The sequence below is a fragment of the uncultured Sphingomonas sp. genome, assembly GCF_964244235.1.
Lineage (GTDB): Bacteria > Pseudomonadota > Alphaproteobacteria > Sphingomonadales > Sphingomonadaceae > Sphingomonas.
Window position 1 is genome coordinate 1 of the sequence record NZ_CAXTII010000009.1, and the last position, 51363, is coordinate 51363.

General features: G+C 64.7%; 51 protein-coding genes. 23 read left to right on the top strand and 28 right to left on the bottom strand.

Annotated elements, in window-relative coordinates; all coding sequences use genetic code 11:
• Positions 1–149: 149 nt before the first annotated feature.
• The 4 genes from ppc to ACFE7D_RS03010 all read right to left on the bottom strand — a co-directional run bounded on the left by ppc (position 150) and on the right by ACFE7D_RS03010 (position 6296).
• A complete protein-coding gene (gene ppc, locus ACFE7D_RS02995) occupies positions 150–2834 on the bottom strand; it encodes a phosphoenolpyruvate carboxylase (protein WP_375393946.1) in 2685 nt (894 codons plus the stop codon).
• A 151-nt stretch (positions 2835–2985) separates the two neighbouring features.
• Positions 2986–3552: an inorganic diphosphatase gene (ppa, locus tag ACFE7D_RS03000; RefSeq protein WP_375393947.1), complete on the bottom strand. Its 567-nt coding sequence runs from the start codon at positions 3550–3552 to the stop codon at positions 2986–2988.
• A 103-nt stretch (positions 3553–3655) separates the two neighbouring features.
• Positions 3656–5578: a M61 family metallopeptidase gene (locus tag ACFE7D_RS03005; RefSeq protein ID WP_375393948.1), complete on the bottom strand. Its 1923-nt coding sequence runs from the start codon at positions 5576–5578 to the stop codon at positions 3656–3658.
• A 67-nt stretch (positions 5579–5645) separates the two neighbouring features.
• Positions 5646–6296 carry a DUF1345 domain-containing protein gene (locus ACFE7D_RS03010; protein WP_375393949.1) on the bottom strand — a complete coding sequence of 217 codons (651 nt, stop codon included), beginning with the start codon at positions 6294–6296 and terminating at the stop codon, positions 5646–5648.
• A 50-nt stretch (positions 6297–6346) separates the two neighbouring features.
• On the opposite strand from ACFE7D_RS03010, the gene hisS reads away from it, so the two are divergent.
• The 4 genes from hisS to ACFE7D_RS03030 all read left to right on the top strand — a co-directional run bounded on the left by hisS (position 6347) and on the right by ACFE7D_RS03030 (position 11147).
• Positions 6347–7714 carry a histidine--tRNA ligase gene (hisS, locus tag ACFE7D_RS03015; RefSeq protein WP_375393950.1) on the top strand — a complete coding sequence of 456 codons (1368 nt, stop codon included), beginning with the start codon at positions 6347–6349 and terminating at the stop codon, positions 7712–7714.
• Positions 7711–8787, top strand: a complete 1077-nt coding sequence (gene prfA, locus ACFE7D_RS03020; protein ID WP_375393951.1) for a peptide chain release factor 1 — start codon at positions 7711–7713, stop codon at positions 8785–8787. The genes hisS and prfA overlap by 4 nt, the downstream gene beginning before the upstream one ends.
• Before the next feature lie 243 nt (positions 8788–9030).
• Positions 9031–9873 (top strand): peptide chain release factor N(5)-glutamine methyltransferase, encoded by an 843-nt coding sequence (prmC, locus tag ACFE7D_RS03025; RefSeq protein ID WP_375393993.1) that lies wholly within the window; start codon positions 9031–9033, stop codon positions 9871–9873.
• A gap of 119 nt (positions 9874–9992) precedes the next feature.
• Positions 9993–11147: a DUF4167 domain-containing protein gene (locus ACFE7D_RS03030; protein WP_375393952.1), complete on the top strand. Its 1155-nt coding sequence runs from the start codon at positions 9993–9995 to the stop codon at positions 11145–11147.
• A 102-nt stretch (positions 11148–11249) separates the two neighbouring features.
• Here the strand turns inward: ACFE7D_RS03030 and ACFE7D_RS03035 are convergent, their stop codons facing one another.
• The 7 genes from ACFE7D_RS03035 to ACFE7D_RS03065 are packed head-to-tail and all read right to left on the bottom strand — an operon-like array spanning position 11250 to position 20305.
• Entirely contained in the window at positions 11250–12038 is a 789-nt protein-coding gene (locus ACFE7D_RS03035; RefSeq protein ID WP_375393953.1) for an esterase/lipase family protein, read from the bottom strand.
• 47 nt (positions 12039–12085) lie between these two features.
• The gene (locus ACFE7D_RS03040) at positions 12086–12619 is read right to left on the bottom strand and encodes a GNAT family N-acetyltransferase (protein WP_375393954.1); all 534 of its coding nucleotides are present in this window, start codon (positions 12617–12619) and stop codon (positions 12086–12088) included.
• Positions 12616–13683 carry an alpha/beta fold hydrolase gene (locus ACFE7D_RS03045; RefSeq protein WP_375393955.1) on the bottom strand — a complete coding sequence of 356 codons (1068 nt, stop codon included), beginning with the start codon at positions 13681–13683 and terminating at the stop codon, positions 12616–12618. The genes ACFE7D_RS03040 and ACFE7D_RS03045 overlap by 4 nt, the downstream gene beginning before the upstream one ends.
• A gap of 20 nt (positions 13684–13703) precedes the next feature.
• Positions 13704–14078, bottom strand: a complete 375-nt coding sequence (locus tag ACFE7D_RS03050; protein WP_375393994.1) for a poly(R)-hydroxyalkanoic acid synthase subunit PhaE — start codon at positions 14076–14078, stop codon at positions 13704–13706.
• A gap of 18 nt (positions 14079–14096) precedes the next feature.
• Positions 14097–15761 (bottom strand): efflux transporter outer membrane subunit, encoded by a 1665-nt coding sequence (locus tag ACFE7D_RS03055; protein ID WP_375393995.1) that lies wholly within the window; start codon positions 15759–15761, stop codon positions 14097–14099.
• Complete coding sequence (locus ACFE7D_RS03060; protein ID WP_375393956.1) at positions 15761–19069, bottom strand: multidrug efflux RND transporter permease subunit; 3309 nt, start codon at positions 19067–19069, stop codon at positions 15761–15763. Before ACFE7D_RS03060 ends, ACFE7D_RS03055 begins: the two co-directional genes overlap by 1 nt.
• 6 nt (positions 19070–19075) lie before the next feature.
• Complete coding sequence (locus ACFE7D_RS03065; RefSeq protein ID WP_375393957.1) at positions 19076–20305, bottom strand: efflux RND transporter periplasmic adaptor subunit; 1230 nt, start codon at positions 20303–20305, stop codon at positions 19076–19078.
• A gap of 181 nt (positions 20306–20486) precedes the next feature.
• Between ACFE7D_RS03065 and rpiA the strand changes: the two genes are divergently transcribed.
• From rpiA to ACFE7D_RS03100, 7 genes are all read left to right on the top strand, one after another.
• Positions 20487–21173, top strand: coding sequence for a ribose-5-phosphate isomerase RpiA (rpiA, locus tag ACFE7D_RS03070; RefSeq protein WP_375393958.1), 687 nt, complete (start codon positions 20487–20489; stop codon positions 21171–21173).
• Between the two features lie 65 nt (positions 21174–21238).
• Positions 21239–23335 (top strand): transketolase, encoded by a 2097-nt coding sequence (tkt, locus tag ACFE7D_RS03075; RefSeq protein WP_375393959.1) that lies wholly within the window; start codon positions 21239–21241, stop codon positions 23333–23335.
• Positions 23335–24459, top strand: a complete 1125-nt coding sequence (gene tal, locus ACFE7D_RS03080) for a transaldolase (protein WP_375393960.1) — start codon at positions 23335–23337, stop codon at positions 24457–24459. The genes tkt and tal overlap by 1 nt, the downstream gene beginning before the upstream one ends.
• 130 nt (positions 24460–24589) lie before the next feature.
• Positions 24590–25570: a phosphogluconate dehydrogenase (NAD(+)-dependent, decarboxylating) gene (gene gnd, locus ACFE7D_RS03085; RefSeq protein WP_375393961.1), complete on the top strand. Its 981-nt coding sequence runs from the start codon at positions 24590–24592 to the stop codon at positions 25568–25570.
• Positions 25567–26385 (top strand): Cof-type HAD-IIB family hydrolase, encoded by an 819-nt coding sequence (locus tag ACFE7D_RS03090; protein WP_375393962.1) that lies wholly within the window; start codon positions 25567–25569, stop codon positions 26383–26385. Before gnd ends, ACFE7D_RS03090 begins: the two co-directional genes overlap by 4 nt.
• A complete protein-coding gene (locus tag ACFE7D_RS03095) occupies positions 26382–27128 on the top strand; it encodes an HAD-IIB family hydrolase (RefSeq protein WP_375393963.1) in 747 nt (248 codons plus the stop codon). The genes ACFE7D_RS03090 and ACFE7D_RS03095 overlap by 4 nt, the downstream gene beginning before the upstream one ends.
• Positions 27129–27143: 15 nt before the next feature.
• The gene (locus tag ACFE7D_RS03100) at positions 27144–27521 is read left to right on the top strand and encodes a winged helix-turn-helix domain-containing protein (protein ID WP_375393964.1); all 378 of its coding nucleotides are present in this window, start codon (positions 27144–27146) and stop codon (positions 27519–27521) included.
• A gap of 2 nt (positions 27522–27523) precedes the next feature.
• Here the strand turns inward: ACFE7D_RS03100 and ACFE7D_RS03105 are convergent, their stop codons facing one another.
• Both ACFE7D_RS03105 and ACFE7D_RS03110 read right to left on the bottom strand, forming a co-directional pair.
• Entirely contained in the window at positions 27524–28339 is an 816-nt protein-coding gene (locus ACFE7D_RS03105; protein WP_375393996.1) for a transglutaminase family protein, read from the bottom strand.
• Entirely contained in the window at positions 28339–29241 is a 903-nt protein-coding gene (locus tag ACFE7D_RS03110) for a transglutaminase domain-containing protein (RefSeq protein ID WP_375393965.1), read from the bottom strand. Before ACFE7D_RS03110 ends, ACFE7D_RS03105 begins: the two co-directional genes overlap by 1 nt.
• Positions 29242–29281: 40 nt before the next feature.
• Between ACFE7D_RS03110 and ACFE7D_RS03115 the strand changes: the two genes are divergently transcribed.
• Positions 29282–30055 carry an N-formylglutamate amidohydrolase gene (locus tag ACFE7D_RS03115; protein ID WP_375393966.1) on the top strand — a complete coding sequence of 258 codons (774 nt, stop codon included), beginning with the start codon at positions 29282–29284 and terminating at the stop codon, positions 30053–30055.
• 17 nt (positions 30056–30072) lie between these two features.
• Entirely contained in the window at positions 30073–31059 is a 987-nt protein-coding gene (locus tag ACFE7D_RS03120; RefSeq protein ID WP_375393967.1) for a cation diffusion facilitator family transporter, read from the top strand.
• Positions 31060–31086: 27 nt separating this feature from the next.
• Here the strand turns inward: ACFE7D_RS03120 and ACFE7D_RS03125 are convergent, their stop codons facing one another.
• A complete protein-coding gene (locus ACFE7D_RS03125; RefSeq protein WP_375393968.1) occupies positions 31087–32100 on the bottom strand; it encodes a polyprenyl synthetase family protein in 1014 nt (337 codons plus the stop codon).
• Positions 32101–32229: 129 nt separating this feature from the next.
• On the opposite strand from ACFE7D_RS03125, the gene ACFE7D_RS03130 reads away from it, so the two are divergent.
• From ACFE7D_RS03130 to tmk, 3 genes are read left to right on the top strand one after another with little or no spacing between them, the layout of a single operon-like run.
• Positions 32230–32508, top strand: coding sequence for a chorismate mutase (locus ACFE7D_RS03130; protein WP_375393969.1), 279 nt, complete (start codon positions 32230–32232; stop codon positions 32506–32508).
• A gap of 12 nt (positions 32509–32520) precedes the next feature.
• Complete coding sequence (locus ACFE7D_RS03135) at positions 32521–32904, top strand: DUF2147 domain-containing protein (RefSeq protein ID WP_375393970.1); 384 nt, start codon at positions 32521–32523, stop codon at positions 32902–32904.
• Between the two features lie 8 nt (positions 32905–32912).
• Positions 32913–33572 (top strand): dTMP kinase, encoded by a 660-nt coding sequence (gene tmk, locus ACFE7D_RS03140; protein WP_375393971.1) that lies wholly within the window; start codon positions 32913–32915, stop codon positions 33570–33572.
• Here the strand turns inward: tmk and ACFE7D_RS03145 are convergent.
• The gene (locus ACFE7D_RS03145) at positions 33565–33993 is read right to left on the bottom strand and encodes a CoA-binding protein (protein ID WP_375393972.1); all 429 of its coding nucleotides are present in this window, start codon (positions 33991–33993) and stop codon (positions 33565–33567) included. The genes tmk and ACFE7D_RS03145 overlap by 8 nt on opposite strands.
• A 52-nt stretch (positions 33994–34045) precedes the next feature.
• A complete protein-coding gene (locus ACFE7D_RS03150) occupies positions 34046–34999 on the bottom strand; it encodes an Mrp/NBP35 family ATP-binding protein (RefSeq protein WP_375393973.1) in 954 nt (317 codons plus the stop codon).
• A 70-nt stretch (positions 35000–35069) separates the two neighbouring features.
• Between ACFE7D_RS03150 and hflK the strand changes: the two genes are divergently transcribed.
• From hflK to ACFE7D_RS03165, 3 genes are all read left to right on the top strand, one after another.
• Positions 35070–36221 (top strand): FtsH protease activity modulator HflK, encoded by a 1152-nt coding sequence (gene hflK / locus ACFE7D_RS03155; RefSeq protein WP_375393974.1) that lies wholly within the window; start codon positions 35070–35072, stop codon positions 36219–36221.
• Positions 36218–37108: a protease modulator HflC gene (hflC, locus tag ACFE7D_RS03160; RefSeq protein ID WP_375393975.1), complete on the top strand. Its 891-nt coding sequence runs from the start codon at positions 36218–36220 to the stop codon at positions 37106–37108. Before hflK ends, hflC begins: the two co-directional genes overlap by 4 nt.
• Before the next feature lie 110 nt (positions 37109–37218).
• Positions 37219–38748, top strand: coding sequence for a Do family serine endopeptidase (locus tag ACFE7D_RS03165; RefSeq protein WP_375393976.1), 1530 nt, complete (start codon positions 37219–37221; stop codon positions 38746–38748).
• Positions 38749–39114: 366 nt separating this feature from the next.
• On the opposite strand, the gene ACFE7D_RS03170 is transcribed toward ACFE7D_RS03165, so the two are convergent.
• Positions 39115–40077, bottom strand: coding sequence for an isopenicillin N synthase family dioxygenase (locus ACFE7D_RS03170; RefSeq protein ID WP_375393977.1), 963 nt, complete (start codon positions 40075–40077; stop codon positions 39115–39117).
• 78 nt (positions 40078–40155) lie between these two features.
• On the opposite strand from ACFE7D_RS03170, the gene ACFE7D_RS03175 reads away from it, so the two are divergent.
• Together ACFE7D_RS03175 and ACFE7D_RS03180 are read left to right on the top strand one after the other, a co-directional pair.
• Positions 40156–41466: a multidrug effflux MFS transporter gene (locus ACFE7D_RS03175; protein WP_375393978.1), complete on the top strand. Its 1311-nt coding sequence runs from the start codon at positions 40156–40158 to the stop codon at positions 41464–41466.
• An 85-nt stretch (positions 41467–41551) separates the two neighbouring features.
• Entirely contained in the window at positions 41552–41890 is a 339-nt protein-coding gene (locus tag ACFE7D_RS03180; protein WP_375393979.1) for a DNA primase, read from the top strand.
• 62 nt (positions 41891–41952) lie between these two features.
• On the opposite strand, the gene ACFE7D_RS03185 is transcribed toward ACFE7D_RS03180, so the two are convergent.
• Positions 41953–42165: a hypothetical protein gene (locus tag ACFE7D_RS03185; protein ID WP_375393980.1), complete on the bottom strand. Its 213-nt coding sequence runs from the start codon at positions 42163–42165 to the stop codon at positions 41953–41955.
• A gap of 279 nt (positions 42166–42444) precedes the next feature.
• Between ACFE7D_RS03185 and ACFE7D_RS03190 the strand changes: the two genes are divergently transcribed.
• Positions 42445–43116 carry an outer membrane protein gene (locus tag ACFE7D_RS03190; protein WP_375393981.1) on the top strand — a complete coding sequence of 224 codons (672 nt, stop codon included), beginning with the start codon at positions 42445–42447 and terminating at the stop codon, positions 43114–43116.
• Positions 43117–43518: 402 nt separating this feature from the next.
• Here ACFE7D_RS03190 and ACFE7D_RS03195 read toward each other — a convergent pair whose 3' ends face one another.
• The 7 genes from ACFE7D_RS03195 to ACFE7D_RS03225 all read right to left on the bottom strand — a co-directional run bounded on the left by ACFE7D_RS03195 (position 43519) and on the right by ACFE7D_RS03225 (position 47610).
• On the bottom strand, positions 43519–43662 hold the full coding sequence (locus tag ACFE7D_RS03195; RefSeq protein WP_375393982.1) for a hypothetical protein: 144 nt from the start codon (positions 43660–43662) through the stop codon (positions 43519–43521).
• Positions 43663–43745: 83 nt separating this feature from the next.
• Positions 43746–44483, bottom strand: coding sequence for a BglII/BstYI family type II restriction endonuclease (locus ACFE7D_RS03200; RefSeq protein WP_375393983.1), 738 nt, complete (start codon positions 44481–44483; stop codon positions 43746–43748).
• Positions 44483–45133, bottom strand: coding sequence for an MT-A70 family methyltransferase (locus ACFE7D_RS03205; protein ID WP_375393984.1), 651 nt, complete (start codon positions 45131–45133; stop codon positions 44483–44485). Before ACFE7D_RS03205 ends, ACFE7D_RS03200 begins: the two co-directional genes overlap by 1 nt.
• 243 nt (positions 45134–45376) lie before the next feature.
• Entirely contained in the window at positions 45377–46000 is a 624-nt protein-coding gene (locus ACFE7D_RS03210; RefSeq protein WP_375393985.1) for a hypothetical protein, read from the bottom strand.
• A gap of 72 nt (positions 46001–46072) precedes the next feature.
• Complete coding sequence (locus ACFE7D_RS03215; RefSeq protein ID WP_375393986.1) at positions 46073–47137, bottom strand: ribonucleotide-diphosphate reductase subunit beta; 1065 nt, start codon at positions 47135–47137, stop codon at positions 46073–46075.
• 15 nt (positions 47138–47152) lie between these two features.
• A complete protein-coding gene (locus ACFE7D_RS03220; protein WP_375393987.1) occupies positions 47153–47413 on the bottom strand; it encodes a hypothetical protein in 261 nt (86 codons plus the stop codon).
• Entirely contained in the window at positions 47410–47610 is a 201-nt protein-coding gene (locus tag ACFE7D_RS03225) for a hypothetical protein (RefSeq protein ID WP_375393988.1), read from the bottom strand. Before ACFE7D_RS03225 ends, ACFE7D_RS03220 begins: the two co-directional genes overlap by 4 nt.
• A gap of 59 nt (positions 47611–47669) precedes the next feature.
• On the opposite strand from ACFE7D_RS03225, the gene ACFE7D_RS03230 reads away from it, so the two are divergent.
• On the top strand, positions 47670–47918 hold the full coding sequence (locus ACFE7D_RS03230) for a DUF2171 domain-containing protein (protein ID WP_375393989.1): 249 nt from the start codon (positions 47670–47672) through the stop codon (positions 47916–47918).
• 68 nt (positions 47919–47986) lie between these two features.
• Here the strand turns inward: ACFE7D_RS03230 and ACFE7D_RS03235 are convergent, their stop codons facing one another.
• From ACFE7D_RS03235 to ACFE7D_RS03245, 3 genes are all read right to left on the bottom strand, one after another.
• On the bottom strand, positions 47987–48412 hold the full coding sequence (locus ACFE7D_RS03235; protein WP_375393990.1) for an endonuclease domain-containing protein: 426 nt from the start codon (positions 48410–48412) through the stop codon (positions 47987–47989).
• Between the two features lie 139 nt (positions 48413–48551).
• Entirely contained in the window at positions 48552–50432 is a 1881-nt protein-coding gene (locus ACFE7D_RS03240) for a ribonucleoside-diphosphate reductase subunit alpha (RefSeq protein ID WP_375393991.1), read from the bottom strand.
• 604 nt (positions 50433–51036) lie between these two features.
• A partial coding sequence (locus ACFE7D_RS03245; protein ID WP_375393992.1) for a hypothetical protein occupies positions 51037–51363 on the bottom strand: 327 nt, incomplete at its 5' end.

Genomic DNA, 51363 nt, shown 5'->3' on the forward strand with positions numbered 1-51363 from the left:
CAAGCCGATTGGGAATCCCCCAGGCGATTCAAATAAATAGAAAGCGACTCTAGGCGCCACGGTTTTGGTCGGAAAGGGCTGCCCCTATAACCCAGAAGCCCGCAGCTGGGCCCCGGCCTTCGCCGGGGAGGGGTGAAGGGGGTGGGAACTCAGCCCGAATTCCGCAGCGCGGTCGCGATTGCGTTGATCGACAGCAGGATGCCTTCGCCGATCCGCGCATCCACCTCGCCCGCGCGGTGGCGTTTGAGGAGTTCGATCTGCAGCAGGTTGAGCGGTTCGATATAGGGTAGCCGCAACCGGATCGAGGCCTCCAACGCCGGGTGCTTCTCCAGCAGCCGGGACTGGCCCGTCGCAGCGAGCAGTCCGTCCCGGGTCAGGTGCCAGCCGTCGCGAATCCGGCCGAACACGGTGTCGCGCAGGCCCGCATCCTCCACCAAGCCCGCATAATGCACCGCGACCTCCATATCCGATTTCGCCAGCACCATTTCCAGATTCGCCAGCGTCGCGGCGAACAGCGGCCAGTCCGCGGCCATCTCCGCCAGCAACATCTTGTCGGGAAACGCGTCGATCGCAGCTCCCACACCGTACCAGCCGGGCAGCATCACGCGCGCCTGCGCCCAGCTGAACACCCAGGGGATCGCGCGCAGATCCTCGATTGCGTCGGACTTCGTCCGGCTGGCGGGGCGCGATCCGATCTTCAGGCCCGCGATCTCGGTCAGCGGAGTCATCTGGCGGAAGAAGGTGCGGAAGCCCTCCGTCCCGTAGACGAGATCGCGATATGCATGGAACGCGGTGTCGGACAGCGTGTCCATCGCATCGGCGAAAACCTTGTTCTCCGCGTTGGACAGCCGCGACGGCTCCAGGCTCGCCAGAAGCGCGGCAGACGCCATCGCCTCCAGGCTTTTCGCCGCGCTGTCGCGGGTGCCGTATTTCGCCGCGATCACCTCGCCCTGTTCGGTGATCCGGATGCGGCCCTGCACCGTGCCTGAAGGCTGCGCGCGGATCGCCGCGAAGGCGGACCCGCCGCCGCGCCCGACCGCGCCGCCGCGCCCGTGGAACAGCTGCATGCCGACCCCCGCCGCCTCGAACACCGGCTTCAGCGCGGTCGAGGCCTTCGACAGGCTCCAGGTCGACGTCAGATAGCCGCCGTCCTTGTTGCTGTCCGAATAGCCGATCATCACTTCCTGATGGCCGCGCGCGCGGACCTGCGCTGCGACCTCCGGCAGCGCGAACCAGTCGGTCATGATGCCGGGCGCGGCCTCCAGATCGCCGATCGTCTCGAACAGCGGGATCGCCATCACCGCGGCGGTCGCGGGGGCGTCGGCGGTGGCGGGGCGGTAGAGGCCGACCTCCTTCATCATCAGCTGGATCTCGAGCAGGTCGCTGACCGACTGCGCCATCGATACTATATAGTTGGCGATACACCCCGTGCCGTAGGTCGCGTGCGCCTCGGCGGCGGCGTGCATGATCGCGAGTTCGCCCTGGGTTTCCTCCGCATAGGTCGCATAGGGGCTGGCGAGCGGGAGCGGGCTGGCGAGTTCGCGGCGCAGCAGTTGCACGCGTGCCGCTTCGTCCAGCGTGAGATACTCCGCTTCGACCCCTGCGACCTTGAACAGATCGGCGACCACGCGCTCGTGCACTGCGGAATTCTGCCGCATGTCGAGCGTGGCGAGGTGGAAACCGAACGTATCGACAGCGCGGATCAGCCGCCCTAATGCGCCGCCGGAGCGAAGCGGGATCTGGGCGGACAGCGCATGGGCCAGCGCGACCAGATCGGCGCGGAACGCCTGGGGGTCCGGGTAGCGCTCGCCCGGCAGCAGGGAGGGGCGCGGCGCGGGTTTGCCGGTCAGCGCGGCGTGTGTCGCGGTCAAGCGCGCATAGATGCCCGACAAGGCGCGGCGATAGGGTTCGTCCTGCCGGCTTTCCGCGCCGTCGCCGCTTGCCGCGGCGAGTGCTTCGACCGCGTCATCGACCTGAGCGAGCGTGCTCGAGATCGACAGTTCCGCACCAAGCGCATGGACTGCCGTCAGATAATATTCGAGCACCGCCGCGCTCGACCGGGCAAGCGCGGTGCGTAGAGATTCCGCGGTGACGAAGGGATTGCCGTCGCGGTCGCCGCCGATCCAGCTGCCCGGGCGAAGAAAGCTCGGCACCCGCGTGCCCATCGCCCGGTCCCAGCGCTGATAAAGTGCCGGAAGCGTCGGCAGGAACACGTCGCGCAGATAGCTGAGCGCGGTATCGACCTCGTCGGCGACATAGAGCTTTTCCCGGCGCAGCACGCGCGTCTGCCACAGCAAGGCGATCTGGCGGCGAATTGCGTCTTCGACCAGGTCGCCGTCGGGTGTCTCGTCACGCCCCGCATCCTTGAGCGCGAGTAGTTGCGCGATCCGGTTGCGGTGGTCGATCATGCTCTTGCGCCGCACCTCGGTCGGATGTGCGGTGAGGACGGGGGCGACGAGCGCGTGGTCGAGCAGCGTCATGACCTGCGCGCGGTCGATACCCTCCTTCGCCAGCGCCGCGATCGCCGACGACAGATCGGCATGATCGTCGGTCGCGATCCCCTGGCGATCCTCCGCCAGATTGGCGAGCATCGAAAAAAGCATGAAACCGCGAACGAAATCCAGCGTCTCGTCGGGCCCGAGCCTGTCGAGCCCCAGCGCACCCAATGCCGGTTCGTCCGCACGGTCGCTACGGTGGCGGTCGATCGACGCCCGCCGGATCGCTTCGGTCGCGGCAAACAGGTCCGCACCGCCATAATCGCGGATGACGTCTCCGAGCAGCGCTCCGAGGAAGCGGATATCGGGGTTGTTCGCGATCGGGGGTAGGCTGGCCATTTCGGGGACGCTTCGCTGCGGCGGGGGGCGGGGTCAACTGGAGACGGGAATGATCGTGTCGGCAGGATCGGTCGTGATAGACGGCATGCCTACTCGTCTTCCCGGCTCAAGACCGGGGAGACGTAGTCGATCCGAGTGACGTCGGCAGAATTCAGGTTGCGACCGGGTCGGCTTCCTTGCCCCGGCTCTTCTCCGCTTCGTAGCGATCGATCGCCTCGAGCGTGATCTGGCGCGCCTCGTCCGCGTCCCCCCATTTGCCGACGCGGACCCATTTCTTCTTTTCGAGGTCTTTGTAATGGGTAAAGAAATGTTCGATCTGCTCGAACACGATTTCCGGCATGTCGCTGCGGCCACCGACGTTCGAATAATAAGGGAAGGTGGAATCGACCGGCACGCAGACCAGTTTCTCGTCGCCGCCGGCCTCGTCCTCCAAATTCAATACCGCGATTGGGCGCGCGCGCACGACGCAGCCCGGGATGAACGGGGAGCGCGCGATGACCAGCGCATCGAGGGGATCGCCGTCCGGGGAGAGCGTGTGCGGCACGAAACCGTAATTGGCCGGGTAGCGCATCGGCGTATGCAGGATACGATCGACGAACAGCGCGCCGGACGCCTTGTCGAACTCGTATTTTACGGGCTCCCCGCCGGTCGGGACCTCGATGATGACGTTCAGGTCGTTCGGTGGATTCTTGCCAGTGGGGATCAGGTCGATCCGCATAATCGGTCCTTTTACTGCTGAAGGCGAGCGGGCCTAACGCAGGAACGCGGGCCCGTCGAGTTTATGTCCCGCGCCTGCCGTCAGGCACGCCAAGTACCGTCGATCAGGGCCGCGGTGCGAGCAACAGGTCCAGCCCGCCATCGCTGGTGCCGATCTTTTCGAGATGCGGATAGCGAAGACCCTGATGCCAATCGACCGCGACCATGCGATATGCGTCGCCGCTCTTGACTGTCAGTTTCACCGGTTCCTTGCTGGTCTTCGCCGCGGTGATCGCCGCCTTCAACCGATCGTCCGAATAGGCCATGTCGCCGACCGCGACGATCGTCGTGCCGACGTCCAATCCGGCCTTGAACGCCGCGCCGTTCCAGGTGACGCCGGTGATGTCGCCCGTCGCGTTGACGACCAAGCCGCCCGAATAGGTAAGGTCGGCGAGTTTACGCGCCTTTTCCCCTTGCTTGAACGATTTGGTCGACGTGTCGGTGTAGACGAGCCGATAACCGTTGCGCGCGAAGCCCTGGATCGGCGCGCCCGAAGCGTGCTCGGTCAGTCGCTGGTGGAGATAGCCCGCCCAGTCATAGGGCACGATCCCGTTCAGCGTCGCCGTCACATCGTCGAAGGTATAGGTCAACTCGCCATAATCGCCGTTGCGCATGCCGAAAAACGCGCGCGCGAAATCGTCGATCGACTTGTCACCACCCGATTTTTCGCGCAGCAGCGAGTCGACGTCGATCCAGACGAGCAGCCCCTCGTTGTAATAATCCTCGCTGCGCTGCCAGCTGTTCCAGCCCTTCGGCCGGCGCTGCGAGATGATCGGATCGTTGGTGGTATCGACGAGATCGCGCCATTGCCGCGCTGGTGCCGCGTCATAGCTGGCCATGATCGATGCATATTGATCGAGCGTATCCTGTTTCGACACCAGCCCCGACCGCGCTTGCAGGACATAGCCCCAGAACTGCGTTTGCCCCTCATAGACCCATAGCAGCGAATCGCGCATCGGCACGCTGAAGTTCGGCGTCCACAGGTCGGCACCGCGACGGAACTTGCCGTCCCAGCTATGCGTGTATTCGTGCGGCAGCAGGTTGCGCGCGCCCGTCTGCATATCCCATTCGGTGAAATAACCGGGGCGGACGCCGTCTTCGGAACTGCGGTGATGTTCCAGCCCGATCCCGCCGATCTCTTCGGAGATACCGAACAGGAAATGATAATTGTCGTAATGCTGCGCGCCGAAGGTCTTGACTGCCTGGTCGACCAGCCGCTTGTGCGCATCGACCTGCGCTGGTGTCGTCGCCAGTTGTTCGGCGTTGTCCGCGAAAGTGTCGAGCGTCACGTTGGGCGACAGCGCGATCGGCTTGTAATAGCGGCCGGCGATCGTCGGAGAATCGACCAGCACCTCGTAGTTGGTCGTCTGATAGGCGTAATTGGCTCCGTTGGCGCGGGACGGCAGACCGGACGCGGCGGCGAAGCCCTGCGGATATCTGACCGTCGCGCTGATCGGGATATCGCGCGTGAAATAGCCCGCCGGGTACAGGCTCACCGAATTCCATTGCAGGCGAAGGATGTCCTTGCCCATCACGACCGCGCCCTGATCTGGCTTCGTCGCGGACAGGAACTGCAGGTCGATCTCGATCTTCCTCGCGCCCTGCGGCACGTCGATGTGGAACGCGTAGACGTCGACCGGGTCGCGCGTCCACGGGATCAGCTTGCCGCCTGCACGGATCGTCAGCCCGGCGAGCTTGTCGAGCTGGCCCGAGGGGGAATGGTTGCCGGGCAGCCATTTGGGATAGAGCAGGACCATTGGCCCGGCCTTCGCGACGGGGATCATCTCATGTGCGGTGAAGATGCCCTGTCCGGTGTTCGTCGCATCGACCGCCAGTTCGATCGTGCCGGGATACATCACGTCCTGCGGTTCGGGGATCGTGGTCGTGAACGGCACCGGCTGCGGGGCGGAATTGCCCGCAGGAACCTGCGCCTGGGTGGCGATGGCAATGGTGGACGCTAGCAGAGCGGCGACGAGACGAGCGTTCATGAAAGGCCTTTCGCCGGGAAATCGACCGCGGGGGTGTAGGCGGACGAAAGGCCCGTCGTCCAGCGCCTTAACCGCCACCGCCGCCAAGCACGTTGATCGTGAACGCCAGCACGCCGATATTGAAGACGAATGCGATCATGCAATGACCAAGCGCGACCCGGCGCATCGTGCGGCTGGTCATGTCGACATCCGATGTCTGGAACGTCATTCCCAGCGTGAAGCTGAAATAGGCGAAGTCCCAGTAATCGGGGGTATCGCAATGCGGGAATTCGAGGCCGCCATTGTCCTGCCCGTCCGCATCCTCGTCGCTGTAATAAATGTGCGCGTAGTGAAGTGTGTAGACGATGTTGGTGAACAGCCATGCGAGTACCAATGTCGCGATGATGATGAAGATCGCCGCCTTGTCGTTTTTGACATGAAGCTCGTTCGCGATGGAAACCAGGATAACGGCGATCGTGGCGAAGGTCAGACCAAGCAGGATCGTCCGGTTCGCGTCGTTCGTCTTCGCCCGGTTCCGCATCCGGTCCGCATTGTCGTGGCGCATCAGCGGTACGAGCGAGGCCAGGAAGACGATCGCCGCGATGTCGAACGCCAGCATCGTTCCGCGCCCGAGCCCCAGCGGCCCGGGCAGCGCGACGAGGGCGACGGCGAAGATCGCGATGAAGGCGATGAAGCGGGGCGGAGCGATCCGCTTCCCGAGGTCGAGTTTGAAGGCCATGCGCAACCGCTAGCGCTTGGCGCATCGCTCGCCTAGATACCGCTGCCACTATGGCACGTATCGAGACCCCGCGGCGCGTCCGCGGCACCCAGGACATCTTCGGCGACGAACAGCGGCGCTTCGCCCACGTGCTGGCGACGTTCGAGCGAGTCCGCGCGCTCTATTGCTTCCAGCGGGTCGAAGTGCCCGTGTTCGAGGCGACCGAGGTGTTCGCGCGATCGATCGGCGAGACGACCGACGTGGTGTCGAAGGAGATGTACAGCTTTCCCGACCGCGGCGGCGATTCGCTGACGCTGCGCCCCGAATTCACCGCCGGGATCGCGCGCGCGTATCTGACGGAAGGGTGGCAGCAATATGCGCCGCTGAAGCTGACCACATCCGGTCCAGTGTTTCGCTACGAGCGCCCGCAAAAGGGGCGGTATCGCCAATTCCACCAGATCGACGCGGAGGTGATCGGTGCGGCCGAGCCTGCCGCCGATGTCGAGCTGCTGGTGCTGGCGGATCAGCTACTGCACGAACTGGGTATCGCCGATGGGGTCACCTTGCAGCTTAATACGCTGGGGGATGCGGAAACACGCGATGCGTGGCGGGCGGCGCTGGTCGCGCATTTCGAGGCGCATCGGGGGCAATTGTCCGAGGACAGCGTGACCCGGCTCGAGAAGAACCCGATGCGAATCCTGGATTCGAAGGACCCGCGCGACCGGCCGATCGCCGACGCGGCGCCTGATATCGATGCGTATCTGACGCCTGAGGCGCGGGGCTTCTTCGATGCGGTGACCGCGGGGCTCGATGCGGCGGGCGTCGCCTGGACGCGCAACCCGCGGCTGGTGCGCGGGCTCGATTATTACCGGCATACCGCGTTCGAATTCGTGACCGACCGGCTGGGCGCGCAGGGGACGGTGCTGGCCGGGGGGCGGTATGACGGGCTGATCGGGAGCCTTGGCGGGCCGGAGACGCCGGGGGTCGGCTGGGCTGCGGGGGTGGAGCGGCTGGCGATGTTGGTGGGGGAGGCAGCAGCCAAGCCAGAAGTCATCGTCATTATCGCCGACGGAGAATTAGCTATTCCAAAAGCCACGGCGTTAGCTGCTTATCTCCGCCAAGCGCTCCCACCTGCTGCCGCGTCGCATCCAAGCTACCAGTGCCGGGACATTAGGATCGATGTTTCGTTTAAACCAAACCGGAGGAAGCAGTTTGAGAAAGCGCAGAAGGGCGATGCAAGTACAATCCTGACTGTCCGGGCTGGCGAAATGTCCTTACATACGAAAATGGGTGTCGATCTTTACCGTTCCGACGACGACAAGGCCAAAAGTCCACACGGCGTCTCCAGTCTGGTCAATGCATTGTTGATCCGCGAGCAGCCGCTGGATGAAACTGCAGAATATCTTGGGCTCTTGCAGATAGATCTTTCGGACAAATGACCTCCATCTCCCCAGACCGCATCCGCCAGATCGAGGCGCGGCGCGACGAGCTTTCCGCGCTCATGGCGACCGGCGATCTTCCCGGCGACCGTTTCGTGCAGGTGTCGAAGGAATATGCCGAACTCGAACCCGTCGCCCAGGCCGCAACCGAGGTGCGGCGGTTGCGGGCGGAGGCGGACAGCCTGGCCTATATGGCGCAGGACGCCGACGACGAACTGCGCGCGATGGCGGCGGAGGAGATGCACGCCAATCGCGAATCGTTGGAAGCCGCCGATCGCCGTCTTGCGCTCGCGCTGCTGCCGCGCGATGCGGCGGACGAACGGTCCGCGATGCTGGAGGTCCGCGCCGGCACCGGCGGCGATGAGGCGGCGTTGTTCGCGGGCGACCTGTTCCGCATGTACCAGCGCTATGCCGAGGGGCAGGGCTGGCGCGTCGAGCTGATCTCCGCATCCGACAGCGATGCCGGCGGCTACAAGGAGGTCGTCGCCAGCGTCACGGGGCAGGGCGTGTTCGCCAAGCTGAAGTTCGAATCCGGCGTCCACCGCGTGCAGCGCGTGCCGGTGACCGAGGCGGGCGGGCGCATCCACACCTCCGCCGCCACCGTCGCGGTGCTGCCCGAGGCGGAGGAGGTGGATGTGAAGATCGAGGACAAGGACCTCAGGATCGATATCTACCGGTCGTCGGGGCCGGGCGGGCAGTCGGTGAACACGACCGACAGCGCGGTGCGGATCGTGCATATCCCGACCGGCCTCGTCGTCATCCAGCAGGACGAGAAGTCGCAGCACAAGAACAAGGCGAAGGCGCTGCGTGTCTTGCGGACGCGGCTGTACGAGGCGGAGCGCGAGCGGTTGCATGCGGAGCGGGCGGGCGCGCGGAAATCGATGGTGGGATCGGGGGATCGGTCGGAGCGAATCCGGACGTATAATTTCCCGCAGGGGCGCGTGACCGATCACCGGATCAACCTGACGCTTCACCGGTTGCCGGAGATATTGGCGGGGGAGATGGGCGAGCTGGTCGGCGCGCTGATCGCGGAGGACGAGGCGGAGCGGTTGGCGACGTTGGATGCCGCGTAGGGCGGCTTGCCGTATGGTGCGGCAAGACCCGCCCAAGCGCGGCCGGCGGGGCCGCCCGCCCCGTCCGACGACGCGGCTTTGCCGCGGCGGGCTGCACTTCTTCCCCTCCCGCTTGCGGGAGGGGGCCGGGGGGTGGGCGGTCGCTCGCCGCGAGCGACCCGCATGAAACGAGTGGAGCCCCCACCCCCCGGCCCCGGTGCGAGGTCGGCTGTGCCCCCGGCACAGCCTGAAAAGCGCGGGGCGCTGCTCACCTCGCACTCGCAAGCGGGAGGGGGAGCAAGAGAAGCCCTCACTGCCGCCGCCGCGCGCTTCGCCTTTTCCGCCACCCCCCGGCTCGATGCCGAACTCCTCATGGCGCACGCGCTGAGGATCGAGCGCAACGCACTGCTGCTCGACCTCGACCGCCCCGTCCCCCCGGCATTCGCTGCACTGGTCGAACGTCGGGCGGCCCACGAGCCCATTGCCTATATCACCGGCAGACGCGGGTTCTGGACCGTCGATCTCGCGGTCGGCCCCGGCGCGCTGGTGCCGCGCGCGGACAGCGAGACGCTGGTCGAGGCTGCGATCGACCGATTTCAGGACAAGCCGCCGGCAACGATGCTCGACCTCGGCACCGGCCCCGGCACGCTGCTCCTGGCGCTGCTGGCCGAATGGCCTGATGCGCGCGGGCTTGGGATCGACCGATCCGCCGCAGCGCTCCGGTATGCCACCGCGAATGCGCGCGCGACGGGGGCGGGGGGGCGTGCGCGGTTCGTGCAGGGCGACTGGGCGGCGGCGATCGACGCGTGGTTCGATCTCGTCGTCGCGAACCCCCCTTATGTCGAGACCGACGCCGACTTGCCGCCCGAAGTGCGCGCCTACGAACCCGCGGGCGCGCTATTCGCCGGGCCGGACGGACTGGACGATTATCGACGCCTTGCACCCGCGCTTCGCCGTATCGTCGTGCCGGGTGGTGCGGCGATCCTGGAGATTGGCCGGACGCAGGCGGCGGCGGTCACCAAGTTGCTGGAGCATGAGGGGTTCGCGGTTGTCTGCCGCATCGATCTGGGCGGCCGACCACGCGTTCTGGTCGCGACGTGCATTTAACGTGGTCGGAACCAACAATTCACTTGTAGTAGAGGCCCCTGACCCGCTAATGCGCCCTACAGGGGCACGCAAATTCGACAGACGCTGTTGATTTTGGACGTTGGCCCGCATCCCTCGTCATGACGCTGCTGTCCGGTGGCCGTGGCAGACCGGGTGTGCCGGCAACGGCGCGCGGTCGGGGGTTTGCATCATGGATTTCGAGCAAGACCGGTGTTGGTTTTGAGGACGAGGACACAAGCTTGATCAATAATCGGCAAGCCGGCCGCCGTCGCGGTCGTGGTGGCAACAACAATAATGGCAGCGGTGGCGGCGGTGGCAATCCGCGTCAGGGCGGCGGCCAGGGTCGCGACAACGGCAAGCGCATCGACAGCCGCGCGCGCGTCAATGCAGCCCAGCTTCACGAGAAATACAAGAACCTCGCCCGCGACGCGCAGCAATCGGGCGACCGGGTCAATATCGAATATTACCTGCAATTCGCGGACCATTATTTCCGCGTGCTGAGCGAACAGCGCAGTCGGTTCGAGGATACCCAGCCCCGCCGCCAGCAGGCGAGCGATGCGTTCGACGACGGCTACGACACTGACGGCGAGGACGATTTCGGGGCCGAGGGCGAGCCGATCCGTTCGGGCGAACAGGCCGGCGATCAGCGGTATGACGGGAACCGGAACGATGGTCAGCGGGGCGACGGCAGCCGCAACGACCAGGGTCGCGACCAGGGTCGGGGCGACCAGAACCGCGACGGCCCGCGACGCGACTATCAGCGCCAGGACAATGGCCGCCAGGACAATGGCCGCCAGGACGGCCAGCGCTACGAAGGTCAGCGCCAAGATGGCAATCGCCAGGATGGGCAGCGCTACGAGCGTCAGGATGGACAGCGCGCCGACCAGCCGCGCGGTAATGGTAACGCCAACGCCAACGCCAACGACCGTCGCCCGCGCGAGGATCAAGGCGGTGGCGAAGCCCAGCCGCGCGCCGAACGCGCGCCACGCATCGATCGCCAGCGCGCACAGCCGCGCGAAGAGGTGACTGCGCCCGTCGTCGAGGCGGCCACAGTCAATGTACCGTCGTCCGAAGAGGCCCCCCGCCGCCGCGGTCGTCCGCGTCGTGATGCGACTCCCGTCGCGGCCGATGTTCCGGCGACGGTCGAGGCAGACCGCTTGCCGCCGTCGCTAAGTGCGTCGCCGGCCGCATCGAACGACACCGGCGAAGACGCCCCAAAGCCGCGCCGCCGCCGCACGCCGCGGACGGATTCCGAGGTTACGGCCGCGGAATAGGCGTCCGTCGTCATGCCGGGCCTGTCTCGGCATTCACGGACTGCAGGCGATATGGTTTGCGGCTCCGGGTCCGGACGGGCCGCAATAACGCGGTCTACACCCTCAGGCGTTTCCTCTCGGATACATCAGGCCCATCAGCCCCTTGGCGGCGAACGGACGCCAGCCGTCCAGCGGTTGCGCCAGTCGGTCGGCGATCGCGTATAACACCGCCGGATTGACCCCCAATCCGCAATGGCTGCCACGCACCTGGATGTTCTCGCTCTCCGGACCGGCGGGCTCGAGGCAGTTCTGCCAGGCGACGATGCCGTCCTCACGGCTGTAGATCGCGGTCGCTGGCACCGGCGGCGGGGCGGCGACCTCCGCCAGTTGCCGCTTGGTATGCGCGTCGTCGATCTTCTGCCCGGTCAGCAATTGATACGCACGCCAGACGTTCGACGCCTTCGGACTGCCCGCGAAAGGCGATCCCAGCGTGATGACCTGCCGCACGGCGTCGGGTGCGCGGCGCGCGAGCAATCGTGCCATGACGCCGCCCAAGCTCCAGCCGACCAGGCTGACCTTCTCGCCCGTCCGTTCGTGCACCACGCGCAGCCGTTCCACCAGCTTCTCGCCCTCGCGGCCGATCGCGCGCGGCCCGAAATTGCGGCCCAGTTCCCAGGCATGAGCGTCATAACCCAATTGCTTCAGATACCGGCGGAGCACCGCGGTCGATGCATCGCTGGCGACGAAGCCCGGCAGGACCAGCACCGGATGGCCGTCCCCCTTCGGCGCACCGGCCAGCAGCGGGGCGGCGAGCGACAGCGATCCCAATTCGGCCAGCGCGCGCGGCAATTCGGTCAACGCCAGCAATGCGGACGGAGCGCGGACTTCATCGATAGGGGCTGCTGTCGCCATCATGGTCTCCTGGTTACCCGAACCGTACGCGCCGAGATGGTGAAGGTTCATTCGACGCCGGACGCGCGATTGCGCTGCGTCGTCCGTTCGACATCATGGGCGAGGATCGCGAGATCATGCGTAACGCCGTCGCGACCGCGGACCTGATCCTTCAGCATCGCCTCCGCGCGGAAGCCGAGGCTTTCGAACAGCGCGATCGATCCCAGCTGGTCGGTGGTCATCGCCGCGGTCAGCTTGGCGAGGCCATGCGCCGCGGCGACCGCGAAGATCGCCTCCAGCAGGTCGCGGCCCAATCCTGCGCCACGACGATCGCCGGCGACCAGCAACCGAACCTCGCCGACATGTGCGCTCCAGCTCAGCGGATCACGGACGAGAGCGGCCGAGCCGACGAGTGAACCGCCGTCGCTGGCGATCAGGCTGTCGATCCGGCCCTCGACGATCGCGCCCTGCCACGCCTCGATGACGCGCGGGCGCCGCAGATCGCGGCCGAGGAACAACAGATCATGCTCGGGCAGGCTTCGAGCAAAGGCCAGCATCGCGTCGCGGTCGTCGGGCTGGAAGCGGCGGATAGTATAGCTCATGTCGACCGAGTCTCCAGCCATTGGACGAGCGCTGGCCACATCCGGTGCACCGCATTGGGCCCTGCGACGACGCTTACATGCCCGCCTTTCAGCATGATCTCGCGCTTGTCCGCGGACCCGGCCATGTCGATCAGCGGTGCGGACGCCTGGGTGGGAACGATATGGTCGTGTTGCGCGGCGATGTGCAGGAACGGCGCGGTTATGCGTTTCAGATCGATCGGCATCCCGCCGACGCTAAGCGTGCCGTGAAACAATCGATTGTCCCACAGCAGCAGCTTGACCATCTGACGGAAATATTCGCCCGCCAGCGGCAGCGTGTCGGTGTTCCACCGATCGAACATGCGGAACGACTTCACGAACGCCTCGTCGTCGATCTTGTCGAGCACGCGCAGATGCTGCGCGGGCCGCGCGGCCGGACGAAGCATGTCGAACGCGGTGTAGAGATAGTCGCCAGGGCAGTTGCCGAACGCCTCGACCAGCGAATCGACATCGAAGAAGCGCTTGTCCGCCCAGTTCTGGAACATCTCCATCGCCGAGAAATCGATGGGGGTCGTGAAGGTGACAAGGTTGGCGAGCACGCCTTCGGGCGCGAGCGCAGCCCATAGCAATGACAGCACGCCGCCGAAGCAATAGCCGATCAGCGACACATCGGGTTCGCATGTTTCCTCTGCGACTCGCGCAACCGCGGCCGGAAGGAAGTCGAGCACATAGCTTTCCAGGCTCAAGCGTCGTTCGTCGATCCGCGGCGCTTCCCAGTCCAGCATGAACACATCGAAACCCGCGTCGAGCAGATATTCGACGAGGCTCTGCCCGGGGATCATGTCGAAGATATAGCCGCGGTTGGTCGTCGCCATGACCAGCAGGACCGGCACCCGGTATATCTCGTCGGTACGCGCGTGATAATGGTAGAGACGCATCGTTCCGCGCTCGATCAGCACGTCCTTGGCGGTCGCCCCCAGCATCGGGCCGCTCGTCGCGAAATAGCCGGGCCCCGCCAGATTGCGCTGCATCGCCCGGTTTAATTCACGTTGCGCGCCAAGATAGAGTTCGGGGAACGTCGCCATTCAAGACCCGGCGGTGCCGCTCACGCGGCCGGCGGCTTTCGCGTTCGTGCAAGTCCAGGGCGGGCGGGTACGGCGGGGGCCGGGTTGGTCATCGCGGCTTCGATCCGGGCCAGCGATGCCTCGATCCGGGCAAGGCGCGCGGACACATCCTCCAATTCGGTGCGGCTGGGCATGTTGGCGGCGGCAAGCGCGCGTTCCATCACGCCCTTCAGCGTCGCCTGCATGTTGGTGGTCGCAGCAGACGCACCGTGCATCGCGCGCGCCCATTCCTCCGACTTCATCGCTTCGCCGCCGAAGCCGTTCGCCATCTTCTCCCATTCGCCGAGCATCTGGCGGAAGAATGCTGCAGGATCGGACGGCGTCGTCATCGCAGCATAGTCGGCGTGAAGATGCAGGTCGTCAAGGCGCGTCGATCACTGCGCCGGACGTGCTGTCGGGCTTGGTTGCGGATCGTCGATACGCGGCGCGCCCGAGGCGGTAACCGGCTTCGGCCCGGTTGCGGTCGTCTCCAGCGTCGAGTCGCCACCGAGCACCTGGTACAGGGTCACCCGGTTCTGCGCGGCGGTCAGTTGGGTTGCGACCAGCGCCTGCTGGACGCTGAACAGCGTCCGCTGCGCCACGAGCGCGTCCAAGAACGTGCCCACCCCGCCGCGGAAGCTGGCATTGGTCAATTGATAGGCGTCTGTCGCAGCAATCACGTTGTTCCGATCCGCGCCGAGCTGGTCCGATATGGTGCCGAGCCGGGCGAGCGCGTTGGCGGTCTCCTCGAACGCGGTCTGGATCGTCTTTTCATAGGTCGCGAGCGCGACGTCGCGCTGTGCCTTCGAATAAGTGACGCCCGCACGCGCCGCGCCCGCCTGGAAGATCGGATAGGTCAGCGACGGCGCAGCCGAGTAGCTGAACGCGCCGCCGGTAAAAAGCGACGATAGGGCGCTGCTGGCAAAACCGGCCAGCCCGGTCAGCGTCAACCGGGGAAACAGGGCCGCACGCGCTGCACCGATCTGCGCATTCGTCGCACGCAGTTCATATTCCGCCTGGACCACATCCGGTCGCCGCAGCAGGACCGTCGAGTCCAACCCGGCGGGCAGGGTGGCGATGGTGCCGATCCCTTCCTCGATCGACGCGGGTAGCAGCTTGGGATCGACGGTCGCGCCGACCAGAAGCTGCAACCCGTTGATATCCTGCGCGATCGCGGTTCTTTGTGCCGCGACGCTGGACTGCGCCGAATATAGCGTCTGTTGCGCCTCGCGCAGGTTGGTGCGCGGCGCGATGCCGCCCTGTAGCTGCGCGTTGGTAAGCGTGACGGTGCGCTCGGCGCTCGCCTCGGTATCCTTAGCGATCTTCAACAGGCTCTGATCGGCGGCATAGGTCAGCCAGCCATTCGCGATTTCGGCGACCAGCGTTAGCCGGGTGGCACGGGCGGCGGCCTCGGTTTCGAAATAGCGGTTCAACGCGGCGCTGGTCAGCGATCGGATCCGGCCGAACAGATCGACCTCGAACGCGGTCGTCCCGATGTCTGCGGAAAACGCGCTGCCCGAGGACGAGGTGCCGACGGCGCTACCCGATCCGGTGCTCGTTCCCGTCGTGCCGGTACCACCGGTTCCCGTACCGGTACCCCCCGTCGTTCCCCCGGTACTGGTGCCAGTACCGGTACCGGTCGTGCTGCCACCCGTGGTGCCCGACCCCGTACCGCCGGCCGTCGAGCTGGCCGCGGTCGCCCGTGCGCCGCCGCCGCCGCCGGTATAGGAATAGCGCGCATCGGCGGTGATGATCGGGAACAGGTCGGAGCGCTGGATACGATATTGCGCGCGCTGTGCGACGATATTGGCCGCGGCGATCCGCAGATCGCGGTTGTTGACCAGCGCCTGACGGATGATCGCTTGCAGCCGGGGGTCGGTGAAGACCTGCGCGTACGTGACCGCGGGCAGCTTCGCCTCGGATTGCGCGAGATAGGCGTCGCCGACCGGCCAGGACGGAGGCACCGGCAGCGCGCCTCGTTCGTAATGCGGCGTAAGGTTGCATCCGGCGAGTGCGGTTGCGGCGATCAGCGTGACCGGCGTAGCGATGGCGCGGCGCATCATGCGGGCTCCGGTGCCGGCAAAGCGGGGGTCGGTGCGGGCCCTTCGAGGAGCGGCTGGCCACCGCCGCCCGCCGGACCGCGGCCGTCATCGCCGGGTCCATCATGCGGGCCCTGAAAACCGGTCGGCCGTCCGTGCAGCTTGGCGATGCCATCGCGCGCACCGCGGCGGATGAGGACGAAGAAGAAGGGAATGTAGAAGATCGCGAGCAGGGTTGCGGTCAGCATCCCGCCGATAACCGCGGTGCCGATCGCGATCCGGCTGTTCGCGCCCGCGCCCGTCGAGATGGCTAGCGGCAAAACGCCGAAGATGAACGCGAAGGACGTCATCAGGATCGGACGAAGCCTGATCCTGGCGGCGGACAGCGCAGCCTCCAGGACATGCGCTCCCTTTTTTTCCTCCTGCTCGGCGAACTCGATCATCAGGATCGCGTTCTTCGACGCCAGTCCCATCGTCGTCAGCAACCCGATCTGGAGGTAGACGTCGTTGGTCAGCCCACGCAGCGTGACGGCGATGATCGCGCCGATCAACCCAAGCGGGATGATCAGCAGCACCGCGACCGGGATGGACCAGCTTTCGTACAAGGCGGCAAGACACAGGAACACGACGAGCAGCGACAGCCCGTAAAGCACGGGTGCCTGACCCGACGAGATATTTTCCTGATAGGACAGACCTGCCAGGGCGATGCTGGTGCCAGGGATTTGTCCGGCGAGCTGCCGCATCCTCTCCAGCGCCTGACCCGATGATTTGCCGGGCGCTGCCGATCCCTGGAATTCGTAGCTCTGGATCCCGTTGAACCGCGACAACGATACGGGTGCCGTCTCCCAACTGGTCGTCGCGAAGGACGAGAACGGGGCCATCTGGTTGGTCGATCCGCGGACATACCATTGGTCGAGGTCGGACGGTTGCGATCGGAACGGCGCGTCGCCCTGCACATAGACGCGCTTCACGCGCCCGCGATCGACAAAGTCGTTGACATATTGGCCACCCCAGGCGGTGGCCAGCGTCGTATTGACGTTGGCTTGAGTCAGCCCGAGCGTTGCGAGCTTTTGCGGATCGGTCTCGACATGCAGCGTCGGCGTGTCGGGCAATTCGGTGATGCGGACGCCCACGAACATCGGGTCGCCCGCCGCACTCGCCAGCAATTTGTCACGCGCCGCCTCGAATTGGGTCTGGCTCATCCCGCTGCTGTTTTGCAATTCGATCGTGAAGCCGTTCGACTGACCAAGGCCGCGGACCGATGGCGGCACGAGCGCATAGACCTGCGCATCCCGCAGATTTCCGAACGCGGCGGATGCACGGGCGGTGATGGCATCGGCGGAATTGGCGGCACCCGATCGCTGATCCCATGGCTTCAGCGCGACGAAGCCAACGCCAGTATTCTGCCCCCCTGGCGAGCCGCCCTGACCGACGCCGCTGACCGAAAAGGCGGTCGCGATGTTGGCGTTTTCGTTTTTCAGGAAATAATTCTCGACCGCCTTCTGGACCACGATCGTGCGATTCTGGGTCGCGCCGGGTGGTAGCTGGAACTGGACGATACCGATGCCCTGGTCTTCGGTCGGCAGAAAACCGGTCGGCAGCCGCAGGAACATGATCGCAAGGACGGCGACGATCACCAGATAGACTACCAAGAATAACCATTTGCGGTTGATCACGGCCTCTACCGAAGTGGTATACCGCGTCGTGAGATCAGCGAAACCATCGTTGAACCCATCGCGACCGCGGGCGATGAAATGCGCGGTGCGGGGGAAGTGCCTGCCTGCCCAGCCATCCTCCACCGGATCGCCTTGCGCATCCTTCTTCTTCTGTTTGAACAGGGCGGAAGTGAGTGCGGGGGTCAGGATCAGCGCCACGAGCACCGACAGCACCATCGCGGATACGATCGTCAGCGAAAATTGGCGATAGATGACACCGGTCGACCCGCCGAAGAATGCCATCGGCAGGAACACCGCGGACAGCACGAGCGCGATCGCGACCAGCGCCACGGTAATCTCCTCCATCGACGCGATCGTCGCATCGCGAGGGCTCATTTCCGGGTTTTCCTCCATCAGCCGCTCGACATTCTCGACCACGACGATCGCGTCGTCGACCAGCAGCCCGATCGCGAGCACCAGCCCGAACAGCGTCAGCGTGTTGATCGAAAATCCGGCAAGATAGAAAATGCCGAAGGTGCCGAGCAGAACGACCGGAACGGCGATGGTCGGGATCAGCGTCGCGCGCCAGCTTTGCAGAAACACGAACATGACCACGACGACCAGGAGGATAGCCTCGATCAGTGTCTTCACGACCTCCTGGATCGACAATTTGATGAAGTTCGTCGAATCGTTGACGAACGCATATTGGTAACCCGACGGGAAACTCCTGGCCGCGGTCTCGATCTGCGACTTCACCAACTCGGCGGTTTTCAGCGCGTCGGCCCCCGGTGCCAACAGCACGGCGATGCCAGCACCCGGATGGCGATTGATCCGGCTGCGCGCGGCATAGCTTTCGGCACCCAGCTCGATCCGGCCGACATCCTTCATCCGGACCACGGCACCGCCGGGAGTCGTCTTGAGAACGATATTCGCGAATTGGTCCGGTGTCTGGAGCCGCGATTGCGCGGTGACGGTCGCGCTGAGAAATTGCGTTTCGGGAGAGGGCTGAGCACCGATCTGGCCGGCCGCGACCTCGGTATTCTGCGCCTGGACCGCGGTGACGACGTCGGACGGCATCAGCTGGAAGCTGTTGAGCTTGTTGGGATCGAGCCATATCCGCATGGCGTATTGCGATCCGAATACGTTCGTGTTGCCGACCCCCTGCGTCCGTCCCAACCTGTCCTGCAGGTTGGACACCAGATAATCCGACACGTCCTGCGCGGTCGATTTGTCGGTCGTGTCATAAACCACCGCGACCAGCAGGAAGTCGGGGTTCGACTTCTTGACGATCAATCCCTGCGACTGGACCTGGGTCGGCAGGCGGCTGAGCGCCTGTTGCACCTGGTTCTGCACCTGCACCTGGGCGATGTCGGGGTTCGTGCCCTTGTCGAACGTAACCGTGATGGTAACCGATCCGCTGCTCGACGATGCGGACTGGAAATATAGCAGGCCGTCGATGCCAGTCAGTTGCTGCTCGACGACCTGAGTCACCGCATTCTGGATCGTCTGCGCATTGGCACCCGGATAGGTGGCCTGGATCGTCACCTGAGGCGGCGCGACGTCCGGATATTGGGCGATGGGCAAACCCATGATGGCACCAAGGCCGCACATCATGACGATGATCGCGATGACCCATGCAAAGATCGGGCGATCGATGAAGATTCGGCTCAGCATTACCGATCAGCCGCCCTTTGCCTGGCCGCCCTTGCCGCCATCCTTCATGCCGGGCGGCACTTCGATGTTCTGTGGGGTGTCGGCGGGGACGGGCTTGATGCCCTGGCCGGGTTTGATCTTCGAAAGGCCCTGGGTGATGACCTTGTCGCCCGCGTGCAGCCCCGCGGTCACGACCCAATATTGCCCCTGCACGCGCGCGGTGGTGACCGTCTTCTGCACCGCCTTGTTGTTGGCCGCGACGACCATGACGGTCGCCACACCTTTCGGATCGCGCGATACCGCCTGCTGCGGCACCAGGAATGCCGACCGGTCGATCGATTGCGCGAAGGTCGCGGTCACGAACATGCCGGGAAACAACAAATCCTGTGTGTTAGGGAAGCGTGCGCGGAGCGTAACGGTGCCGGTGGTCTGATCGACCAGCGCTTCCGAAAATTCGATCGTACCGACCGAGCCATAATCGCTGCCGTCGGGCAGCTTCAGCCGGACCTGCGCTGTCGTCGCGGTCACGCCACCCGTTGCCAGCGCGCGACGCAGCGCCAGCACATCGCCCGCCGATTCCTGAACGTCGACATACATAGGGTCGAGCCGCTGGATCTGCGCGATCGGATCGGTCTGCGTTGCGGAGACGAGCGCGCCGACGGTGAAGAGCGATCGTCCGATCCGGCCCGATATCGGTGCCGGCAATGTCGTGAACTGCAGGTTTACGCGCGCCGTCTGCAACGCGGCGGCGTTCTGCGCGACCGATGCCTGCGCCTGCCGTGCGGTCGCGACCGCGTTGGTGTAGTCCTGTTGGCTGATCGCCTGCTGCGCCGCCAAAGGCTTGTATCGTTCGGCGAGAATGCGTTGTGCGACGAGATTTGCCTGCGCGCTTTGCAAGTTGGCGCTGGCCTGGTCTGCCGACGCCTTATAAAGTCGTGGATCGATCTGGTAGAGCGGCTGTCCCTTGCGCACCAGCGAACCTTCGGTGAACAGCCGACGGCGGATGATGCCGGTAACTTGCGGGCGTACGTCAGAACTTTCGAAAGCGGTCGTGCGGCCGCTCAGTTCGGTAACGACCGGGGCGCTTGTCGGCTGGATGACAACATAACCAACCGACGGTGTGCCCTGCCCCGGCTGGCCTGCGCCACCCTTCGCCTGCGCCTTCTCGCTGCCGCTACCCTTGGACGAGCAGCCCGATATCGCCGCGGCGGTCGCCAACAAAGTCAGCGCGAACCAAATCGGGCGTTTCGTCTCCATAATGTCGGTCAATCGCGCCTACCCGCTCGGTTGATGTGCCGCGTCGGGTCGAAATTCATCCGACGCTGGCGCGACCGTCGAACCTATAGGCCATCGATTCGTTGCAGGGCGCATTAAAAATTGTGCATCTGCGAACAATCTGATCCCCGGCTGACGCTTGATCTGGATAGGAGAGGTTCGCGTGAACGAACAGGAAAAAAGGGCGGCCGCCTTGGCAGCGACCGCGGAAATCGTTTCGGGCATGACGCTTGGGCTGGGTACGGGTTCGACAGCCGCTTACGTGGTCGCGCACGTCGGCGAGCGCGTCGCCGCGGGGCTGGTCGTGCGGGTCGTCGCCACGTCGGTGGAAACCGAACGTGCGGCGCGTGCGGCCGGGCTCTTGGTCGCCGACTTCGCGGACATCGCCGTGGTCGACTTGACGATCGACGGCGCGGACGAGATCGACGACCGGTTCTTCGCCGTCCAGGGTGGCGGTGGTGCCATGGTGCGCGAGAAGATCGTCGCGGCGGCATCGCGGCGGATGGTCGCCGTCGTCGATTCGTCGAAGATGGTGATGCGGATCGGCGCGGCCAAGCTGCCGGTCGAGGTGCTGCCGTTCGCATGCGCTTATGTCACCGCGCGGCTGGCGGCGCTCGGCGCGGAGGTCGTGCTTCGAAGGACGGGCGGTGCTCCCTTCCTTAGCGACCAGGGAAATATCATTCTGGACGCACGATCGATCGACCTGTCGGATCCCGCCGCCGTCTCCGACGCGATCGATGCAATCCCCGGCGTGGTCGGCCACGGCCTGTTCCTGCGCGAAGTGTCGGCGATCTACGTTGCGACCGGCACTGTCGTTACGAGACTGGAACGGCAGGACAAGCGCGGATAAAGGCGAGCGGACAAGAAACCACTTCGGGCGCGCGAGCGTTCGGGGGGCAAAGCGAGGGTCTTCAGATGTCCGATACCATCACTGCCGCGCCGCCGGCGTCGTCCACCGCGAGCCTGCACGAGGATGGCAGCCCTGACCGGTTGGCGATCGACACGATCCGCACGTTGTCGATGGATGCGGTGCAGAAGGCCAATTCCGGCCATCCCGGAACACCGATGGCGCTGGCACCGGTCGGCTACACGATCTGGTCGAAATTTCTCCGCTACGATCCCGCCAAGGCGGACTGGCCGAACCGCGATCGCTTCGTGCTGTCGGTCGGGCATGCGTCAATGCTGCTCTATTCGCTGATCCACCTCGCCGGTATCGAGGAGATCGACAAGGACGGCAAGAAATCGGGCGACGAGGCGGTGTCGTTGGACGACATCAAGCAGTTCCGGCAGCTCAGTTCGAAGACGCCGGGACACCCCGAATATCGCCACACCACCGGCGTCGAGACGACGACCGGGCCGCTCGGGCAGGGCTGCGGCAATTCGGTCGGCATGGCGATCGCCGAGCGCTGGCTGGCTGCCCGCTACAACCGCGACGGCTTTCCGCTGTTCGACCACGACATCTACGTCCTGTGCGGCGACGGCGACATGATGGAGGGTATCTCCGCCGAGGCGGCGAGCGTTGCCGGGCATCTGAAGCTGTCGAACCTGTGCTGGATCTACGACAGCAACCATATCTCGATCGAGGGCGGTACCGAACTGGCGTTCGACGAGGATGTGGGCGCGCGCTTCCAGGCCTATGGCTGGAACGTCATCCATATCGACGACGCGAACGACACCGCCGCGCTTGCCGCGGCGCTCGAGACCTTCAAGTCGACGGACGATCAGCCGACCTTCATCGTCGTCCATTCGGTGATCGGCTACGGCTCGCCCAGGGCGGGCAGCGAGAAGGCGCATGGCGAACCGCTGGGCGAGGACAACGTCAAGGCGACCAAGCGTGCCTATGGCTGGCCCGAGGACGCGCAGTTCCTCGTACCCGATGGCGTCGAGAGCCGGCTTCGTGATGCGATGATCGGCCGCAGCCGAGCCTTGCGCGAAGAATGGGAGGCGATGCTGGAGCGCTACCGGACGGAGTTTCCCGAAGAGGGGCATCAGCTTTCACAGATGCTTGGCGACAAGCTGCCCGATGGCTGGGATGCCGACGTGCCGAGCTTCGATACCGATGCCAAGGGTCTCGCCAGCCGTGACGCCGGCGGCAAGATATTGAACGCCATTGTCCCCAGGCTGCCCTGGCTGCTGGGCGGATCGGCCGATCTGTCGCCCTCGACCAAGACCGACATCAAGGGGCAGGACTCGTTCGAGCCCGGCAATTATGCCGGCGTGAACTTTCATTTCGGCGTGCGCGAACATGGCATGGGCGCGATCGTCAACGGTATGACGTTGTCGCACCTGCGCGGCTATGGCTCCACCTTCCTGGTGTTCGCGGATTACATGCGCGCGCCGATCCGATTGGCGGCGATCATGGAGATCGGCGCGACTTTTGTCTTTACGCATGATTCGATCGGTGTCGGCGAGGACGGCCCGACGCACCAGCCGATCGAGCATCTGGCGACGCTCCGAGCGATCCCGGGGCTCGACACGATCCGGCCGGGCGACTCCAACGAGGTCGCCGCGGCGTGGAGGGCGATCGTCGAGGCGGGCAACCATCCAACCGCGCTTGTCCTCTCCCGTCAGGCGCTGCCGACGATCGACCGCTCGAAATATGCTGCCGCGGATGGTTTGAATAAGGGCGCATATGTGCTCGCCAGCTGCGAGAGCGCTCCCGACGTCATTCTGATCGGCACCGGCAGCGAGGTGTCGCTGGTGGTCGATGCCTATGAGCAATTGACCGCCGACGGGGTGAAGGCGCGCGTCGTCTCTATGCCGAGCTGGTTCCGGTACGAGAAGCAGACCGAGGAGTATAAGGAAAGCGTCCTGCCCAAGGGGGTGAAGGCGCGTATCGCGGTCGAGATGGCGGGGGAGATCGGCTGGGACCGCTATGTCGGGCTGGACGGCAAGATCATCGCCATGAACACGTTCGGCGCATCGGCGCCGATCGCCAAATTGCAGGACAAGTTCGGCTTCACGCTCGACCATGTCGTATCGGTCGCGAAATCCCTTTTGGAGACCAAGTGATGAGCGCGCTCAATGAACTGGAAGGCCTGGGCCAGGCGGTCTGGCTGGATTTCGTCGATCGCAAGTTCCTGGCGGCGGGTGGCTTGAAGAAGCTGGTCGACGAGGACGGCATCACCGGCGTCACGTCGAACCCGTCGATCTTCGAAAAGGCGATGGGCCACGGCGACGCCTATGACGAGGAACTGACCGCGTTCGACAAGGCCGAGCCCGATGCATCGACGATGAGCCGGTACGAACATCTGGCGATCGGCGATATCCGGGCGGCGGCGGACACGCTGAAACCGGTCTATGAGCGATTGGACGGCAAGGACGGTTATGTCAGCCTGGAGGTATCGCCCTATCTGGCGAACGATACCGATGCGACGATCGGCGAGGCGAAGAAGTTGTGGGACGCGGTCGATCGCCACAACCTGATGATCAAGATCCCGGGGACCGAAGGCGGCGGTCCCGCAATCGCGGCGACGATCGCCGCCGGCATCAACGTCAACGTGACGCTGCTGTTCGCGCTCGACGCCTATATCCGCGTGGCCGAAGCCTATGCGATGGGGCTGGAGGAGCGGGTGCTCCAGGGCCAGCCGATCGACCGGATCGCCAGTGTCGCCAGTTTCTTCGTCAGCCGGATCGACGGGATGATCGACGAGCAGATCGATGCGCGTGTGAAGGACGGCGATGCCGATGCCGAGGCGTTGAAGGCGATCCGCGGCAAGGTGGCGATCGCCAACGCCAAGCTGGCCTATCAATGGTATCTGGAATTCCTGAAATCGGACCGCTGGCAGGCGCTGGCGGCGAGGGGCGCGATGCCGCAGCGGCTGCTATGGGCATCGACGGGTACGAAGGACCCGGCCTATCCCGACACGCTGTACGTCGACACGCTGATCGGTCGCGATACGGTCAACACGATGCCGCCGAAGACGATGGACGCGTTCCGCGATCACGGCGCCGCCGCCGATACGCTGACGCAGGATATCGAGGCGGCGAAGCATGTGCTGGCGGAAGCCGATCGGCTGAAACTGGACCTTACGGGCGTGACGGGTACGCTGGTGCTGCAGGGCGTGGCGTCGTTCACGAAGGCGTTCGACGATCTGCTCGGGTCCATCGCGGCGAAGCAACCGGCGGCGGCTTGAACTTCCTCCACCCCGGTGAAGGCCGGGGTCCGGTTCGGAAAGCCTTCGTGGCGGAGGACTTACTTCACGATCGCCATCCCGACCGGACCCCGGCCTTCGCCGGGATGGTATATAAATAAAGGACAACGGCATGAAGATCGGACTGATCGGCCTCGGCCGGATGGGTGGCAATATCGCGCGGCGGCTTATGCGCGGTGGCCATGAAGTCGTAGCGTACGATCACGACGCGGCAGCGGCGCAGAAACTGGCGACGGACGGCGCGGTCGCGGCGGACTCGCTCGACGATATGCGTGCGAAGCTCGATACGCCTGCGATCTGGTGGGTCATGCTGCCCGCAGGCGACCCGACCGAACAGACGATCGCGACGATCGCCACGAAGGCGGTGGCGGGCGAGATCATCATCGACGGCGGCAATACTTTCTACAAGGACGATATCCGGCGCGCGAAGACGTTGGCGGAGAAGGGCATAAAATATGTCGATGTCGGCACCTCGGGCGGCGTCTGGGGGCTGGAGCGCGGATTCTGCATGATGATCGGCGGCGATGACGACACCTTCGCGACGCTCGATCCGATGTTCGAGACGCTGGCACCCGGGCTTGGCACGATCGAGCGTACCCCTGGCCGCGACGAAAGCGAGGATCCCCGCGCGGAGAAGGGCTATATCCATGCCGGGCCTCCGGGAGCCGGGCATTTCGTGAAGATGGTGCATAACGGCATCGAATACGGCCTGATGCAGGCTTATGCCGAGGGCTTCGATATCCTGAAGGGCAAAGTGTCCGACAAGCTGCCCGAGGACGAGCGGTTCGACTTGAACCTGACCGACATCGCCGAAGTCTGGCGGCGTGGCAGCGTGATCTCCTCCTGGCTCCTCGACCTGACCGCGATCGGCCTGGCGAAGGACCAGATGCTCGAACATTTCACCGGCAGCGTCGCGGATTCCGGCGAGGGCCAGTGGACGATCGACGCCGCGATGGAAGAGAAGGTGCCTGCCAACGTGCTGACCGCGGCACTGTTCGCACGCTACCGCAGCCGGGTCGAGCACACGTTCGGGGACAAGCTGCTATCGTCGATGCGGTATGGGTTTGGCGGACATGTCGAGATCCCGCAGTGAGCGGGATCCGACTGCTGGTATCGGATGTCGACGGGACGTTGGTCGACAAGGACAAGAACCTGACTCCTGCCGTCGTCGATGCGGTTCGACGGTTGAACGATGCGGGTGTCGCCTTCACGATCATCAGCGCGCGGCCCCGGTCGGGGATGATGCCGATCGCGGACACGCTCGCGATCGACCGACCGATGGGCGCGTTCAATGGCGGCATCGTCTTCACGCGCGTCGGTCAAGTGATGGAGCATCATGTAATCGACCCGAACGTCGCGCGGGGCGTGTTCGACATCGTGGGTGATGCGAAGGTCGATCGCTGGGTGTTTGCGAAGGACGAATGGCACGCCTCGACCGATGAGGGCGTGCATGTCGAGCACGAGCGACTGGCGTCGAACCAGAACCCGATCGTACAGGGCTCGTTCGACGAATTGCTGGACGAGGCGGACAAGATCACGTTCGTCAGCGACGACGCCGGGCTGCTTCGTGATCTGCATGAGAAGGCAACGGCCAAGTTCGGCGACCGTGCGACGATCGTGCAGTCGCAGACCTATTATCTCGACGTGACCGCGCGCGCGGCGAACAAGGGCGATGGCATCACCGCGCTGACCGCGGCGATCGACATTCCCCTCGCCGAAACCGCGGCGATCGGCGATCAGGCGAACGACCTGCCGATGCTGGCACTCGCCCGCGTATCGATCGCGATGGGCAACGCGCCCGACCCCGTGAAGGCGAAGGTGCAGCACGTCACGGCCGGCAACGACGCGGACGGCGTGGCCCACGCGATCGACGACATCATACTGAAAACGAGTGGAGTGAGTGCATGAAGAAGCTGGTTGCCTTCGACCTCGACGGAACGCTGGCCGAGAGCAAGCAGCCGCTTAAGGACCCGATGGGCGAGGCGCTGGCGGACCTGCTGGCCGTCGCGAACGTCGCGGTGATCTCCGGCGGCGATTGGCCGCAGTTCGAGAAGCAGGTCGCAAGCCGACTTCCGCCGCGCGCGGAGGTAACGAAACTGTGGCTGATGCCGACGACCGGAACCAAGCTCTACCGGTTCGAGGACGGCCGGTGGCATGCGGTTTACGCCGAGCTGTTCGACGATGCCGAGAAGACGAAGATCCTGGAATCGTTCGATGCCGCGCTGGCGGCGACCGGATTCACGCCGGAGCGGACCTGGGGCGAGCGGATCGAGGATCGCGGCAGCCAGATCACCTTCTCCGCGCTCGGTCAGCAAGCGCCGCTGGAGGCCAAGGAGAAATGGGATCCCGATTTCGCCAAGCGCAAGGTGATCCAGGCCGATCTGCGCCAGCGACTGCCCGAATTGTCGATCAACATGGGCGGCGCGACGTCGATCGACATCACGCAAAAGGGCGTCGACAAGGCGTACGGCCTCAAGAAGCTGCGCGATGCGAGCGATATCGCGCTGGACGAGATGATGTTCATCGGCGACGCGATCTTTCCGGGCGGCAATGACTATCCCGCCAGGGAATTGGGACTCGATACCGTGCGCGTGAAGGACCCCGAAGGCACGCTGGCGGCGATCGCGGGGATCGTCGCCTGCCTGAAATGAAGGACGGCCGATAACGTGCGCGCCGGCGCGTTGAAGCTGAAGGCGCAATTGTTCTGCGGCGACGAGCCGGCGATGGGGCCGGGCAAGGCGGCGTTGCTGGAGGCGATCGATGCGGCCGGGTCGATCTCGGCCGGTGCTCGATCGCTCGGCATGAGTTACCGGCGCGCCTGGCTATTGGTGGACGAGATGAACCGGTGCTTTGCGGACCGGCTGGTCGATACGGTGTCGGGGGGCGGTGCCGGGCGGGGTGCGACGTTGAGCGTCACCGGCCGCGCGGTATTGACCGCGTTTCGCGCGATCGAGCGGCGGATGATGGCGGCTGCGGAGGGTGAGGCTTATGACGCGCTTCGCGGGTTGTTGCGCGATACGCCCCAGGCCGCCGAAGACTGCTGATCTCACCCCGGGTATGAAACCTGCGCGGTGTGTACGTCGAACCCCACCAGTCGTGCAGGGCCGAACGTGGTCGTCAAAGCGGTGTCCGTCGCGTCGCGGCCGCGTGCCATCAGGATACGGCCGATCCGCGGCTTGTTGTGACGCGCGTCGAACGTGTACCACGCGCCACCCAGATACACGTCGAACCAGGCCGAGAAATCCATCGGCCCCGGGATGGGGTCGATCCCGATATCGCCGAGATAGCCGGTGCAATAGCGCGCCGGGATGTTCATGCAGCGGCACAGGGTGATCGCCAGATGCGCGAAGTCGCGGCAGACGCCCTGTTTTTCCTGATAGGCGTCCCATGCCGTCTTGGTCGGCCGCGCATGGTGATAGCCGAATTCGATATGGTGATGCGTGAACGACACGATGGCCTGCGCGCGCTCCCAGCCCGCCGGGATATGGCCGAACAGGCTCCACGCCGCATCCGACAGCCGGTCCGTCTCGCAATAGCGGCTGCCGAGCAGATAGACGATCACGTCGTCGGGCAGGTCCTCCACCCGGTGCTGGACCGCGTCGGCCGCGATCGGGTCGGGCAGGCCGCTATCCTCGACCGTGAAATCGCAGTCGAGCGTCAGTCCGCCTACCGGCACCGTCAAGCGCGTGCAGATATTGCCGAACGCGTCGCGGTAGTCGTGCATCGGCACGTCGGGCGTCGCGACGATCCGGTGCGGCGTTCTCAGGTCCTCGTCACGCGACGGGTGAACGCTCAGCATCGCCATCATCGGCGTGGCGATGTCGGTCTCGTAACGGATGTCGTAGCCGGTTCGGATCAGCATCATGCGGTCTTTCTGGGGCGGGGAACGGGGATCGGATCGGCGATAGGCAGCGCGGTCTCGTCGAGCCGGATATCGACGGATACGGACATGTCCTGGAAACTGCCGGGAAAGCCGCTCCAGGATCCGGAGATCGGAACGGCCTGGTACAGATCGCGCGCGATGGCCACGCGGATGAGCCCCCGATTGCCGACGATGCCGTTGGTCGGATCGAATTCGACCCAGCCCGATCCGGGCAGATAGACGCGGACCCAGGCGTGCGTGTTGCCGCCGCCGACATGACGCTCGTGCGAGGAGGGATTATAGACATATCCCGACACGAAGCGCGCCGCGAACCCAAGCGCGCGGACCGCCTCGATCATCAGCATGGCATAGTCGCGGCACGTCCCCTTGCGCTTCGCCAATGTCTCGATCGGCGTCTGCGTGCCCTTCTCGGCGCGCGCGACATAGGTGAACTCGCGCTTGATCGCCGCGGTCATCGCCGACAGCATGTCCAGCGTATCGGTGCGTCCGTCCTTCGCGACGAAGCGGTTAGCCCAGCCATCGATCAGGCGAAGCGGATCGTGGTGCTGCCGCTCGATCGAGCGAAGCAGGTCCGGCATTTCCTCCGACGAATAGGTGAACGGATAGAAGCGGGCGTATTCCTCGATATCCACGTCCTGCAGCTCGGCGGGTTCATGAATCAGCCGGACTCGGCTGTCGAATACCAATTCCCTGGCGTGAGTGGAGAAGGTGGCGATCGCGACCGAATTACCGAACACGTCCTGCAACCAGCGAAGGGCCGACGGCTCCGGGGTAATGACGAGTTCCGCATCGACCAGACGCTGATCATAGCTTTCGCGGGGACGGACCATGATCCGGTGCTCGCCAAACGACACCGGATGGCGGTAGATGTAGCGCGTCACGTGTGAAAGGGTGAGCAATGGCATTTGGTCCCCGCATCCCATGAGCGGCAACATTGCACTGCTTGGTGCCGATGATCCATCGCCTATCGTAACGAAAAACCCCGAAGGGTCGTCGTCGTTCCTTCTCATCGGCGATCACGCCGGCAATCGCATCCCGTCGGTCCTCGGCGATATGGGCCTGGAGCCCAGCGAACGGACGCGCCACATCGCGTGGGACATCGGTGTCGCGCGGCTGGGCGAATTGTTGTCGGCCGCGCTGGATGCGGTGTTCGTGCAACAGGTCTATTCGCGGCTCGTCATCGACTGCAACCGGGATCCCGACGCAGCGGACGCGATGCCCACGGTCAGCGACGGCACGCCGGTGCCGGCGAACGCGGCGCTCGACGAAACCCGCCGGGTGGCGCGGATCGCGGCGATCCATAAACCCTATCAGGCGGCGATCGGCGCGGAGATCGCGCGACGGCAGGCGAAGGGGCAGCCGACGATCCTGATCGCGCTGCACAGCTTCACGCCGGTGATGCGCGGCTTGGCGCGGCCGTGGCAGGTCGGCATCCTGTACAATGACGGCGATCCGACGTTCGCGCAGGCACTGTTGACGGCGCTGCGCGACGAACGCGACCTGACGGTAGGCGACAACGAACCCTACCGGATGGACCTGATCGACTATACCATCCCGCGCCATGCGTATCCTGACCGACTGCCTTATGCGGAAATCGAGGTGCGGCAGGACCTGATCGACGACGACGCCGGTTGCCGTGACTGGTGCGATCGGCTCGTTCGCGTGCTTGGCGCGACATCGATGGCGATGGGCTAGCGTATCATCGTTGCCGGATGATACGCGACACGCGCTTCGAAAGGATCGACTTGGCCAGCCACCGTCACGACCACGGCCATTCGCATGGTCACGCGCACGACCAGCGGCACGGGCACGACCAGGGGCACGGGCATGGCCATTCGCACGCACCCACGGCGTTCGGGCGCGCCTTCGCGATCGGCATCGCGCTGAACATCGCCTTCGTGATCGGCGAGGGCGGGGTTGGGCTGTGGTCCGGATCGGTCGCGCTGCTCGCGGATGCAGGGCATAACCTGTCCGACGTCCTCGGCCTCGCGGTCGCCTGGGGCGGCGCGACGCTGGCGCGGGCAGCACCGACCAAGCGCTTCACCTATGGGCTGAAGGGGTCGACGATCCTTGCGGCCTTGTTCAACGCTCTGCTGCTGCTGGTCGCACTCGGGGCGATCGTGCTGGCGGCGGTGCAGCGTTTTTCGGACCCGCCGACCGTCGCGGGCCTGACCATTTCGATGGTCGCGGCTGTCGGCATCGCGGTCAACGGGCTGACCGCCTGGTTGTTCTCGCGCGGGAGCAAGGGCGATATCAACGTCCGCGGCGCGTATCTGCACATGCTCAGCGATGCGCTGGTTTCGGTCGGCGTGGTGGTCGCGGGGCTGCTAATCTGGAAGACGGGGATCGGTTGGATCGATCCCGTCGTCAGCCTCGTCATCGTCGCGCTGATCTTCGGTCAGACCTGGGGGTTGTTGCGCGAAACCGTCGAGATGGCACTGGCCGCGGTGCCCCGGGGGATCGATTACGACGGGGTCGAGCACGCGTTGACCACGCTGCCCGGGGTCGAACGGATCCACGATCTGCATATCTGGCCGATGTCGACGACCGAACCCGTGCTGACGGCACATCTGGTCGTGCCGCAGGGCCATCCGGGCGACGCGTTTCTGTCCGCCGCGCGCGAGATGCTGCACGATCGGTTCGGGATCGGACATGCGACGCTCCAGCTGGAACGCGGCGACGAATGCGACGGGTGCTGACAAGGCATCCCAGCGCCTCGGCGATCGTCAATAGGCGCGGGAGATCGCGAACTCGACCGCCTCGACCATCGCCTCTTTCGCATTCCCTGCGGGGAAGCCCGCGATCGAATCGATTGCGCGCCGACCGTAATGCCGGGCGCGCGCCAGCGTGTCGTCGATCGCGCGCGCGTCGCGGATCAGTCCAACCGCCTGCGCCAGGTCCGTGTCGCTCGATCGGCGACCCTCGATCGCATCCTTCCAGAAGGCGCGCTCGCCGGACGATCCGCGGGCATAGGCCAGGATGACGGGGAGCGTCATCTTGCCTTCGCGGAAATCGTCGCCCGTGTCCTTGCCCATCGTTCCGGCGTCGGAGACATAGTCGATGGCGTCGTCGACCAGCTGGAACGCGATGCCGAGATTGCGGCCATAGGCGTCAAGCGCGTTTTCCTCGCTCTCGGGCCGTTCGGCGACGACTGCGGCGATCCGGCAGGCGGCGGCGAACAACGCGGCGGTCTTTGCCCCGATGATATCGAGATAGCGGTCCTCCGCCAGATCGGTCCGCCGCGCCGCGGTGAGCTGGTTCACTTCGCCTTCCGCGATGATCGCGGAGGTGTTCGACAGGATCTTCAAGACCTTCTGGCTGCCATCGTCGACCATCAGTTCGAACGCGCGGCTGAACAGGAAATCGCCGACCAGGATGCTCGCGGGGTTGCCCCAGATGATGTTCGCGGTGCGTCTGCCCCGGCGCAGATCGGAACCGTCGACGACGTCGTCGTGCAGCAGCGTCGCGGTGTGGATGAATTCGACCGCCGCCGCCAGACGGTGGTGGCGATTGCCGGTATATCCGATCAGTCGCGCGCTCGCGAGCGTCAGCATCGGCCGCATCCGCTTGCCGCCGCCCGCGATCAGGTGGCCGGCAAGTTCGGGGATCAGCGGGATGTCCGACTGCATACGACCAAGGATAACCGCGTTTACGAGGTTCAGGTCGCCGGCGACCAGCGCGACCATCGGGTCGAGCGAGGGCTGCGGACCGGAGTCGAGGCGGTGGATCGTTGCACTCATGTCGGGGCGAAGCCTGTGGCGGGAACCCGGAGCGAACGCAACCCTCGCGGACGAAGGGGGTACTTGCCCGGCGCGGCAAAACCCGGCAACGGCGGCGCTGCGGGCATCGAGCCCGGGGAAGGGGCGCGGATGTCCGACGATACGCTCGGCGGGTATCGCCAAAGCATCGACAATATCGATGCCGCGCTCGTCCATATTCTGGCTGAACGGTTCAAGGTCACCCAGGCGGTCGGCCGTTACAAGGCCGAATCCGGACTACCCGCCGCCGACCCCGGTCGCGAGGAGGCGCAGATCGCACGGCTGCGCGCGCTGGCCGAAAGCGCACACCTCGATCCGGAATTCACCGAGAAATTCCTGCGCTTCATCATCGACGAAGTCATCCGCCATCACGAGCGGCTTCGTGGCTGATCGGGAACGGCGATGATCCACGTGATCCTGACGCTGCAGGCAGCGGCGCAGGCGGCCGCCCCGGTCCCGGCGCTTCCAACGATCGAGGGGCAGTGGCACAATCTGACGAGCAGCGTCGAAGTACGGATCGGGCCGTGCGCCAAGGCGCTATGCGGCTGGGCGACGCGCGCCAGCCCGGGGGCCGGGGCGGCGGCGAAAAACGGGGGGACGCCCGAACTCGTCGGCACCGAATTGCTCCGTGACGTGACACCGTCGGGCAAGGGACGCTGGTCGGGCACCTTGTTCGTGCCCGACCGCGATATCACCGTCTGGGCGTCGGTAGCACTGGCTGATGCCGGCACGATCACGATGCGTGGGTGCCTGGTGCCCAATTTCATCTGCAAGTCGCAGACGTGAAAGCGCCGATGAGCCTGTTCCTCGCGATCGAGGGTGCGGACGGTGCCGGAAAGGCGACCGCATCGGCGGCGGTCGCCGACCTGCTCCGCGCCAACGGCAAGCGCGCTGCGGTGGTGTCGTTCCCGCGCTACGGAGATACCATCGGCGGGCATATGCTGGGGGAACTGCTATCCGGTCGGTTGCCCCGGGGTGCGACGCCCGAATCGGCGGCGGTGCTGTACGCGCTTGACCGGTTCGAATCGCGCGCTCACGTCGTCGACGTCGCGGCGGCGAACGACGTGGTGGTGTTCGACCGGTATGTGGCGTCGAACATGGCGTATCAGGCGGCAAAGGTCGGCAGCGACGAGGCCGATCGGCTGATGCGCTGGATCCTGGCGCTGGAGACCGGGGCGTTCGGCCTCCGGCTGCCGGACCTGTCGGTCTATCTGGATACGCCGCCGGCGCGCGCGCTGGACCAGATCCTGCAGAAGCGGCAGCGTTCCTATACCGACCGCGCGCTGGACGAAAACGAGGCGGACGCCCGCCTGCAACTGGAAGTCCGCACGGCCTATCGGTCGATGGTCGAGCGATCCATCGGCGGGCGCTGGATAACCGTCGCCACGATGGCGGGCGATGCGATGCGGACGCCCGCTGCGATCGCCGAGGAGATCGTGGGGGCGATCAGCTGACCGGTTCGACGCCGAGCCGTGGTATCTCGATCGCGGGACACCGATCCATGACCACCTGCAGCCCTGCCGCCTCTGCCCGCGCCGCCGCGGCTTGGTCGACAACGCCAAGCTGCATCCAAACCGCCTTGGCACCGATCGCGATCGCTTCGTCGACCGCTGCACCTGCCGCGTCCGACCGGCGGAAGATATCGACGATGTCGATTGGATCGCCAAGCTGCGCCAGATCGCGGAACACGAATTCGCCATGGATATGCTCGCCGGTGATCTGCGGATTGACCGGGATCACGCGGTAGCCATGCTGCTGCAACGTCGCCATGACGCGGTAGGATGGCCGATCAGGACGATCGGATGCGCCGACCAGAGCGATGGTTCGCGCACCGTCCAGCAGCGCCTTGATATCGGCATCGGTCGTCAAAGGCATCGGATCGCTCCCTCAGGCAACCGTACAACGTTGCCGCTACGGCGCGGTTGCGTCAGTTCACCGACAGCCAGTCGGCAACGCGTTCCGCAATCGGCGCGAACACCTTGTCGTCGGCATTCGCGGCCGGCGGCTCACCCGCATCGGACGCCGTCCGGATCGCAATCGTCAGCGGCACGCGGCCGATAAAGGGAATACCCAATCGCGCTGCTGCGGCTTCCGCGCCGCCATGGCCGAACGGGTCCGACGCTTCCCCGCAATGCGGGCAGATATAGCCCGCCATGTTCTCGACCAGGCCGATGATCGGGATACCCGCCTTGTCGAAGAAATCGATCGCGCGTGTCGCGTCGATCAGCGCCAAGTCCTGCGGCGTGGACACGATGACCGCGCCGACAGGCCGGTATTTCTGCACCATCGTCAGCTGCACGTCGCCGGTGCCCGGCGGCAGATCGAGCACCAGCGTATCGACCACACCCCAGTCCGCCTCGACCAGCTGACCAAGCGCACCCGCGGCCATCGGGCCGCGCCAGGCGATCGCTTTGCCCGGATCGACAAGCTGGCCCATCGACAGCAACGGCACGCCGTAGCGGGTGGGAACGGGGTCCAGCACCTTGTCCTTCGCCGTCGGGCGCGTGTCTTCCGCCTGCATCAGCCGCGGCTGCGACGGGCCGTAGATATCGGCATCGACCAAGCCGACACGCCGCCCCCGGCGCAGCAGCGCGATCGCGAGATTTGCGGCGAGCGTGGACTTGCCCACCCCGCCCTTGCCACTGGCGACGGCGATCAGCCGACGCACGCTACGCTCTGCGGTGGCGACGATCCGGACCTCCGCGACCCCGGGCTGTGCCGACGCGACATCGCGGATCCGGGCCTCCAGCGCATCGCGGTCGGCGGCAGCGAGTCCGGTCGCATCGAGGACCACGCCGACGCGTGCGCCCTCGATGCGGACGGTCGCACGGCCCTGCGCGATGCCCTCTATGGCAACCTTGGTCGTTTCATTGTCGGTCATGCGCGGGCAGATACGCCCGTCGCGGCCCCTTGCCACTGTTTTTCCGCCGCCGCCTTCTTATAAAGGCGCAATGACGATCCTGCCGCGCTGGCTCCAGCCCTCCCCGAAGACTCTCAACGCGGACGCGCCCAAGGGGCCCTGGGGTGGACCGGGCAATGGCGGCGGCAACGACAACGGGGGCGGCGGCGGTGGCGATGGCCCGCGCAATCCATGGTCGCTGCCCCCAAGCGGCCGCAAGGGACCGGCCCGACCGACCGCGCTTGACGAGTTCCTGAAAAAGGCGCGGGGCGGTGGCGGTGGCTTTGGCGGGGGTGGCTTCAGCGGGCTGCCGTCTTCGCCGAATGCACGCGTCTTGTGGGCGATCGGGGCCGCAATCCTGGTGGCCGCCTGGATCCTGTTGACCGCGATCCACCCGATCGCACCGCAGCAGCGGGGCGTCGTCACCTATTTCGGTCGCTATGCCGGTACGCTCGATCCGGGCATACAGCTGACGCTGCCCGCCCCGATCGCCCAGGTCCAGAAGGTCGATGTGCAAAACATCCGTACCGAGGATTTCCCGGAAACCGGCGGCGAGAACCTTATGCTCACGGGCGACCAGAACATCATCAACCTTGCTTATTCGGTGCGCTGGAACATCTCCAGTCCCGAGGATTACGTGTTCCAGATCGCCGAACAGCGATCGACAGTGCGCGCCACTGCAGAAAGTTCGATGCGCGAGGCGGTCGCGAACATGACGCTGAACCAGGCGCTGGGCAGTGGTCGCACCCGGATCGAGGCCGAAGTGCAGGACCGGATGCAGCGCGTGCTCGACAGCTACAAGGCGGGTATCCGGATCCAGGGCGTCGCGATCAAGCAGGCCGATCCGCCCGAACGCGTGAACGAGGCTTTCAAGGACGTGACCGCGGCGCAGCAGGACGCGATCACCGCGCGGAACCAGGCGCAGTCGTATCTGCAACAGCTCGGCGCGCGCGCGCAGGGTGAGGCCGCGCAGTTCGACAAGGTGTACGGCCAGTACAAGCTCGCCCCGGAGGTGACCCGTCGCCGCATGTATTACGAGACGATGGAGGCGGTGCTGGCGAAGACGGACAAGACGATCGTCGAAGTGCCCGGCGTCACGCCGTATCTGCCGCTGGGCAATGCGCGTAAGCTGCCCGATGCGGTGCCGGCGGTACCTGCCGCGCCCGCAGCGACGCCCGCGCCCGCGGCGGGAGGCGGACAGTGAACGCCGCGATCTGGCGCAACCCGATCACGCTCGGGTTCGCGGCGCTCATCCTCGTCATCATCGTCGCGGCGACCTTCACGATCGTGCCCGAGACCGAACAAGTGGTCGTGCTGCGCTTCGAAAAACCGATACGGACCGTGAACGTCTGGCATGCCGGTGAAATCTTCGGCAGCACGGGTGCCGGCCTGATCGCGCGCGTGCCGTTCGTCGACAAGCTGGTGTGGGTCAACAAGCGCGTGCTGGACGTCGATTACGACAATCAGCAGGTGCTGTCGTCGGATCAGCTTCGGCTCGAGGTCGATGCCTATGCGCGGTTCCGCATCGTCGATCCGCTAAAGGCGGTGAACGCGACGGGAAGCACCGCATCGACCGAAATCCGCGTGACGGAGGCGTTGCAGCCGCTGCTTGGCACGTCGATCCGCAACGAACTGGGAAAACAGTCCTTCGGAACGCTGTTGTCGCCTGAGCGCGACCAGGTGATGGACAATATCCAGGTCCGTCTGCAGAAACTCGCGTCGCAATATGGCGTCGAGATCGTCGACGTGCGGATCAAGCATGCCGACCTTCCCAGCGGCAGCCCGCTCGACAGCGCGCTGCAGCGGATGTCGACCGCGCGCAAGCAGCAGGCCGACACGATCCGCGCGCAGGGCCAGAAGGATGCGCAGATCATTCGCGCGCAGGCTGATGCGGACGCGGCGCAGGTCTACGCGCAAAGCTTCAGCAAGGACCCGGAATTCTACGATTTCTATCGGGCGATGCAGTCCTATCGGCATACGTTCGGGGCGGATGGCGGACCGGCCCCCGATGGCGCTACGTCGCTGATCCTGTCGCCGAACAACGCCTATCTGAAACAGTTCGGGGGGCGCGCCGCGGAACGGTCGCATTGATCGATCCGCTGAACGAAGCTTGACGGGTCCGTTCACATTCAACGATCGTTAAGCCGCGATCCATGACAGACGATCGACTTCGGACGACGATACGAGAGGATACCATCCTAGTGCGCTACGCCTACGCCATCACGACCGCGCTTCTCCTCGGCGGGGCGACCGCATCGCTTGCGCTTCAGCCGGGCGCTGGCCAGACCGCGCAGAACGACCCCGCGCAGATCGCGCAGGTCGCACCGCGCGCCGGCGCGCCGAGCAGCTTCGCCGATCTGGTCGCGAAGCTGCAACCTGCCGTGGTCAACATCTCGACCAAGCAGACCATCGTCCAGCAGCCCCAGGCCAATCCCTTCGCCGGCACGCCGTTCGGCGAGCTGTTCGGCGGCGGCGGCGGTGCCGGTGGCCCGCCGGTGAAGCGCGAAGGGGCGGCGCTGGGTTCCGGGTTCCTGATCTCGCCGGACGGCTATGTCGTGACCAACAACCACGTCATCGCGCCGGGTGCGAAGGGCGCGTCGGTCGACTCGATCACCGTCACCTTGTTCGACGGCAAGGAATATGTTGCCAAGGTCATCGGTCGCGATCCGACATCGGACCTGGCGCTGCTCAAGATCCAGGCGTCGAGCCTGCCGTTCGTTCGTTTCGGCGATTCGACGCGGGCGCGGGTCGGCGACTGGGTGCTGGCGATCGGCAACCCGTTTGGGCTCGGCTCGACGGTGACCGCGGGTATCGTATCCGCGCTGCACCGTGTGGCGGGCAATGGCCCTTATGACCGCTTCATCCAGACTGATGCCGCGATCAACCAAGGAAACTCTGGCGGTCCGATGTTCAATCTTTCGGGAGATGTCATTGGTATCAATTCGCAGATTCTTGGCAGTTCAGGTGGCGGCAATATCGGTATCGGCTTCGCGATCCCGGCAGAGGACGCTAAGCCGATCATCGACACGCTGATGAAGGGCAACGCTATCAAACGCGGCTATCTCGGCGTTAGCATTCAGCCGATCACCGACGATATCGCCGCTGCCTCTGGCCTGCCCAAGGATCGCGGTGAGATCATCAGCCGTGTCGAGCCGGGCGAAGCGGCGGCGAAGGCAGGCGTGAAAGTCGGCGACGTGGTAGTGGCGGTGAACGGCAAAGTAGTAACGCCGGAAAATTCGCTCAGCCGCCTCGTGGCGGACGTGACGCCGGGCCAAGTGGCGCGGCTCGACATTCTGCGCAACAATGCGCCGACGACGGTAAATGTGACGGTGGGCACGCGGCCGACCGAAGACCAGATCGCTGCGCTGAACGGCGGTGGCGACGATGCACTGCCGGATGATGACGGCAATGGCGCTCAACAAGCGCCGGCGACGAGCCCGCTTGGCCTAACTGTAGTGCCTTTGACGCCAGCGATTGCGCGCCAGGTCGGGGTCGACGCGTCGGTAACGGGCGTCGTCGTCGCCTCAGTCGATCCATCGAGTGATGCAGGGCAAAAGCTACAGCGCGGCGATGTGATCGTGTCAATCAACGGTCGCCCGGCGCGGACATCGGCCGATCTCACCGCAGGTGCGGCAGTCGCTAGAACTGCCGGTCGCGACCAAGTGCTGTTGCTCGTCCAGCGCGGACGCACTGGAGGTCTATTCATTGCCGTAAAAATTAAGAAACAATGATGCTAATTGACCGATAGTGTGGAATTTTTGCAATAGATACAATAATGAGGACCAAGTTATTTAACTTGGTCCTCATATAATCATATGAATCGAGAATTACGCCATGCAGGTGCAGCTCCCATCTTTTTCTCGATAACACCCTTGGTTCGCGGGACAAGTGCCCCAGACCTTAGTTGCGGACGGTGACGTTAGTGACCCCTGAGCTGGAAGCATTGATGGAATTGCGGAAAATGCAAATAGCGTAAAGCAAATCATGCTTTTTGACATTTCAAGTCTCCCGGCAGTCCGTCTGCCACAAGCATTCGACATATAATTCGATTCAGAGTCAAAAGGCTTTTGGTCCAAAATCGATGTTTCTCTGGTATCTTATGTCTTCACCAACCCTATCTCCACCAGTCGCTCGTGCAGGTAATCATGCGCGGTGATCGGCGTCGGGTAGCGATCCGGATTCGCCGTCGTCACGCAACCCGGCAAAGTCTCGATCAGGAAATCGGGTGCCGGGTGCAGGAAGAACGGCATCGAATAGCGCGAATGGCCGCGGCGCTCGGGCGGCGGATTGACGACGCGGTGCGTGGTCGACGGCAGGACGTTGTTCGTCAGCCGTTGCAGCATGTCGCCGACGTTCACGACCATCGCGCCCTCGGGCGGCTTGATCGAAAGCCAGCGACCGGACTGGCGGTCGAGCAGTTCGAGCCCCGCTTCCTCGGCGCCGAGCAACAGCGTGATGAGGTTGATATCCTCATGCGCGCCGGCCCGCACCCCTTCGGCGTCCGCCGCAATCGGCGGATAATGGAGCAGGCGCAGGACCGAATTGCCGTCCTTCACCGCCGGATCGAACCAGCCGGGTGCCAATGCCAGGTGCCGGGCGATCGCGGATAACAGCCGGTCGCCCGCCGCATCGAACGCGGCGAACAGTTCGACGAACGTGTCGCGGAACCCTTGCGGCTGCATCGGCCAGATGTTGGGTGCCATCTGCCCGGCAAAGCGATGACCCTCCGCAAGTTCGCGGCCGACATGCCAGAATTCCTTCAGATCGACCGCACTCGCCCCCTTCGCGATTTCGGTCCTGAACGGGGTGTAGCCACGCGCGCCGCCGCCGCCCTCGACGAAATAGCCGCGTTTCTCCGCATCGGGCAGCGCGAACAGCGCCCTGGTCTGCGCCCATGCCCGTTCGATCAGGTCGGTCGGCACGCCGTGGTCGGCGACGATCGCAAAGCCGAAGCGTTCGAGCGATTCGCCGAATGCAGCCGCGAAGCCCTTTGGGTCGCGTGCCTGGTCGGCCAGACTGAGCGTCGGGACGTCGGCGGCGGCGTTTGGCGTGTCGAGCATGGTCGGTCCGATCTTATGATCCTGAACGCCGGCCTTAACCCCTTGCGGCGTGCGCGAACAGGTCGTGCAACGAGGCAGGTGTCCGAAGCATGTTCGCTGGTGACGCCCGGCGGACGATGCGGCTATGGCGTTGCCATCATGACCGTCACGACGATTCACCCATCCTCGGCACCGGTCGGGCCGGTCCAGCGTGGCGCGCCGATCGGCTTTGCCGAGTTCGTGGCGCTCGTCGCCTCGCTGATGGCGCTGGGCGCGATCGGCACCGACGCGATGCTGCCCGCCCTGCCGGCGATCGGCGATGCATTGCACGTCGCCAGTGCCAATGCGCGGCAGTTCGTCATCACCGCGTTCGTGATCGGCTTCGGCGTCGCGCAGCTGGTCCATGGCCCATTGTCGGATCGTTATGGCCGGCGGCCTGTGCTGATGACGTCGCTTGCCTGCTACGCGGTCGCCAATATCGCTGCGGCATCGGCAGGCAGCTTCACATTGCTGCTGGTCGCCCGGGCATTTGGCGGCGCGGCGATCGCGGCGACGCGGGTGGCAACCGTCGCGATGGTCCGCGATTGCTATGTCGGCCGGGCGATGGCGCGGGTCATGTCGATCGCGTTCATCGTGTTCATGATCGTGCCCGTCCTGGCCCCGACCTTCGGCGCGGCGATCCTGCTGTTCGGCAATTGGCGCGGCATCTTCTGGGCGATCGCGGCGCTGGCGATCGGCGTATTCTGCTGGTTCGCCAGGCGGATGCCGGAGACGCTGGCGCCCTATGACCGGTCGCCGATTTCCGTGGAGCGGATCCTGCGCGGCTGGCGTACCGCGCTGACCGACCGGCTGTCGATCGGCTATACGCTGGCCACGACCGCGCTGATGGGGGCCCTGTATGGCTATCTCAATTCCATCCAGCAGATCGTCGCGGATGCGTTCGGTCGGCCCAAACTGCTCGTCCTCATCTTCGCGACCACGGCGATGACGATGGCGGGGGCGAACCTCGTCAACGCCCGCCTGGTCATGCGGATCGGTACGCGCCGGATCAGCCACGGCGCGGTCTGCATGCTGATCGCGACCGCGCTCGTCCACCTCTTCGCGGCGCTGTCCGGGCATGAGACGCTGGTCGGCTTTGCGGTCCTGCAAGCGATCACGCTGGGCTGTTTCGGGCTCTCCGCTGCCAATTTCTCGTCCATGGCGATGGAGCGGATGGGCGCGATCGCCGGCACCGCGTCCAGCGTGCAGGGGTTTCTGAGCGTCACGATCGGCGCGGTCGTCGGCGCGTCGATCGGGCAGGCGTTCGATGGCAGCGTCGTGCCGCTGACGGGTGGATTCCTGGGGGCAGGACTCGTCGCGCTCGCCATGGTCGCCGTCACCGAACGCGGCCGGCTGTTCCATCCGGCGTGATTCGCGTTTGGGTCGCGGAACCACCCGCGCGCCGCGCCGTTCGTTTTGCACCAGCCTCGATCGGGGCGGGAGCAGGAGACGACGGATGGGCGGACATCAGGTGCCGGGCATGGGTTCGGGCGACGACGGCTACGACGAGGAAGGCTATGACGAGTCGCAGCGCGCCGAAATCCTCGAGGCGACCCGCGACGGCCCGAGCGACGGCATCGTCCTGACCGATCTGACGCCGGACATCGGCTCGGATGACGAGGAGGACGAGGACATCGACGCCACGCCGATGGATTCGCTGGAGGTCGGCGAGACCGACACCACGAGCCTTGCCGAAGAGGACAGCGACGAGGATGATGTGCAGGACGATCTCGACGATGACAGCATCGACGATGACGATCTGGACGACAGGGACGATGTCGCGCTGAAACCCTGACGACCGAAGCGCCATACGCACCGTCCTCCCCGCCCGACAGGGGATGACGGCAGCGCGTGCGCTCAGTTCGCCGTCCCCATATTGGCGAGCACCGCCAGGTCCTTCGTATCCACCGCGACGCCGGTCGCATCGACGGCATCGCTGCTCGTAGCATTAGCCGCCGCCGCCGTTCCATGGTCCGGTGTCGCATCCGCGACGTCATAGGCGGTCCACAGGATGCCGCCCGCCCACAGCAATGCGGACCAGCGGCTTCGGAAGAGGCGGGGACCGACCATCGCATATGGATACCCCAAACCAGCTTGCCGCCCCGCAAACGGATGCGGTTAATCCGGTCGCCATCAGCGCCCGATCCCGCCGATCTGCTGCGATTGCTGCGCTGCGTTAATGATGCAGCAAGAAACCGTTGCCCGATAGCCACATCCGCGGAATTGTGGGCTTTTCATATGCTGCAATGCAACGATCGAACTGTCCGCCGGTTCTGACCAGCCTCGGCACCGTGCGGCTAGGGATCGCCGGTGGACCGGGTTTGTACAGACAACACGAAGGTAACACCCATGCGTAACTTCACCCTCGCAGCCGCCATCGCGGCTGCGTTCGTCGCCGCACCCGCTTTCGCCCAGGACGCGCCCCCCGCGCCGCAGGACCAGGTCCAGGTCCGGACCAGCGATTCCGGCCCCCGCGCCCCCGATGGCTCCAAGGCGTTCGGCATCGAGCCCTATTTCGGTGTCCTGGGCGGCTGGGAGCAGTTCGACAACGAGCCCGACCACGGCATTCCCCAGGCACTGAACGCCAACGGCACGATTCGCCGCGGCTACAAGCCGTCGGGCGCGCTGGTGCAGGGCATCGCCGGCATCAACCTGCCGCTCGGCCCGGTCTTCGTCGGCGTCGAAGGCAATGTCGCCAAGGGCGTCAGCGGCAACATCGACTGGGAATATGGCGGCGCCGGCCGCTTCGGCCTGCGCGCCGGCGACAGCGGCCTGTTCTACGGCAAGGTCGGCTACCAGTGGGTGAATTTCGACCATTTCTCCGCGCTCGAGACCAACGGTGGCAACACCAACCGTGACTACCGCGCGATGACGTACGGCATCGGCGCGGAAGTCGGCCCGAAGGACATCGGCCTGGCCGGCATCACCGGCCGCGCGGGCGTGCGCCTGCGTGCGGAGGTCAACACCTTCGGCGATTTCCACAGCTTCCGGCCGATGCTGGGTGTCGTCACCCACTTCTGATCGGTCCGACCGGCACGTGACGCGGGGGCGGGGGATGGCGACATCCTCCGCCCTTTTCGTGTCCGCACGGCGCGCGGACGTGGAGAGCGGGCGTCGACCGGGCGGAAGTGGCGGCGCGGAAGTGGAGGAAGTGGAGGTGTGCCATGCGCCGTCCTCCACTTCGCCATCGCCGCCGCGGAAGTGGACGAACCACACGCCACGTCCGCGCCGGAATGCGGTGGGGCGAGCGATAGCGGGGGGCGAGCCGAGCTGGCGCTACGAGGCTGCGCGCACCCCGGTCGGGTAGCGTGGGTGACGAGGGCGATGGGCGGTGCGGCGGCGATCATGACGGGCTCCTGTGGGCGGTGGAGCCGATCCAGTTATACGTACCCCACCGTGTAGGACAGCGCCGCGATCCGCCCCCTATTTGTGTGCCGCCTTGCCGCCCTTCTTGCCGAGTTCCGATTGCGCCGCGCTGCTCTTGCGCGGGTTCTTCTCGCCGTCCTTCGCCGCCTTGGCATTGGCCTTCTTCGCGGTGTCGCTGCCGTGGCCCTTCTTCTCGGTCATGTCGCTTTCCTTTGACGTGGGGGAGGAACGCGCAAGTTGGGGGAGGGTGCCCTTGCCGGGGTGGTTACGCAGGGCAGTGAGCGTCAGTTGCTCATGTCGATGATTGACGACGGCAGGCCGATCAGGACGAGTGGACAGGGGTTACCGACGCCGCGCGCGACCCGGTCCTGCAATTTCGACCAATGCGTCGTTGCCTGACCGAACTTGTCGCTGGTGAATTTGCGCGACCAAGCCCTGGCGAACGACGTGCCGCGGGCGATGTCGGCATCGATCTGCTTGCGCTGCGGGCCCGTCGGCGACCCGGCACCGAAGTCATTCAGTCCTTCGAGGCTATCGATGCCGCGATCGACCGCAAAGCCCTCGACCCGTTCGCGCATCGTCGCCTGCATTTCCGCGCCGCGCGTGACGATGCCACCGACGCTGATCGCACCCTCAGCGTGGAGTCGCTTGAAGTTTTCGAGATCGCGATCGAAGAACGGATCCTTGTTGTTCCATTCGATCTCAAGCGCAAAGGTGCCTTTCTCGCTTGGCCGGACGTGATCGATCTCATGGCTGATCGACTCCTTGGGTACGCCGTCGACGGCCTTGGTCAGCTGGAAATTGTGTTTCGTCCAGCCGAGGGCGGCGAGCCCGCGGCGTAGGCGCTGCGTCATCTTGGCTTCGCCGCCGCCGCCGCCGATGATCTCGGTCATCGGCAGCGATATGTTCAGGAGCGCCCCTTCGAGTTCGTCGACCAGGTTTGGAAAATCATGCTGTATGATGGCTTCGGCATGGCTGGTGAACAGCACCTCGAAGCCAGCCGCGCGTAATCCATCCAGCATTACTCGGCCGCGATCGCCGCGCTGTTGTGGGCATAGGTGTCCCAGGTCGGCGCGTAGCTGTCATCCGCTTGGTTGCCCCAGACGGTCCAGCCCTTGCGCTTGCCACGGCTGAACATTTCGAGCCGAGGACCCCAGCTGCAATCCTCGATGATGTCGTATTGCTCGTCGGGCTTGCGGCTGTGTTCGCGCTTGCGGGTCTGCATCATGTTGACCTGGCTGCGGCCGGGCGCAAGCGTGCGCGCATTCTTGCCCCGCACGCCGAACAGCAGGATCTCGGTCACGTTGCGGAAATAGAAGCCCACACCCCGGCCGTCCGACCCGCCGTCCTTGCGGACCTTGTGCCAGATGATGTTCGAGATGTAGCGATAGCCCCATGCCTCCATCACGCGCAGCCCCTCGGGCAGCAGCGCGTTGGGCACCCACAGATACAGGTGCGACGGATCGGCGGCGATGTCCGCGACCGGCAGCGCGCAGATGTCGTCGAGCGTCATCGTGCCGTAGCGATTTAGCCGCTTGTGTTCGGGCGCGACCTTGCCGGTGCGGTTCTGGAACTGCCACGGCGGATCAGCGAGGATCGTCCCAAACCGCTTGCCGCGCGCGGTGGCGAGGAGGTCGATGTGGGATTCGAGCGGATCGGTGGGGGAGAACATATGCACTCCTAACGCATCTGGCGCGCCATCTGTAGAGGCATTTGCCAGTCGGAGGTCACTCGTTCTCGCCTTTCTATAGACGAAATTGAAAGCTCCTGCCATATACACGTACGACGACGGACGAGTTTGGACCCCGTACCGCCGCCGCTCTTACCCCTTCTGGAAGGGGGCAGGGTGTCCGGTTCAGTCCCTTATGGGACTGTCCCAGATAACAACCGGATCATGAACCACATGATCTTGGTCCTACTCTCCGGGGGACTCTAGCCCGCCCCCGGTCGGGTGCCTGCTGGGCTTAGTTTGGCTGACGCCCTTCAACCAAGGCGGAAGGGTCATCTGCTGTATTGAAGGGATTGCAGTCCCTTCGGCGTCTGGGGCGGCCTCGGTCGCCCCATTCTCTTTAAGACGAATTTTTAGCGCAACTTTCATGCCGTCGCGCTCAATTGTCCCGTCTTGTTTCATCTCCGACAAGCCGGGTGAAACCGAACTCATTGGAATTTCGCTACCGCGCAACCTAGCGGCCAACTCCTGGATTTCATTTGCAGTTAGCCAGACTCGATCGGCATCTGCGAGAACAGCCCACATAAAGGCTTTGTTGGTCGACGGGCGATAAGGATTTCCTCCACTTTCGTTTGGATCGAAATCCGTATCAGTCGCCCCGATTGTCGATGATGCTTCATCGAATGCGCTATTTACTATACCATCTATACGCGCGAGTACGCGAGCTGCCGCCAAAAGGTCGCCGATCTCACCATGAAGATCATCGATACGCTTGGTCGCCTCGGCAATATCCTCTTTCGCACGCAAGATATCAGCTTGAGCCGCATGAATGCGATCTTGCACGACTCGGTAGGTAAGAGCGGTTTCCATCCAACATCCCTAGTACCAAGCCAATCTTAGTGCAAGCCTCCAACCAACCTTGAACCAAACGAGAACGCAATCCTACTCCGCCGCCACCCCAGCCCGCGAAAACATATCCCCGCTCTCCCCCAGATCCTGCTCCGCCGCCGGCGTGCCCGCCGCGGTCTTCGCCTTCAGGCGCTTGTCGAAGCCGTCCCACACCTCGTTCCAGTTCCCGCGCGTCGCCGCCTTCGAATATTCCGTCGCGCGCTGTTCGAAGAAATTGGCGTGCTCCACGCCGTTCAGCATCGGCGCAAGCCAGGGGAGGGGGTGTTCGTCGATCATGTAGATCGGCTTCAAGCCCAGTTGCCCGAGCCGCCAGTCGGCGATGTAGCGGATATATTTCTTGATCTCCTTGGGCGTCATGCCGTTGACCGGGCCCATCTCGAACGCGAGATCGATGAAATTGTCCTCCAGATGGACGGTGTGCTGGCACATCTCGCGGATGTCGGACTTCACCGATTTGGTGAAGCAGTTCCGCTCCGCGCAGAAGGCGTGGAACAGCTTGATGATGCCCTCGCAGTGAAGGCTTTCGTCGCGGATCGACCAGGTGACGATCTGCCCCATGCCCTTCATCTTGTTGAAGCGCGGGAAGTTCATCAGCATCGCGAAGCTGGCGAAGAGCTGCAGCCCCTCGGTGAAGCCGCCGAACATCGCGAGCGTCTTGGCGATGTCCTCGTCGGTGTCGACGCCGAAGCCCTGCAGATAGTCGTGCTTGTCCTTCATCTCGCTATATTCGAGGAAGGCGCCATATTCGCTCTCGGGCATGCCGATCGTGTCGAGCAGGTGGCTGTACGCCGCGATGTGCACCGTCTCCATGTTGCTGAACGCGGCCAGCATCATCTTGATCTCGGTCGGCTTGAAGATGCGGCCGTATTTCTCGTGGTAGCAATCCTGCACCTCGACGTCGGCCTGCGTGAAGAAGCGGAAGATCTGCGTCAGCAGGTTGCGTTCGTGATCGGTCAGCTTCTGCGCCCAGTCGCGGCAATCCTCGCCGAGCGGCACTTCCTCGGGCATCCAGTGGATCTGCTGCTGGCGCTTCCAGAAATCGAACGCCCAGGGGTATTCGAACGGCTTGTACTGCTTGCGGGCTTCGGTGAGGGACATGGGACGTATGCCTTTCTAGCGGCGGGAGCGATGCGCACCGACGCCGAAGCCGCCGATGCCGAGGACGAAACCGAAATTGTAGAACGCGCCGTTGTTGGGAACGGCGTAGACCGCGATGTCGTGGTCGAAGAGCGAGCCTACGAACGCGACGGGCGCGATGAAGCCCTGGACGAGCCCGAACAGGAAGCCCGGCGCGCCGGGGTGGACGGTGCCGCCGACCTGATGCGCGCATGACGCAAGTGCGAGAAGCGTGAGGATCGGTATCAGTCGTTTCACGCCGCCGCTCCCCAACTATTCATCGCACCGGCCGAGAACGCCAGCACCACCGCGGCGGCGACCAGCATGATTCCCACCATCCGGAACACATATACCCGCGCCGGCGGCGTCGGTCGCGCGAGCGATGCGAGGAGGGCAATCCCGATCAACCCGAACACGATGGCGACCGCGAACATGATGAGAACCTGCCACGTCATGCGACCAAATCCGCGACCGGGCGTTTGCCCCCCTGACCCATCAACGAAGGAGAATTCCCATGGTCGATACCACCCAGATCGCCGAGCATATGGAAGTCGTGGACGCGGACGGCGTGCATGTCGGGACCGTCGATCATCTGGACGGCGACCGCATCAAGCTGACCAAGCAGGACAGCCCCCAGACCGAGGACGGGCAGGGCGCGAAGCATCATTACATCTCGATCGGCCTGGTCGCGAGCGTCGAGGACGGCAAGGTCTGGCTGAGCGCGAATGCAGACAACGTGACGAGTCTCGAAGAGACCGAGTGACCGCTTTCCCTCTCCCTTTGGGAGAGGGAGGGAGGCGCGCAGCGCCGGAAGGGTGAGGGCAGTTCGGTTCATGCCGGGCTGTCCTTCTTTTGTGCGTGGTCACCCTCATCCTTCCCACCGCTGACGCGGCGGGCCCCTTCCTTCTCCCGCAGGGAGAAGGAGATTTGGGTCAGGACGCCTTCGAGGTTCTGCATGACGTCGGTGTTCGTGAAACGCAGGACGCGATAGCCTTGGCGCTCGATGAACCGTGTGCGGGCAGCGTCTTCGCTAACAGTATGCGCATGGGTATCGCCATCGACTTCGATCACGAGTTTCTCGCTGAAGCACAGGATGTCCGGATGGAACGGACCTAGCGGCGTCTGGTGCCGCCATTTCAGATGCGGGAATGCCTCACGCAGGCCGCGGAGCAACCGGCGTTCGGGCTCCGGGGCTTCCCGCCGAAGCTGCCGCGCGCGCGGGACGGTGCCGATCGGCTGGTTGCGATAACTGCGCACCTGTCCTCACCCTTCCGCCGCTGCGCGGCTCCCTCCCTCTCCTGGAAGGAGAGGGACATTACCCCTCTCCTTCCAGGAGAGGGAGGAGCCCGCCCGGCGCCGCCGGGTGGGAGGGTGAGGACAGGTTAGACGTCCCACCTCACTGACACGCCAGGCATTCGTCGTAATCCGTCGTCACGAACTCGTATTTCGGCGCGTCGATCGTGTTGTCCGCCTCGACCCCGCCCGCGAAGCCCGCGCGCTGGATGCTCTTCGAGCGCAGGTAATAGAGCGACTTGATCCCCAGTTCCCACGCGCGGAAATGGAGCATCAGCAGGTCCCATTTCTCGACATCGGCCGGGATGAACAGGTTCAGCGACTGCGCCTGGTCGATATAGGGCGTCCGGTCGCCGGCGAGTTCCAGCAGCCAGCGCTGGTCGATCTCGAAGCTGGTCTTGAAGCAATCCTTCTCGTCCGCGTCGAGGAAATCGAGATGCTGGACGCTGCCGCCCTGTTCCAGGATGGTGTTCCACACCGCGTCGGTGTTCTTCGACTTCTCGTTCAGCAACCGCTCGAGATACGGGTTCTTCACCGACCAGCTGCCCGACAGCGTCTTGTGCGTGTAGATGTTGGCCGGGATCGGCTCGATGCACGCCGAGGCACCACCGCAGATGATGCTGATCGACGCGGTCGGCGCGATCGCCATCTTGCAGCTGAAGCGCTCCATCACGCCCATCTCGGCGGCGTCGGGGCAGGGCCCGCGCTCGATCGCCAGCTGCATCGACGCTTCGTCGACCTGGCCCTTGATGTGTTTGAAGATGCGCAGATTCCAGGACTTCGCCATCGCCCCCTCGAACGCCAGGCCGCGCGCCTGGAGGAAGGAGTGGAAGCCCATGACCCCCAACCCCACCGAGCGTTCGCGCGCGGCGGAATAGGCGGCGCGCTCCATCCCCGGCTCGGCGCGCGCGATGAAGTCCGACAGGACGTTGTCGAGGAAACGCATGACGTCCTCGACGAAGCCCTTCTCGTCCTTCCACTGGTCCCACGTCTCCAGGTTGAGCGACGACAGGCAGCACACCGCGGTGCGATCGTTGCCCAGATGGTCGCGCCCCGTCGGCAACGTGATCTCGCTGCACAGGTTCGAGGTCGAGACCTTCAGCCCCAGGTCGCGGTGATGCTTGGGCATCGTCCTGTTCACGTGATCGGCGAAGATGATGTACGGCTCGCCGGTCGCGAGGCGGGTCTCGACCAGCTTCTGGAACAGCGACCGCGCATCGACCGTCGCGCGGACCGACCGGTCCTTGGGGCTGAGCAGATGCCATTCGGATCCGTCACGCACCGCTTCCATGAAGGCGTCGGTCAGCAGCACGCCGTGGTGCAGGTTCAGCGCCTTGCGGTTGAAATCGCCGCTCGGCTTGCGGATCTCCAGGAACTCCTCGATCTCGGGATGCGAGATGTCGAGATAGCAGGCCGCGGACCCGCGGCGCAGGCTCCCTTGCGAGATCGCGAGCGTCAGCGAATCCATGACTCGCACGAACGGGATGATCCCGCTGGTCTTGCCGTTCAGCCCGACCGGCTCGCCGATGCCGCGGACATTGCCCCAATAGGTCCCGATCCCGCCGCCGCGCGACGCGAGCCAGACGTTCTCGTTCCAGGTATCGACGATGCCGGTAAGACTATCGGGCACCGAATTGAGGAAGCACGAGATCGGCAGGCCGCGCCCGGTGCCGCCGTTCGACAGCACCGGCGTCGCGGGCATGAACCACAGCCGCGAGATGTAATCGTACAGCCGCTGCGCATGCGCCGCATCGTCGGCGTATGCGGAGGCGACGCGGACGAACAGGTCCTGATAGCTTTCGCCCGGCAGCAGATAGCGATCGGTCAGCGTCTCCTTGCCGAAATCGGTCAGCAGCGCGTCGCGGCCGTGATCGACCTCGAGCGGGTAGGGCATTTTCACGCGCTTGTTCGCCGCCAACGGCGCGGCGCCATTGTCGGTCGTGCCGGCGTCCGTCGTCACGGGGTCTATCGTCTCGGTCGTCATCACCCTATCCCGATCATCCCGCAGGTCCATCGAACCATCCTTCGTTCTCTATCCGTTCGAATCGAGGGGCTTACCCCGATCCTATCATCCGAGGCGGCCGATGCGAGAACGGACCATGTTCATCAGCGACGGAGTCGGCTTGTCCAGCCACGCCCTATATGGGAAGTGGCGCGGTAGAACCACCATAAATTGGGTCCGCCCCCGAACTCAACCGCAACAGATTGTGGCAAAGCGGGTTGGGACACAAGACGGTAAATCACCGGGCCACCCAACGGTTCGTCGCTGGTGGGACTCACTTCGTCGCAGGGCCTGGGGCGCGACGCGTGGAGTTTGGCGGGGTTCACGAAACGCAAGGGAACGAGGGGGGAACGGAAATATTTCGGGGGTTATTCTACCTGACGCACCCACCGCAATCGGAGCCGCCGTTTTGACGACGTAAACGTTTTCGCCTATATGCATGCACAACGGCGCGCCGCCGGTTGGACTGGAAAGCGCGCCGTTGCTCTTACCCCTTCTGGAAGGGGGCAGGGTGAGTATGCGACCTATTGGCCGCTACCCGGTAACCTCCGGGTGGGTTGCCAAACCATGCTCGTCCTCCTTTCTTTCAACGCCGGGTCACGGCGGGTTGAGAAAAAGGGTCAGGGTTGCCTTCCCGACCACCTTCTGAAGCGCCAGCGGTTTTGCCGTTCGGCGCTTCAGTTCTTTTGACGATCGGGACAACATTTCCCGACGACGCCAATCTCTTTATATCTTCAGGAGCGTTGGGCCCTACGCGCAATTGACGTTCTAAATGCCCAAAACCCTCAACGAACTGCCGATCCTTCAAGCGCTTGATCGCGTTAAAGGCGCTTCCTTCATTGACAATTTTTACTCCGCTCGGTCGTGTCCCACGACGTGGTGTAGCTCGCGGTTGGGCATCGGCGATCTTCGG

Excerpts from the sequence above, each read along its gene's own strand:
- ppc (WP_375393946.1), bottom strand. The coding sequence starts at position 2,834 with ATGGCCAGCCTACCCCCGATCGCGAACAACCCCGATATCCGCTTCCTC.
- ppa (WP_375393947.1), bottom strand. The coding sequence starts at position 3,552 with ATGCGGATCGACCTGATCCCCACTGGCAAGAATCCACCGAACGACCTG.
- ACFE7D_RS03005 (WP_375393948.1), bottom strand. The coding sequence starts at position 5,578 with ATGAACGCTCGTCTCGTCGCCGCTCTGCTAGCGTCCACCATTGCCATC.
- ACFE7D_RS03010 (WP_375393949.1), bottom strand. The coding sequence starts at position 6,296 with ATGGCCTTCAAACTCGACCTCGGGAAGCGGATCGCTCCGCCCCGCTTC.
- hisS (WP_375393950.1), top strand. The coding sequence starts at position 6,347 with ATGGCACGTATCGAGACCCCGCGGCGCGTCCGCGGCACCCAGGACATC.
- prfA (WP_375393951.1), top strand. The coding sequence starts at position 7,711 with ATGACCTCCATCTCCCCAGACCGCATCCGCCAGATCGAGGCGCGGCGC.
- ACFE7D_RS03030 (WP_375393952.1), top strand. The coding sequence starts at position 9,993 with ATGACGCTGCTGTCCGGTGGCCGTGGCAGACCGGGTGTGCCGGCAACG.
- ACFE7D_RS03035 (WP_375393953.1), bottom strand. The coding sequence starts at position 12,038 with ATGGCGACAGCAGCCCCTATCGATGAAGTCCGCGCTCCGTCCGCATTG.
- ACFE7D_RS03040 (WP_375393954.1), bottom strand. The coding sequence starts at position 12,619 with ATGAGCTATACTATCCGCCGCTTCCAGCCCGACGACCGCGACGCGATG.
- ACFE7D_RS03045 (WP_375393955.1), bottom strand. The coding sequence starts at position 13,683 with ATGGCGACGTTCCCCGAACTCTATCTTGGCGCGCAACGTGAATTAAAC.
- ACFE7D_RS03055 (WP_375393995.1), bottom strand. The coding sequence starts at position 15,761 with ATGCGCCGCGCCATCGCTACGCCGGTCACGCTGATCGCCGCAACCGCA.
- ACFE7D_RS03060 (WP_375393956.1), bottom strand. The coding sequence starts at position 19,069 with ATGCTGAGCCGAATCTTCATCGATCGCCCGATCTTTGCATGGGTCATC.
- ACFE7D_RS03065 (WP_375393957.1), bottom strand. The coding sequence starts at position 20,305 with ATGGAGACGAAACGCCCGATTTGGTTCGCGCTGACTTTGTTGGCGACC.
- tkt (WP_375393959.1), top strand. The coding sequence starts at position 21,239 with ATGTCCGATACCATCACTGCCGCGCCGCCGGCGTCGTCCACCGCGAGC.
- tal (WP_375393960.1), top strand. The coding sequence starts at position 23,335 with ATGAGCGCGCTCAATGAACTGGAAGGCCTGGGCCAGGCGGTCTGGCTG.
- gnd (WP_375393961.1), top strand. The coding sequence starts at position 24,590 with ATGAAGATCGGACTGATCGGCCTCGGCCGGATGGGTGGCAATATCGCG.
- ACFE7D_RS03095 (WP_375393963.1), top strand. The coding sequence starts at position 26,382 with ATGAAGAAGCTGGTTGCCTTCGACCTCGACGGAACGCTGGCCGAGAGC.
- ACFE7D_RS03105 (WP_375393996.1), bottom strand. The coding sequence starts at position 28,339 with ATGCTGATCCGAACCGGCTACGACATCCGTTACGAGACCGACATCGCC.
- ACFE7D_RS03115 (WP_375393966.1), top strand. The coding sequence starts at position 29,282 with ATGAGCGGCAACATTGCACTGCTTGGTGCCGATGATCCATCGCCTATC.
- ACFE7D_RS03120 (WP_375393967.1), top strand. The coding sequence starts at position 30,073 with ATGATACGCGACACGCGCTTCGAAAGGATCGACTTGGCCAGCCACCGT.
- ACFE7D_RS03125 (WP_375393968.1), bottom strand. The coding sequence starts at position 32,100 with ATGAGTGCAACGATCCACCGCCTCGACTCCGGTCCGCAGCCCTCGCTC.
- ACFE7D_RS03130 (WP_375393969.1), top strand. The coding sequence starts at position 32,230 with ATGTCCGACGATACGCTCGGCGGGTATCGCCAAAGCATCGACAATATC.
- ACFE7D_RS03135 (WP_375393970.1), top strand. The coding sequence starts at position 32,521 with ATGATCCACGTGATCCTGACGCTGCAGGCAGCGGCGCAGGCGGCCGCC.
- tmk (WP_375393971.1), top strand. The coding sequence starts at position 32,913 with ATGAGCCTGTTCCTCGCGATCGAGGGTGCGGACGGTGCCGGAAAGGCG.
- ACFE7D_RS03145 (WP_375393972.1), bottom strand. The coding sequence starts at position 33,993 with ATGCCTTTGACGACCGATGCCGATATCAAGGCGCTGCTGGACGGTGCG.
- ACFE7D_RS03150 (WP_375393973.1), bottom strand. The coding sequence starts at position 34,999 with ATGACCGACAATGAAACGACCAAGGTTGCCATAGAGGGCATCGCGCAG.
- hflK (WP_375393974.1), top strand. The coding sequence starts at position 35,070 with ATGACGATCCTGCCGCGCTGGCTCCAGCCCTCCCCGAAGACTCTCAAC.
- ACFE7D_RS03170 (WP_375393977.1), bottom strand. The coding sequence starts at position 40,077 with ATGCTCGACACGCCAAACGCCGCCGCCGACGTCCCGACGCTCAGTCTG.
- ACFE7D_RS03180 (WP_375393979.1), top strand. The coding sequence starts at position 41,552 with ATGGGCGGACATCAGGTGCCGGGCATGGGTTCGGGCGACGACGGCTAC.
- ACFE7D_RS03185 (WP_375393980.1), bottom strand. The coding sequence starts at position 42,165 with ATGGTCGGTCCCCGCCTCTTCCGAAGCCGCTGGTCCGCATTGCTGTGG.
- ACFE7D_RS03190 (WP_375393981.1), top strand. The coding sequence starts at position 42,445 with ATGCGTAACTTCACCCTCGCAGCCGCCATCGCGGCTGCGTTCGTCGCC.
- ACFE7D_RS03195 (WP_375393982.1), bottom strand. The coding sequence starts at position 43,662 with ATGACCGAGAAGAAGGGCCACGGCAGCGACACCGCGAAGAAGGCCAAT.
- ACFE7D_RS03200 (WP_375393983.1), bottom strand. The coding sequence starts at position 44,483 with ATGCTGGATGGATTACGCGCGGCTGGCTTCGAGGTGCTGTTCACCAGC.
- ACFE7D_RS03205 (WP_375393984.1), bottom strand. The coding sequence starts at position 45,133 with ATGTTCTCCCCCACCGATCCGCTCGAATCCCACATCGACCTCCTCGCC.
- ACFE7D_RS03210 (WP_375393985.1), bottom strand. The coding sequence starts at position 46,000 with ATGGAAACCGCTCTTACCTACCGAGTCGTGCAAGATCGCATTCATGCG.
- ACFE7D_RS03215 (WP_375393986.1), bottom strand. The coding sequence starts at position 47,137 with ATGTCCCTCACCGAAGCCCGCAAGCAGTACAAGCCGTTCGAATACCCC.
- ACFE7D_RS03225 (WP_375393988.1), bottom strand. The coding sequence starts at position 47,610 with ATGACGTGGCAGGTTCTCATCATGTTCGCGGTCGCCATCGTGTTCGGG.
- ACFE7D_RS03230 (WP_375393989.1), top strand. The coding sequence starts at position 47,670 with ATGGTCGATACCACCCAGATCGCCGAGCATATGGAAGTCGTGGACGCG.
- ACFE7D_RS03240 (WP_375393991.1), bottom strand. The coding sequence starts at position 50,432 with ATGACGACCGAGACGATAGACCCCGTGACGACGGACGCCGGCACGACC.